Source organism: Kribbella sp. NPDC055071 (assembly GCF_053608045.1).
On sequence record NZ_JBSGUS010000028.1, the window covers coordinates 1 to 56,769 of the forward strand.

The window sequence follows — 56,769 nt, forward strand, 5'->3', positions numbered from 1 at the left end:
GAACGACCGCTGCCATCCCTTCGTCTGGACCCAAACACCCGACCAGATCCTCAAGAAAGCCAACCGTCACCAAACTTCAGAAACGGTCCACTAGCTAGGCATTGTGGTTTTGTTTTGGGGTGGGGGTAAACCTTCACGGTCTCGCGCTTTCTGGGGATATTACTAACCGCTTCGGGCGGTGATTATGGTGTGGATTTGGGTCGGTTGGATGGGGCTTGTGAGGGTTTGCCAGGGGTGACGGGGTCGCTACTTCTGGTTCGTAGCGCGGTTGTGTGATCGTGTCGTATCGTCGCGTCATCGCCAGGCCTTGGTGGGGGTGCTGGTCTTCGAATCCTTTGTGTGTAACGGCTTTGGGGCTCGGATGACTATGGACGGTGCTGTTGTGATGCCCGGACCCACCCGCGGGGCGGAGTGGGTCGACGATGTCCTGCTGGCCGGTCCGGCCGACGACGTCTGCTTTCGGTTGCCCGAACCGGTCGACCGGCAGGAATTGCGGCGTTTGATTTCCGAACGTCAAGATGAACTGGCCCAGTCCGGATTTAGGCCGGGTGGCGCAGTGGCTTTGCGGCTGCCGCCGTCGATCGCTTTCGTGACGCATTTGCTCGCGGTCTGGCGCAGTGGTGGGCAGGCGATCCTGCTGGATCACCGGCTGACCGACTACGAGGTCCGCCGGGCGGTCGAGCGGCTGGTCCCGCAGGTGGTGGTCTCACCGGCGCACCGGGTGCCGGCGGGGCTGCGGACCTTCGTCGAGGTCGAGACGGATGCGGCCAGCTATTCGGGCCATCCGGCCGGTACGGCGCATGCCGTCGTACAACTGAGTTCCGGCTCGACCGGCCCGTCGAAGGTGATCGGTCGGACAGCCGAGGATCTGGTCGAGGAGGTCCACCGATACACGCGGATCGACGGCGTACCGCAGCGGGGTGAGCGGTTGATCCTGCTGCCGTCGATGGTCCACGTACTCGGACTGGTCGGCGGACTGCTCTACGGCCTGCACGCGGGCGTCGAGTTGGTGCCGCCGGCCCGGCTGACGGGGGATGCGATCGTTCAGGCGATCGCGTCAGCCACGACGCCGGCCACGGTGCTCGGGGTGCCGTTCCACATCGGTTTGCTCGCGTCGGTCCAGGATCCGCCGTGGTTGCCGCAGTTCAAGCGGATGACGACCGGCGGCGAGCTGGTGCCGGCAGCGGTGTCACGCTCGTTCGAGGAGAAGTACGGCGTACCGCTCGGCAATATGTACGGGATGACCGAGGTCGGCGTCATCGGCACCGACCTGTACGGCGAACACCGGCCGGCGATCCGGCCCGCACCCGGGATCGACATCCGCGCGGTCGATGGCGAACTCCAGATCCGCCGCCCGGAATCGCCGTACCTGGGCCTGTCCGACCCGACTCGCTGGTCCGAGGGCTGGCTGCACACTCGCGATGCCGGTGTCGTCGACCAGTCGACCGGGCTGGTCAGCATCAAGGGCCGGCTCGATTCCCAGGTCTCGGTCGGCGGACTCAAGGTCGACCTGACCGAGGTCGAGTACACCCTCGCGTCCGCACCTGGCGTCGAGTCCGCCGTCGTCGTGTTCGACGGCGCCATCACGGCGTACGTGCAACTCAACGCGCCACGGACGGCGCAAGCCCTGGACGCCGAGCTGGCTCAGCGCCTGGCCCCCTACAAACGCCCCCGAACCCTCCACATCCTCGATCAGCTCCCGCGCACCACGACCGGGAAGCTGGTCCGGGACCTCCCCACCCTCCGCAAGGCCGCCTCGTAATGCACCACGATCTCCACGAGCCCGGTGGGCGCGGCGAGAGCGAGCACCGCGCCTTCCCACGGGACATAGGTCACCACCAGTTCAGGCGTGCCCTCCACCAACCCACCGCCCAACGGCATGCGACGGCGCAGGCCCGCGTTCCGCAGACCCTGTCCGAGCGCCTTGCCGACCGCTTCCTTCGCGGTCCACAGGTGCAGGAAGGCGGTCAGCTCATCCGGTCGGGCCGCCATCCACTCGAGCTCCGCCGGATCGAACCATCGCTCGGCCAGCCCCCGGATGCTCCGCGGATAGACCTCCTCGAGGTCCACGCCAACGGGACCGGCGTACGACGCGGCGACCGCGACCAACTGGTGCGTGTGGCTGACGCTCACCGCGAGGCCCGGGATGTGCGGCCGGCCGGCTGGGTCGTGGCTGAGGACCGGGCGGTCGACGAGAGAGCGGGCGAGCCCGACTAGCAGGTTGTGGGCCGCGGTTCGAGGCTCGGCGCCGGCCGGTGCCAACCAGACATGTACGGAATCTCCCACCGAAAGAAGGTAACGCGATGCAGGACGACGTACGCGCTTTCGTGATCGCGCAGCTGCAGGACATGAACTACGACACCGAAGGCATCGACGACGACACCACGCTCGGCCCGGCCGGGGTGGACCTGGAGTCGCTCGCACTGGCGGATCTGTCGGTACGGGTCGAGGACCGGTACGGCGTCAGGTTCTCCGACGACGAGTCCGAGCAGCTCGCGCTGATGACGGTCGGCGAGTTCACCGCCGAGGTGGCCGGCCGGGTAGCCCAGCAAGTCTGATGAACCCGCCCCTACCCCCGCCCGGGCGGGCGGACATCATCACCTGGCTTGCTGGTCTCGGCGATCGCCCTCCCACCGCCGAACGACTCGACTCGATGGAACTGGCCTGGCTGGTCCATCAGGTCGAGCAGCGGTACGCCGTCGAGCTGGACGACGACCAGCTCGCACGCATCGTCACGATCGATGACGCGGTCGCCGTGATCGCCGAGGTGCTGGCCAGCCATGTCTAGACCCGTCTCCGTCACTGGTGTCTCGATCCTGACCGCGCTCGGCCGCGGACCAGAGGCACAGCTCGCCGGTACGCCGTCCTTTGCCGAAGTCACCCGCTTCGACACCAGCAACCGCCGGGTGCACCACGCGGCGACGGCGGCCGAAACGGGCACGCTGGAAGAGGAGTTGGATCTCGCGATCGCGACCGCTTGCGCACAGGCCGGCGTCTCCCGCGGCACGACACCTCTGCTGCTCGCCCTTCACACGGCTCCCGGGTGCGACTTCGGCCAGCGTCGCGTCTATACATCCGCCTGCGTCTCAGCCAGTACGGCGCTCGCCGACGCCGCAACCCTGATCCGCGCGGGTCGGGCCGACCGCATCGTCGTCGCCGCGGGGTATTTGGTCGAGCCGCATCAGTACGCGCTGTTCGATGCCGGCCGAGCGTTGTCGGACGATGGCGCCGTACGTCCCTTCAGCCTGAACCGCCGAGGCACGCTCCTAGGTGATGGGGTCGCCGCGGTAGTCCTAGAAGCCGGTGAAGGCCTGGCCGAACTAGTCAGCTGGTCCCGAGCCGGCGATGCCTACCACCCAGTCCAACCAGCCCCCGACGGCCGAGGCCTGACCACAGCCATCCAGCTAGCCCTGCGCAAGGCGGACCTGCACCCCGAGGACCTCGCCTACGTGAACGCGAATGCCACCGGCACAACCTTCAGCGACGCCGCCGAAGCAGCCGCCATCACGCGCGCCCTCTCCGTCTCCTCCTCACCACCGTTTCAGGGGTCGGCCCCTCAAATGGTGGGTTCGGCCGACGAAATACGGCAGGCCCTCCCCCAATTTGAGGGGCCGGCCCCTCAAATGGCGGGCGGCGGGCCCGTGGTGAGTTCCACCAAGGGGCTGCACGGGCATGCGCTGGAGGCGTCCGGGCTGGTTGAGTTCGTGGTGACCGTCGAGGCTCTGCGGCAGGGGAAGCTCCCGCTGAATGCCGGCTATCTCGGGCCGGATCCTGCGTGTGCGGTCAAGCTGATTCTGGATGCGCCGGCATCTGCGAGTACGCCGTACGGGATGTCTTTGAATTCGGCGTTCGGGGGCGCGAACACGGCGTTGGTGGTGCGGGCCGGATGAGGACGTTGGCTGAGGGGCGCTGGGAGGGCGGGGAGCCGCCTGGGGTGCCGGGGTTTGTGGTGTCGGCGTTCAATCCGATGGCGGTTGCGGCGGCTGAGCGGTGTCTCGCCAAAGCTCCGGAGCGTACGTCGCGGACCGGAGTCGTGCTGGTGAGTGACGGGGATCGGACCAGCGCCGAGCACGTGCGGCGATTAGTTGCTGAGGGCAAGCGCATTGGACCGCTGCTGTTCTTCCAGTCCGTGCCCAACAGCGTGGCCGGGTGGATTGCGGCGAACTGGGATCTCCGCGGCCCGGTGGTGTGTGTGACCGACGGTGGGTTCGACGAGGCCGAGTTGCTGATCGGCGACGGCGACGCGGACCAAGTGCTGATCGTGCAGGTGGGAGCCCACGAGGCGTCCGCCGTGATCGTGAGTGGGGATGAACCGAGATGAAGAGCCTGAGAGCCCAGCTCGCCGCGGATCCGGCGATCGGCGCCGGCAACGTCCTGGACCGGGTGCTTGCCCATGGCGCCGATCCGAACGGTCCTGGCCTGACCTTCGACACTGCCGTGGACCATCACCCCGCCGAGTATCCGTTGACGCTCGCCGAGCTGGACGACCGCGTCAACGCCCGTACGGCGTGGCTCGCCGAGCACGGGATCACCCGCCGGGACGTGGTCGCGATCTGGGCCACGGAAGCCCAGGACATCGTGCTCAGCTTCTTGGCGCTGACCCGGATCGGCGCTGTCCCGGCGCTGCTGAACGGGAAGATGGCGCCTGGTATCGCCGATGAGTACATCCGGCGTCTGCGGGTCACCGCCGTTCTGGCGGATGCCGCGCACCGGCCGCTGTTGCACACCGAGGTGTTGGCTGAGCCGAGGGAGCTTGGTACTGGGGATCCCGCCAAGGCGCCCGAGCACTATCGGCACCACCGCGACGACCCTGTCGTGATCACGCATACGAGCGGGACTACCGGCGTACCCAAGGCTGTTCTGCATACGCACACCACGTTGTATGCCGCACTGAAGCACCTGCTCACCATGCCGCAGGCGCAGGGGACGGACAGGATTCTGAACGCGCTGCCGATCCCGCATACGGCGACGATCCTGATGGTGAACCAGGTCCTGGGCAATCGGGCGGAGATGTTGTTGCTCTCCAGCCAGGACGCCGCGAACGTGCTGCAGTACATCGAACGGTGGAAGCCGCGCGCTGTTTATGGATTCGCGGTTACCTGGGCGGGGCTGGCTCGCGAGGACTTGAGTGGGCATGACCTTGACTCGGTGCGGATGTGGTTCAACACGGGGGACTGTGCGCATGAGCCGCACATTCGCAAACTCGTTGCTGTCGGCACGCGGGAGACGGTCACCCGGGAAGGGCGTCGTACCGTCAAGGGGAGCCACTTCGTCGATGGACTCGGGTCCAGCGAGATGGGGCACAACGGGTTTCACATCACGCACACGATCGACAGTGATCACTACGGGCGGTGTATCGGGAAGCCGTACGAGTTCGCCGAGGCGGCGGTGCTCGACTCGGACGGTGCGGAACTCCCGCCTGGCAAGGTCGGACTGCTTGGCTTCCGCTCGCCGACCGTGTCGCCCGGCTATTGGAACGACTCCGTCAACACCTATCGGTTCCGGCTGAATGGGTGGTTCCTCACCGGGGATCTGGTCTACCGCGACGGCAGCGGTCACTACTTCCACCTCGACCGGGTCCCGGATGCGGTCGCCGGCTTCGACGGCCCGCAACTCTTCACGTCGATGTCCGAGGAGCGCATCCTCGCCGCTCTGCCCGACGTCGTCGACTGCACCGTGATCATCGTGGCCGACGGCAACCACTACACCGCCGACGTGATGCTCGAGCTCGCTCCCGGTGCCCAGGTCAGAGATCGCACCACCGAGGTGAAAGCTGCCGTGGGCAACGAGGTGGCGGCCATCATCCGCACCATCAGCGTCGTCGGCGAACACGAAGTCCCAGTCACCGTAACCGGCAAAGTCCGCAAGGTAGCCCTCCGCGAAGAACTCACCGGAGAACGCGCATGACCGGCGTGACGATTACCGGGATGGGGTTGTTTACGCCTGTGGGGCGGGGGGTGGGGGAGGTTTGGGGTGCCTTGGTGGGTGGGCGGTCTGGGGTGGTGGTGCCGCCGGAGGGGCATGCGGTGGCGGGGTCTGTTGAGCTCGCGGGGATTTTGCCGCCGTTCGACGCTGGGGAGCTGACCAAGGGGCCGGACGGAAAGGTGATGGATCGGACGGTCGTGCTGGCTCAGGTGGTGGCTGGGGAGGCGTTGGGGGATGCCGGTCTGGTGGTGGGGGAGAACGTTGATCCGGAGCGGATCGGGGTGATTGTTGGTGGCGTCGGGGGGATGGCGACGCTGGAGCGGCAGGTGTTGGCTCGGGCTGAGCGGGGGCGGGCTGCGGTTAGCCCGTATCTGCTGACCGGGATTCTGCCGAACATGCCGGCCGCCAGGGTCGCGATTCGGTTCGGGTTGCGGGGGTACACCTCGGCGGTCGGTACGGCGTGTGCCTCCGGCGCTCAGGCGATTGCGGACGCGGTCCGGCTGATCCGGTGCGGCGAGGCTGACGTCGTACTGTGTGGCGCGAGTGAGGCCCCGCTGTTCCCGACGTTCGCCGAGACCTTCGCGAACGCACGAGCGCTCGCGCGTGGTTGGGATGATCCGACGGAGGCCAGTCGCCCGTTCGACCTGCGCCGCAACGGATTCGTGCTGAGCGAAGGCGCCGCACTCCTCATCCTGGAGAGCACACAACACGCCGCAGCCCGTGGCGCCGCAGGCTATGCAGACGTCGTCGGCTACGGAGTCAACTCGGACGCACACCACCCGACGGCCCCGAGGCCGGACGGTGTCGGAGCGGCCGAGTGCATGCGACGAGCTTTCGCGAGCGGTGGAGTCGAGCCGCGCCAGGTCGGTTATGTGAACGCCCACGGCACGAGCACCAAGCTCGGTGACGTGGCCGAGTCGGTCGCGATCGGGTTGGCCTTCGGCGACCACACACCCGCGGTCAGCTCCACGAAAGCGCTGACCGGTCACATGCTCGGCACCTCCGGCGTCGTCGAGGCCGCAGCGTCGGCCCTTGCCATCAACGCCGGGCTGCTGCCACCGACGTACAACCTCCAGGACCCGGATCCGGCCTGCCCGCTGGACCACGTTCGCAAGGAACCACGCGAAGTGCACCTGGAGTACGCGCTGTCGAACTCGTTCGGGTTCGGTGGCCAGAACGTCAGCCTGCTGTTCGGACCGCCGAGCACAGCGAAGAAGAGTGAGGGAAAGGACTGGTGATGGAGATCTACGGAATCGACCACGTCGAGCTGTACGTGGGCGACGCGAAGCAGGCGGCGTTCTATCTGACCCATGCGTTCGGTCTGCAGGTACACGGTCAGGGCGGACCGGAGACGGGACTGGTCGGCCAACGCTCGCTCCTGCTCCGGGAGAGCGCCGTACAGATCGTGTTGACCTCGGGCCTGGACGCCGACCATCCCGCCGCCGCGTACGTCCAACGGCACGGCGATGGTGTTGCCGTGGTCGGGATGGAGGTCGACAACGCGGCCGTGGCCTTCACCGAGTTGCTGGCCCGCGGCGCCGAGGCCGTCACCGAGCCCGCCGCCTACACCGACGGCCAAGAGACGACCGTGGTGATCGCAGAGGTGTCCGGCTTCGGCGACGTGATCCACCGGCTGGTCGAACGGCACGGTCCACGCCGCGAATTCCTCCCAGGGGCCTTCCAGATCACCGAGCCGTCCACCGGGCCGGACGAGAAGCTGTTCAGCGAGATCGACCACCTGGCGATCTGCGTGCCCTCAGGGCAGTTGAAGCCGACCGTCGAGTTCTACGAGAACGTGTTCGGGTTCCTGCCGATCTTCGACGAGTACATCGAGGTGGCCGGCCAGGGGATGGAGTCGACGGTCGTCCAGAGTCCGTCGAAGCACGTCACGTTCACACTGATCGAGCCGGATCCGAACCGCCGGCCAGGACAGATCAACGACTTCCTCACCTGGCATGCGGGCGCCGGCGTCCAGCACATCGCCTTGCGGACCAGCGACATCGTCGAGGCCGTCGGCACGCTCGCCGAACGAGGCGTCAACTTCCTCGCCTCGCCGTCGACGTACTACCAGGCCCTCCCGGAACGCGTCGGCGAGGTCGAGACACCGATCGAGGACCTGGAGAAGCTCGGCATCCTGGTCGACCGCGATCACTGGGGCCAGCTGCTGCAGATCTTCACCGAGTCGATGCACGTACGGCGGACGCTCTTCCTCGAGATCATCGAGCGCCGGGGCGCGATGACGTTCGGCAGCGGCAACATCAAGGCGCTCTACGAGGCCAAGGAACGCGAGCTGACGGGGACGGACGCATGACCCTCGAGTTCACGCTGTCCGAGGAGGAGGTCGAGCTGCTGCCGAACGACGAGGACGTTGCCTTCTACAACGACCACGGCTGGTACCTGTCGAAGAAGCTCCTCACCGACGACGAGACCGACGAGCTCGTCAACGCCAGCGAGCGCTACTACAGCGGCGAACGAGACCGATCGTTGCCCGCGGCACCGCCGAAGCTCGCCTACTGGGATCCGTCCAAAGGCGATGTCCAGCGCCACAACGACTACGTCCACTACGAGCACGACGGTCTGGCCAAGATCCTCCGCAAGCCGCTGATCGGCGCGGTCGCGGCCCGGCTCGCGCAGGCCGACGAGATCCGGATCTTCCAGTCCACCCTGATCTACAAGCCCCCGATCTCCGGCGAACCGTCAAACCTCGTGCCGTGGCACTTCGACAAGCACTACTGGTCGTCCTCGGCATCGGACCGGATGCTGACCGCGTTCATCCCGTTCCACGACTGCCCGCCGGAGATGGGCACGATCACGATGGTCGACGGCAGCCATCGCTGGCAGGAGATCGGATCCGACGACACCGTCGTCCGCCACTTCGCCGATCGCGACCGGTCCCAACTCGACCAGATGCTGGCCGAGAACGCGGCGTACAACCACGCCGAGGTGACCAAGATCCCGATCACCATCCCGCGCGGTCACGTGAACTTCCACCACTGCCGCACGTACCACGGCAGCGGCGCCAACGTCTCCGGCCGCCCGCGCCGCGCGATCTCCCTGCATCTCCAGGACGGCGACAACCACTACCGCGAGTACCCGCTGTCCGACGGAACCCTGGCCGCCTACAACCACGACGTCCTGGTACGCCGGACGCCCGGCGGCCACCCCGACTACGCCGACCCCGACTACTGCCCGACGCTCTGGGCCGACCGCTGAGGAGAACCACCATGTCCCGTTACGACTGGGGTCAGACCCACCCCGGAATCGAGCAACTGGAGAAGGCCGTCACCCCGGCCCGCGACAAGGTCGTCCAGCACCCGCTCTACGCCAACCTCGATACCCACGAGGCACTGGTCACGTTCATGGAGCACCACGTCTTCGCGGTCTGGGACTTCATGTCCCTGCTGAAGTCGCTCCAGCGCGAGCTCACCTGTGTCACCGTGCCGTGGATCCCGACCGCGCACACCGGCAGCCGGCGCTTGATCAACGACATCGTGATGGTCGAGGAGAGCGACGAGCTCGGTGCCGGTTTCATCAGCCACTTCGAGCTGTACGTGAACGGAATGCGCGAAGCCGGCGCGGACGTGAGCGCGATCGAAACGCTCGTCGAGCTGCTCCGGGGCGGTGCGCCCGTGGTGGAGTCGCTGGAAAAGGCCGGCGTACCGCAGGCGTCGATCGACTTCGCCGCGACGACCTGGGACATCATCGAGAACGCGCCGGTGCATTGCCAGGCGGCCGCGTTCGCGTTCGGTCGCGAGGATCTGATTCCGGACATGTTCACCCAGGTCGTCGCGGTGAACGAGCGGTCGAACAAGCTGAACACCTTCGTCGACTATCTCGAGCGGCACATCGAGGTGGACGGCGAGCAGCACACCCCGATGGCGATGCAGATGGTCACCGACCTCTGCGGTGACGACCCCGCCAAGTGGGAGGCCTGCGCGGACACCATCAACGCCGCGCTCGCTGCCCGCGCCCGGCTCTGGGACGCCATCCTCGCCGCGGTCAAGGCCTGACATGACCAGCGCCGATCTCTACCGGACCGTGCGGCTGATCCGCCGCTTCGAGGAGCGGGCGATCGAGTTCGTCCGGTCCGGGGAGATCGTCGGCGGCATCCATCCGTACGTCGGTGAAGAAGGCATCGCGGCCGGGGTGTGCGCCGCGCTGACGGCCGACGACGTGATCACCAGTACGCACCGAGGCCACGGTCACGTGCTGGCCCGTGGAGTGAATCCGGCGCGGTTGTTCGCCGAGCTGATGGGCCGGGAGAGTGGTCTGAACAAGGGCCGTGGCGGGTCGATGCACGCGGCCGACGTCGGTCTGGGGATTCTCGGGGCGAACGCGATCGTGGGTGCGGCCGGCTCGATCGCCACCGGCGCGGCCTGGGCGTTGCGTCACCAAGGCCGCGACTCGGTGGCGGTCACGTTCTTCGGCGACGGCGCGATGAACGAGGGAATGTTGCTAGAGGCATTCAATCTGGCCGCCCTCTGGCGGGTGCCGGTGGTCTTCGTCTGCGAGAACAACGGCTACGCGACAACGATGCCGGTGGAGTCGGCGGTCGCGGGCAGTATCACGGCCCGCGCCCGCGCGTTCGGTATGCCCGCCTTCACGATCGACGGCCAGGATCCGGAACGGGTGCTGGCGGCCACCGAGTCGGCCGTGGCCCGAGCCCGGGCCGGGCGTGGACCGACCTTCCTGGAGTGCATCACCTATCGCTTCGACGCGCATCACACCTTCGAACACCGGGCTCGACTCAGCTACCGCACGCCCGCCGAGATCGCCGCCGGCAAGTCGCGCGATCCGGTCGAGATCCAGGCCGCCCGGGTGTCCGTCGCCGACCGCGACCGCATCGATGCCGAGATCGAGTCGGTGCTCGACGCCGCGGCCGGGATTGCGCTCGGTAGCGCCCACCCGGATCCAGCCGATGCCCTCAAGTACCTGTACGCCGCCGCGGAGGTCACGGGGTGAAGCTCTCCTACCTGAAGGCCCTCAACCGCGCGCTCGCCGACTCCATGGCCGAGGATCCCGCGGTCTTCCTGCTGGGCGAGGACATCCGCGCCGCCGCCTCCAACCTGACGGCCGGACTGCACGAGCGCTTCGGATCGGACCGAGTCCTCGACACACCGTTGTCGGAACAGGCCTTCACCAACTTCGCCACCGGCGCCGCGCTGGCCGGGATGCGGCCGGTGATCGAATTCCAGATCCCGTCGCTGCTCTTCCTGGTCTTCGAACAGATCGCGAACCAGGCGCACAAGTTCTCGCTCATGACCGGCGGCCAAGGCAAGGTCCCGGTCACGTACGTCGTCCCCGGCTCGGGCTCGCGGACGGGCTGGGCCGGCCAGCACTCCGATCACCCCTACACGCTGTTCGCCCACGTCGGTGTGAAGACCGTCGTACCCGCGACTCCGACGGATGCCTACGGACTCCTGGTGTCGGCGATCCGGGACGACGATCCGGTCGTTCTGTTCGCGCCGTCCGCGGCCCTCGGGGTCCGTGACGACGTCGACTTCAGCACGTTGGCGCCTGTGCCGCTCGGCGTCGGCCGGATCGCGCGGAGCGGTACCGACGTCACGGTCGTTGCCCTCGGCCACCTGGTGCACGACGCGGTCGCGGTCGCCGACGAGCTCGCCGGGCTGGGGATCTCCGTCGAGGTCTTCGATCCACGTACCGTCTACCCGCTCGACACGGACGGCCTGGCCGCCTCGGTCGCCAGGACGCGCCGACTCGTCGTGATCGACGACTCGAACCGCACCAGCGGTTTCGCGGCCGAGATCCTCGCGGTCGCCGCCGAACGCTTCGACCTCGCCACACCACCCGTCCGGGTGACCCGCCCGGACGGTGCCGTCCTGCCCTTCGCCCTCGCCCTCGATCGAGCGGTCCAACCCGGCCGTGACCAGCTCGTCGCCGCGATTCACGCCGTACTGGAGGATTCATGACCGACCTGTGGCACCAGTTGCCCGAAGCAACGCGGACGGCGCTCATCGCGCGCGGGACGGAATCCTGGCAGCAGGTGTACGACGGAGTTGCCACGCACAACAAGGAGTGGCGTCCGCTCCGCCCGCCGATCATGTCGGCGGAAACCTACCGGTCTCTGACCGACATCTCCGCAACGGTCGCTCGCCTGATCCTGGCCGCCTGTTTGCGGCGGGCAACGACTGCGGGGGAGCTACGACGCGCGCTGGACGTGCCCGTCGGCGCCATCGACCTGCTCGACGAGGACCTGCCGCTGACCGAGGAACTGCTCGGTGGCGTCCGCGCGGACATCCTGCTCGCGGACGGGACGCCGTACGTGGTCGAGGCGAACATCGACAGCGCGCTCGGCGGCGCTCATGACTCCGATGGCGTTGCAAGGCGATTCCTGGCCGCATATGCGGGCGATCCGGTGCTGGAGTCGTTGGGGCTGACCGCACCGCCGTCCGCCGTCGACGCTCGCTACGAGGCGGTCCGGCAGACGTTGGGGTTGACCGGGACGGATCGGCTCGCGATGGTGTTCACCACCGGTGGCACGTATCCGGGCTCGCAGGACGGGCTCGCGATGATCAAGCTGCTCGAGCCGTTCAGCGAACGGGGTCGCGAACTGGGTCTCGACATGCGCGTCTACCCCGTCGAGTGGCTGACCCTCGACCCGGCCGGGCGGTTGTGTGTCGACGACGGCCCGATCGACGCCCTCCTGCGGATGTTCGTCCCGCAAGGCACGAAGCCGAGCGGCGGACTGGATGCGCTCGGGACCGCGGTGCGTACCGGGTCTGTCCGGATGTTCACCGCGACGGCGAGTTGGCTGCTGGCCAGCAAGGCGATCTTCGCGTGGCTCTGGGACGACCTCGACCTGATGTCTCCGGAGGACGAGGACGTCGTACGCCGTCATGTCCCACGCACCGAAGTATTCTCCGCCGGCCTCCGGCCCCGCGCGATCGCCGACCAGAACCGCCTGGTCCTGAAGCCATCCGGTTCCTACGGTGGCGTGGGCGTCGTCGTGGGCCCGGAGGTCTCGCGGCACGTCTGGGCGACCGCCCTGGACGCGGCGATCAGCGAACGCGGCTACATCCTCCAGTCGTACGTCGACGTCGACCGCCTCACGATGCAGTTCGTCAACCTCGACACCGGAGAGCCTCAGCAGGCCGCGGTCCCCTTCTGCATCGCTCCGTACCTCTTCGCCAACACCCCAGCCGGCGCCTATCTCCGCTTCACCGTCCCCGACGCCGGGCCGGTCGTGAACGTCGGCCAAGGCGCCCTCACCAGCGGCCTGCTTCTCATCCCCTGAGTCGTCGCCCCAGGACTCGCAGCGTTTCGGCGGTGGCGACAGCGTCGCTGCGGGCGTTGCCGTGGCGGCCGTCGGCGCTGTACAGGGTGGGGTCGGTCGACAACGGGTGGTCGGTCAGGTGGATGTGGATGGTGCCGAGCTTGTCGGCCAAGACAGCGGTGTGGTCGGAGAGGGTTCGCATTCGTTGCCGGAGGCCCGGTCTGAGCCAGTCGGCGACGGCCGGGCTGTACGAGATGTCGAACATGCCCAAGGTCATCACGTCCGCGCCGGCCTGCTGCAGCGTGGTGATCATCAGCGTGAGCTCGCGGTCGACGCGATCGGTGTCGTACGTCGCCGGGAACGCATCGTTGCCACCGCCAACGATCAGGGCGAGATCGGGATTGAACAGCAGCGCCGGCTCGAGCTGGGTCGACAGGATCTCGCGTGTGCGCAGTCCGCTGACGCCAAGGTTCAGGTACGCGAATTCAGGCTGTACGGCGCGCAACTCGGCGGCGATCCGGTCGGCCCATTGCAGCTCGCTGTAGCCCTCGACCGGTTCACACAACCCGGCCGCGACGCTGTCGCCGAGGACGACGAAGCGCCGCCAGGGATGCCCGGTGAGCAGCTCAGCGCTCTCACCGGGCTTGAGGCAGTAGGGATCAGCTGCTTCGTTCACGCGGCCTCCACGGTGGTGGGTGCATCGAGGACCTTGCCCGGCCCGCGCCGGATCAACGGGTAGCTGCTGACGAGGAGACAAGCGACACCTGACCAGATCAACGCCGACGTCAGGCCCAGGCCGCTGACCAGTTCCCCGGCCAACAACGCGCCGAGCGGGAGTCCGGCGAACGACGAAGCCGCGACCAGCCCGATCACCCGGGCCTGCAGGTTCTTCGGGACGTGCTCGTACAACGCTGCCCCGAAGACCGGGTTGATCGCCGCGATCCCGATCCCGGACAGGAACGTCACGACCATCACCAGCACCAGGTTGTCGCTGAGGCCGAGGACGAGCAGCCGCGGACTCCCGCCGATGAAGGCCCCGACGGCGAAGGTCAGGTATCGCGGCACCTTGGTGGCGAGTACGGCGAACACGATGCTGCCGAGCAGAGCCCCCGCGGAGAACGCGCCCAACGTCAGCCCGAGGCCGGCCGGGGAACCGAGGTCCTCCGCGACCCACACCGGGATGAAGACCGCCGTACTGGCACTGGCGAAGATGTTGATCGTGAATGTGGTGATGAGCATCGTCGCAAGGAGCTGATCTCGTCGGACGAACGAGAACCCTTGGGCGAGTGAGCGGAAGTACTTGTCCCGCTGTCCGTCGCTGACGACCGTCGGCGGATGGACGAACGCGAACACAAGCACGCCGCAGATCACGAAGGTTGCCGCGTCGATCCACAGCACGGACGCGGCGTCGGTCCAGTAGATCAGCAGGCCGGCGAGCGGCGCTCCGAGCAGGGTCGCGCCGCGGGCGAAGGCCTCGTGCAGTGAGGTGATCCGGATCAGCTCGACCTCCGCGGCCTCCGCCATCGGGCGGACGAGGAGATCCTTCGAACGGTCGGCGGCCCCGCGCAAGGCGCCTGCGACGGCAACCAGCGCCAGCAGAGCACCGAAACCGAGACTCGTGGTGGCCGCGATCGCTCCCACCGCGATCGCGCTCAAGAGGTTGGCCAGGATCGAGGTACGGCGGGGACCGAGGCTGTCGATCACCGGACCGGCCATGATGCTGGCCACGATGTACGGGATCATCTCGACGGCCGCGACGAGCCCCATCCGCGCGGCGCTGTGGGTGGTCACCAGGACCAGCCACGGAATCGCCACCATCGAGATCCGGCTCCCCACCGCGGACAGCACGTCGGCGACGAACAGGGCGACGAGACCGCGCCGAGGTGTCACGACGACGCTCCGCGCAGGTCGCCGTACAGCTTGCGGAGGGCAACCTTGTCGATCTTGGCGATGCGGGTGAGCGGGAGCTCGGCCACGAAGTCGATGGCGGCAGGCGTCCACATCTGGTTCAAGGTGGAGCTGACAAGCTCCTGGAGCTCCGCCGCGGACACCGGCGAGCGGGTGACGACGAAGGCGTGTACGGCTTCGCCGACCACGGGATCGGGGACGCCGATGACCGCGGCGGTCCGCACCGCCGGGTGACTGGCCAGGACGTCCTCGATCGGCCGGCAGAAGATCGCCCAGTTGCGCCGCGTCGTCACGATCATGTCGTGGACGCGATCGACCAGGAACAGGAATCCGTCGGAGTCCAGATACCCGAGATCCCGGGTCCGCAGCCAGCCGTCCACCAGCGTCTCGGCCGTGAGCTCGGGCGTCCCCAGATACCCGGCGAACGTGAGCTTGCTCTGCACCCACACCTCACCGGTCTGACCGGGATCGAGCACCTTCCCGTCGTCATCGCGGATCTCGATCCGCACATCGCCGTACGGCGTACCCGCCGAGGCCAATCGCTCGGGATGCAAGGGGTCCTCGGTCAACCCCGGTAGCGCGGTGACGACGACGGCCTCGCTCAATCCGTACACGATCCGCAGCACCGGACCGAAGCGCGCGATTCCCTGCTTCAGCCGAGCGGGCGTCGCCGGCCCGGCTCCGACGTTCAGCATGAACAGGCTGCTGCAATCGACGGTCGAGCCCTCCGGATAGTCGAGGAGTTCATACAACATCGGCGGCGTCACGTACGTCGACGTGATCCGCTCGGTCGGCACAATCCGGTAGAACTCCGCCGGTGACCAGGTGTCGGTCAGGAACAGCACACCACCGGTGAACAGGTTGAAGAAGCTGGTGATCTGCCCACTGGCCAGCCACAGCGGCGAGCTCGAGTAGTGCCGCAGCAGCGGGAATCCGGCCGCAACAAACGCTTCAGCCAACTCGAGGATCTGCTCGTAGAAGGCCTGCGTGTGATGCACGAGCTTCGGATCCCCGGTCGTCCCGCTCGTCTGCAGCACCGAGTCGGGCGCCGGGGTGTCAGAACTGACGTACGGCGGACCGTCGCTGGACAGCTGGCTGATCTCGAAGACCGGCATCGGCGCCAGGGAGGCGGCCAGTTCACGAGCCAACTCACCATCGTCGTACACGAACGCGTCCGCATCGGCGAGCGCGGCGAACCGGTCGATCTCGCGGCGGGACGTGATCGGCGCGCTCCACAACACGCGGCAGCCGTGCAGATGCAGCGCCAACTGGAGAGCGGGCGCGTCGAAGCAGTTCGCCGCCATCACCAGCACCTTGCTGCCCGGACGGATGCCGGCGTCGCGCACAGCGGCCGCCATCCGAAGCACGTCGGCGATCAGCTCGCGGTACGTCGCCCGCCGGTCCCCCCGGACCACGGCGACACGGTCGGCAAAACCCTCGAACAATGCCAGGACGCGCGGCACGTAATTGGGCATGACGAATTCAGGCGACATTTCGTCTTGGTCCCCTCGACTCCGGCCACCCCCAGCCGTCGGTGGGACTCTACGCGATGCGACGAGCGCTGGCCAGAGCCTGGAATCCGTTCTACCGTGGAGAGATGGTCGCGCACCGCAGTCGGGTGACTACACCCTCGCGCAGGTGAAGGAATACCCCTGCGAAACAGGTCGGAAAGTTCCCCCCTAACCGTTGCCCGGCCAATTTCGGAAATCAATTTGTTGTGCATTGACCGGATTCCTTTGCGCGTATTACGTTCCGTCCGCATCCGATTCCGCCAGGAGGTCCGTCCATGCGCGTATCCAGCAGTTGGCGTGCGGTCGCTGTTACCGCCGCTCTCACCCTCGCCGGCTCGGGGTTGGTCAGCTCGAGCCATCACGACACGTCGTGGGTGGGGACGTGGGCGACCGCGGTCACCCACGGCGACGCGACCGGCTCGACCAACAACGGCCTGACCAATCAGAGCGTCCGGCTCGTCATCCGCCCGACCGTCGGCGGCACCAAGATCCGGATCCGGTTGTCGAACATCTACGGCGAGAAGACCGTCACGGTCGCGGCGGCGACCGTTGCCAAGCCCAACAAGGCCACGCCGGAGCTGTCAGACATCGACCCCACAACCCTGCAGACGTTGACGTTCAACGGCTCGGGCAGCGGGTCGATGCTCAAGGGCACCGAGCTGCTGAGCGACCCGGTGAACCTGCGGCTGGGCACGCTCGACGATCTCGTCGTGAGCCTGTACTTCCAGGACAACACCGGCCCGACGACGTTCCACGGATCGTCGATCCAGGACAACTTCGTCGGCCCGTCGAACCTGGTGTCCGAGGCGGGCGGAGCGGCGTACACGACGACTCGTCGTTGTTGCTTCTTCTTCCTGTCCGGCGTGGACGTCCAGACCGACGACTCGGCCGGCTCGATCGTTGTCCTCGGCGACTCGATCTCTGACGGCACGAACAGCACGCCGAACGCCAACAACCGCTGGCCTGACCAGCTCGCCGAGCGACTGGCCGCAAGCGCCAGACACAAGCCGTTCCCGAGTGTGCTGAACGCCGGACTCGCCGGCAGCCGGCTGAATCACGAGGGCACCGAGCCGTCCGACAACGGCGCGTTCCCGGGCTTCGGTGAGGTCGGCGTGAACTCGCTGGCCCGGCTGAACGAAGACGTGTTCGCGCAGACCGACGTTCGCACGGTGATCACCGAACTCGGCATCAACGACATCTGGATGTCCGACGACTCCGCGGCCGAGATCATCGGCGCGCTCCGGCAGGTCAACGCGCAGGCGAAGGAACGCGGACTGCGCAGCCTGGTCACCACGATCACGCCGTTCGAAGGGCTCTCCGGCACCGACAGCTGGACGCCGGCGAAGGAGGCGACGCGCCAGGCGGTCAACAGCTACCTGCGGTCGAGTCACGAGTTCGACGGTGTCCTCGACTTCGACCAGGTCCTGCGGGATCCGGCCGCGCCGAGCAAGCTCAACCCGGCGATCGACTCCGGTGACCACATCCACCCCAATGACGCCGGCTACCAGGCGATGGCGGCGTCGGTTCCGCTGAACTGGGTGCGCTGACCTCTCATGCGTACCGCCAACGAGATCCTTGCCGCACTGGGATCCGAGGACGGTCGCCGGGATCCGATGCCGCTCTTCGCGGAGCTGCATCGGATCGGCCCGGTGTGCCGGCTCGCTCCCGGGAGTTCGCCGTACGCCGTGGTCGTCAACGGATACGACGCCGCCCAGGAGGCGCTGAAGGACACCCGCTTCCATCGGCTGCTGTCGGCGGATCCGGACCCGAAGGACCCGGTACTGCGGCATCTCGGCGGCTCGATGATGTTCCGCAACGAGCCGGACCACCTGCGGATGCGCAAGGTGTTCCAGGCGGTGCTGACCCCGCGTCGGCTGACCGGGTTCGAGCCGGTGGTGGACGCGTTGGCGGCCGAGCTGCTGGACGACCTGGGCAAGTCCGGCGCGAACGGTCAGGTGGTCGACTTCGTCGACTTCGCGTACCGGCTGCCGATCACGGTGATCGGCACGTTCCTCGGGATCCCGCGGTCGGATCTCGGCTGGTTCCGGGACCGGACCCAGCGGATCGACGACTACCTCGACCTCGGCGGTAAGGCGCCCGAGCGGTTGCTCGCGGCGAATCAGGCGTCCGAGGAGCTGAACGACTACTACGCGCGGATGATCGCCGAACGCCGGATCCGGCCGCGCGACGACCTGGTCGGATCACTCGTGCACGCGCTGGATTCGGGCACCTCGGGCATCGACGAACAGGAACTCATCGACAACCTGCTCGTCCTGGTGAACGCGAGCTTCGTGACCACGATGAACCTGCTCACCAACGGACTCGAGCTGCTGTTCGCGGATCCGTCGCTGATCGAGTCGTTGCGCGACGACGCCGGCCTGGCCTCCGACTATGTCGAGGAGATTCTTCGGCATCAGAGCTCGGTCCAGCTGATCAGCCGGAAGGCTTCGGCCGACCTCGAGTTGGCCGGTGAGCCGATCAGCGCGGGGAGCCTGGTGCTGATCCTGCCCGGGGCGGCGAATCGCGATCCGGCCAAGCATGTGGACGCGGACACGTTCGACCCGGGGCGAGACGACCTGCAGCACTTGTCGTTCGGCGCGGGGCCGTTCTACTGCGTGGGCGCCGCTCTTGCTCGGATGGAAGGGCGGGCCGCGTTCGCCCAGTTGTTCCGGCGGTTCCCGGAGCTGAGGCTCGCCGGGGAGCCTGTGCGCAGTCATAGCTTGCTGCTGCGCGGTCACAAGTCCATGCCGATCCGATTGGGGTGAAGCGATGCCGCTGGATCCGCAGGTCGAGGCGATGCGGGCCGAACGCGAGGCCAACCAGGTGCCGCAGCTCTACACCCAGACCTTGGCCGAGGCGCGCGCGGCGGACCTGGCCTCGATCCAGGCTGCGGGCGGCAATGCCGAGCCGGTCCACACTGTCCGCGATCTGACGACCGACAGCGGGATCCCGCTCCGGGTCTATCGCCCGGACGTGGACGGTCCGATCCCGACGCTGATCTACTTTTTCGGTGGTGGCTGGACGCTCGGCAGCATCGACACGGCCGACGGGATCAGTCGGCAGCTTGCGAATGCCGTTCCCTGTCAAGTGATCACGGTCGGCTATCGGTTGGCGCCCGAGTACCCGTTCCCGGCGGCCGTGCACGATTGCCACGCCGCAGCGCAGTGGATCGCGGCGAACGTACAGACCTCGCGGTTGGCAGTCGGTGGGGACAGCGCGGGCGGCAATCTGGCTGCGGCAACCACACTCCTTGCCCGGGACAACGGTCCGGTGCTGGCCGGGCAGCTGCTCGTGTATCCGAACACCCGGTACGGCGCGGACACGGTCTCGATGCGGAAGAGCGACGACCCGTATCTGTTCAACAACACCTCGGTCGGCTGGTACTGGGACCACTACCTGACCGACCCTGCCGACGGTCTCAACCCACTCGCGTCGCCACTGCTCGCCGCCTCGCATGCCGGCCTGCCACCCGCGTTGGTGATCACCGCGGAGTACGACCCGCTGCGCGACGAAGGCGAGTTCTACGCGGAGAAGCTGCACGCCGCCGGCGTCCCCACGACGCTCAGCCGGTACGACGGGATGGTCCATGGCTTCTTCGCGATGTCGGGCATTCTCGACGGCGCCAAGCTGGCACACGCCGAGGCGGCCGCCTGGCTGAGTGGAATCTTCTCGGATGGCTGACTCTCTGCTCGACTACGAGTCCGCGGCGGCGGCCGTCCTACCGGCAGCGATCACGGACTTCGTTGCCGGCGGCAGCGGTTCCGAGCTGACGGTACGGCGCAATCGCACCGCGCTCGATGCCGTCACGCTCACACCGCGGGTGCTCGCCGGTGTCTCGGAGCCCGAGCTGTCGACGACGCTCCTCGGTGATCAGGTGAGCATGCCGGTGGCTGTGGCACCGATGGCCTACCAGCGGCTGCTGCATCCAGACGGTGAACTCCTGCTCGCTGAAGCGGCCGCGAAGGCCGGAATCCCTTACATCATTAGCACTTTGAGCAGCGTCCCGCTAGAGAAGATCGCCGCGGTGGCGCCGTCGTGGTTTCAGCTGTACTGGTTGCGGGATCGCACCATCGTCGAGGCGCTGGTCGACCGCGCGGCTGTGGCGGGATGTACGGCGCTGATGGTGACCGTGGACGTGCCGATCATGGGCAAGCGACTGCGCGACGTCCGGAACTCCTTCACACTGCCGGCTGACGTGGTGGCGGCCAATATTGTCGACATGGTGACAGAGGCACATATCGCCGTACCCGGTCTGTCCGCGGTCGCAACACACACCACCTCGGCGTTCGAGCCTGCGGTGTCGTGGGCGGAGGTCGAATGGCTGCGGCGGCGCACCGAGCTTCCCCTGGTGGTGAAGGGGATTCTCGATCCACGCGATGCCCGGAAGGCCGCGGATGCGGGCGCGGACGCCGTGGTGGTGTCGAACCATGGCGGCAGGCAGTTCGATGGTGCTCCGGCGTCGATTGATGCCCTTGGCCCTATTGTCGATGCGGTCGGCAACGACTGCATCGTGCTGCTGGACAGTGGAGTGCGGAGCGGTCTTGATGTGCTGCGGGCGCTTGCGTTGGGAGCGTCCGGCGTACTCCTTGGGCGTCCGTTGTTGTGGGCGTTGGCGCTGGATGCGGTGGATGAGGCGTTCGGTGTGCTGCGGCAAGAGTTGCGGGATGCGATGGTGCTGGCCGGGTGTGCGGAGCTGGTCGCGGTCGCCGAATTGACGACGGGAACAGCGTGATGGCGGACCTCAGGTTGTCGGAGTTGCATGACTCGCTCACCGACCGGGCGCTCACCTCGATGAACTTCCTCAACGAGGTCTCGCACCACTACCCGGAGGCGATCTCGCTGGCCGCCGGTCGCCCGACCGAAGAGTTCTTCGCGCTCGAGGACGTGCATCGGTACGTCGACCTGTTCGCGGAACACCTGCGCACCCGGGGATACGACGAATCCGCGGTGCGCCGGACCATCCTCCAGTACGGCCGGACCAAGGGCATCATCCACGAACTGATCGCGCGCAACCTCGCCGTCGACGAGGATATCCACGTCGACCCGGAGGCGATCGTCGTCACGGTCGGCTGCCAGGAGGCGATGGTTCTCACCCTGCGCGCGCTGCGTGCCGGTCCGGAGGACGTGGTGCTCGCGGTGTCCCCGACGTACGTCGGACTCACGGGTGCCGCCCGCCTGGTCGACCTCCCGGTCCGGGCGGTGACCGAGGACGACGACCTGACCGCGGTGATCAAAGCCGCGCGGGCGGATGGGCTGCGGCCGCGCGCTTGTTACGTGATGCCGGACTTCGCGAATCCGTCCGGGCTGAGCCTCGACGTCGATGCCCGGCGACGGCTGCTCGAGATCGCGGCCGAGGAAGAGCTGCTGCTCCTGGAGGACAACCCCTACGGTCTGTTCGGCGCCGAGCGCCGGCCAACGCTGAAGGCACTCGACACCGAGCGCCGGGTGGTTTACCTCGGCTCGTTCGCCAAGACCGGCCTGCCCGGTGCACGCATCGGGTACGTCGTTGCCGACCAGACGGTCGAAGGAGCCGGCCTGCTCGCGGACGAACTCTCCAAGCTCAAGAGCATGCTCACCGTCAACACCTCGCCAGTCGCGCAGGCCGTGATCGGCGGGAAGCTGCTCGCTCATGACTTCAGCCTGGTCGCAGCGAACCGCCGCGAACGCGAGGTGTACGCCGCCAACCTCCGCGCGATCACCGACGGCCTCGCCGCCCGATTCCCGCACGGCGAGATCAGCTGGACCGTGCCGTCCGGCGGCTTCTTCGTCGTGGTCACCGTGCCGTTCCCCGTCGACGACGCCCTGCTGGAGAAGTCGGCCCACGAGTACGGCGTGCTCTGGACACCGATGAGCCACTTCTACTCAGGTGATGCTCCGATCAACGCGCTGCGCCTGTCCTGCAGCGCGGTCACGCCGGCTCAGATCGACGCGGCCCTCAACCGCCTGGCCGCGCTCATTACCGATCAGCTCCCGTAACTGGTCCTCTCAGCCAGGACGGAACTGGATCTGTGGGGCATACCGATGCGCGCCTAGCGTTGGTGCCATGACCACCGCGTGCGAGATCCCGACCGTCCAGGTAGCCACCGCCGAGCGCCTGGTGACCCGCCGGTTCGCGTGGTTGCTGGTGATGGTGTTCGGGTCCGGGCTGAGCATGTACTTGCTCACCTCGGTGGTCCCGCTCTACCTGGCCGCCAACGGCTCCGGCGGAATCGGGGCCGGGTTGTCGACCGGCGCGATGATGCTGTCCGCGGTCGGCGTCGAGCTGCTCGTGCCGCGGATGCTCGCCGGCTGGGGCTACCGAGTCGTCCTCGGCCTGGGGCTGCTTCTGCTCGGCGCACCCTCGTTGATCCTGCTGGCTACCGCGTCGCTGCCGGTTGTCCTCGCCGTCTGCGTCGTCCGAGGTGCCGGCCTGGCGATCCTGGTCGTCGGTGCGGTCGCTCTGGTCGCGGAGGTGGCGCCGGCAGCTCGTCGTGGTGAGGCGCTTGGCGTTTACGGGCTGGCCGTTGGGGTGCCGGCGATCATCGGTCTGCCGCTCGGTGTCTACCTGACCAATCTGATCGGCTTCGGAGCCCTGTTTGTGCTGGCTGCTGTCGCATCACTGGTCGGTCTGTTCACGTTGGGCGCGATGCCGAGGAGTGCGAGTGCCGAGGAGCAGCACCTCAACGTCCTGGGTGGAGTACGGCGAAGTGGTCTGCTGATGCCGACACTGGTCTTCGCGGCGGTGACCGTCGCGGCCGGGATCAGCGTGACGTTCCTGCCGCTGGCCGTTGCCGGAGACAAGCATTCTCTGATCGCGACAGCCCTGCTGTTGCAGGCGGCGGCCGCGCCGGGGGCTCGGTGGTTGGCCGGCCGGTACGGCGATCGGATCGGTCCCGCGAAGTTGTTGCCGGCGGCACTGGTCCTGGCCGCGTTGGGTGCTGGTGCACTGGTCCTGATCGGTACGCCGGCCGCGATCGTGGTGGGAGCGACGCTGTTCGGGATCGGCTTCGGTGCTTCGCAGAACCTCACTCTCACGCTGATGTACAACCGCGTCAGCTCGTCCCGCTACGGCCAGGTGAGCGCGCTGTGGAACCTCGCGTACGACGGTGGCTGGGGGATCGGTGCCATCGCGTTCGGTGCGGTCGTGGCCGGCACCGGGTATCCCTTGGCCTTCGGGCTGACCGCCTTGGTCGTCGCGGTTGCCGTCGTACCGGCTCTCAGAGCTTCCCCCTGACCAGGGTGGTGAGGCGGGGGTCAGAGTTTGCGGAGCCTGACCCAGCGGACGGCATGGTCTGGGCCCTTCCGGAGGACGAGGGTGGCGCGAGAGCGGGTGGGGAGGATGTTCTCGCGCAGATTGGGGCCGTTGATGTCGTCCCACAGCGATTCGGCCTTCCGGACCGCTTGGTCCCGGCTGAGCTCGCCGTACCGGACGAAGTAGGACTCGGGGTTGCGGAACGCGGTCTCGCGCAGTTTGAGGAAGCGCTGCACGTACCAGGACCGGATGTCGTCGGCGGCGGCATCGACGTACACGGAGAAGTCGAAGAAGTCGCTGACCGCGAGGCCGCTCTTGCCGTCCGCGTGCCGCGGTGCGGGCTGCAGGACGTTGAGGCCCTCGAGCAGGAGGATGTCGGGCTGCTCGACGGTCGTGCGTACGCCGTTCATCCGGTCGTAGTGCAGGTGCGAATACACCGGCGCCTCGACCGTGTCCATGCCGGACTTCACCTCGACGACGAAGCGCAGCAACGACTTGCGGTCGTAGGACTCCGGGAAACCCTTGCGGAACATGAGGTTGCGGCGTTCGAGCTCGGCGTTCGGCCAGAGGAAGCCGTCGGTGGTGACGAGCGCGACCCGCGGGTGCTCGGGCCACCGGGCCAGCAACTCGCGGAGCAGCCGGGCGGTCGTGGACTTGCCGACGGCAACCGATCCGCCGATGCCGATCACGAACGGGGTCCGGGTCGCGGCCGGTTTGCCCAAGAACTCCTCGGTGTCGGCGTGCAGCGCGCGGGCGTGCCGGACGTACAGCGAGAGGATCCGCGACAGCGGTAGATAGACCTCACGGACCTCGTCCATGTCGATCTCGTCGCCGAGGCCGCGCAGTCGCTCGATCTCGCTCGCCGTCAGCGGGGACACGGTCGTCTCGGCCAGTTGCGACCAGGCGGCACGGTCGAGCTCGGTGTAGGGAGTCACCTCCCGCGACGGCTGCAGCATGTGCCCCATTCTTCCCATCCCCCCGCGGTGCACCACACCGGGTAGGCGTGGCCTTCGTCTCAACCCCGCGTCAGTGCCGAAACTTTCGGCACTCGCGGTGACGTCCCAGTGACCGTTGTGTGGAAGGGTCGGCGCGCTGTGGTGTGCAGTTCGACAGGTAGAGCACCCGCGAGACGCTGTACGCGCCACACCCACAACGCTCAGGTGCACTAGGTGGCGTCGGCACACGTCCTGTCCGCATGCACATCCGACACTGGATCATCCGGAAGACTTGGTGTGGGCCTGGCATAATGGTCGAAAGTTTCGGAGGGGTGTTGTGGGTCGGCGGGTGACGATTTCTGAGATTGCGGAGCAGGCCGGGGTTTCGGTGCCGACCGTGTCGAAGGTGCTGAACGGGCGGGCCGATGTCGCCGAGGGGACCCGGGCACGGGTCGAGAGCATCATTCAGGAGCACGGGTATCAGCGCCGGGGCGCCAGTACGGCGAGCAATCCGATGATCGACCTGGTGTTCAGCCAGCTCGGTGGCGAGTGGGCGATGGAGCTGATTCGTGGGGTGGAGGAGGTGGTCCGGGCCGCGGGGGTCGAGCTCGTGCTGTCGGAGTGCGGTGGTGCGCGGCGGCCGCGGCAGGAGTGGATCGAGTCGGTGCTGAACCGTCGGCCGCTCGGCGTGATCATGGTCTTCTCCGACCTCGACGCGGATCAGCAGGCGCAGCTCGAGGCGCGGCGGATCCCGTTCGTCGTGGTCGACCCGGTCGGCGACGTGGCCGACGGCGTACCGGCGATCGGGTCGGCGAACTGGAACGGCGGCCGGATGGCCACCCTGCACCTGCGGTCGCTCGGGCACACCCGGATCGGGATGATCGGCGGTCCGGCGGCGACGCTGTGCTCGCGGCAACGCGTCGACGGGTACACCGATGCGCTGCGCTCGACCGGGCTCACGGTCGATCCCGACCTGATCCGCGAGGGCGACTTCGGCGTCAGTGGTGGCCATCGCGAGGGACTCGTGCTGTTGAGCCGACCCGACCGGCCGACCGCCATCTTCGCCGGTAGCGACATGCAGGCACTGGGCGTCTACCAGGCGGCCCGCGAGCTGGGCCTCGACATCCCGGGCGACCTCTCGGTGGTCGGGTACGACGACCTCCCGGTGGCGCAATGGGTCAGCCCGGCCCTGACCACGGTGCACCAACCGTTGCACCGGATGGCTGAGATGGCCGCCCGGGTCGTCCTCGATCTCGCCCGCGGCGTGACTCCCGCCGTACTGCGAATGGACCTCGCCGTCGAGACGAGAGTCCGCCAATCCACCGCGGAGCCCGGCAGCTAGGCTGAACGACATGATCGTCGGCGTGGGTATCGATGTGGTCGACGTGGAACGGTTCATGCGGACTCTCGAACGCTCACCCGGACTTCGGGATCGCGTGTTCACGCCGACCGAGGCGCTCAAACCACCGGCGTCCCTCGCCGCCCGCTTCGCCGCGAAGGAAGCCCTGGCCAAGGCGCTCGGCGCGCCCGCGGGGATGCACTGGCATCACGCCGAGGTCCAGACCGACGAAACCGGCCGGCCCTGGTTGGAGATCACCGGCACGGTCGCGGCACAGGCTGCCCGGCTTGGTGTCCAGAGCCTGCACCTGTCCCTGAGCCACGACGCCGGCATCGCGTCGGCGGTCGTCATCCTGGAGGGCTGAGAATGCGTCGCGCGCACACCGTCGACCAGGTCCGCGCCGCCGAGGCCGACCTGATGGCCCGCCTGCCCGAAGGCACCTTGATGCAGCGCGCGGCGACCGGCCTCGCCGTTGCCATCAGCAACTTCCTCGGTGGATCGTACGGAGCGCGCGTCGTCCTGCTGATCGGCTCCGGCGACAACGGCGGCGATGCCTTGTACGCCGGGGCCCGGCTGGCTCGACGTGGTGCGCAGGTCATCGCCGTACTGCTCTCGCCGAAGGCTCATCCCGAAGGTCTCGCGGCCTTGCGAGCGGCCGGTGGACGCGTTGGCTCGACCGACGACATCGCGACTGCTGACGTGGTGGTCGACGGCATCGTCGGGATCGGCGGTCGCCCGGGGCTCCGGCCGGACGCGCTGAAGGCGGTCGAGTTGGCCGAAGAGAACGGCGTACCGATCGTTGCCGTCGACATCCCTTCCGGCGTCGATGTGGACACGGGCGAGACGCCGGCGGCGCACGTCCACGCGGATCTGACGGTCACCTTCGGCACCCACAAGATCTGCCACTTTGTCGACCCGGCCGCCACCGCCTGCGGTCCCGTCCACCTCGTCGAGATCGGTCTCGACCTGCCGGATGCTCCGGTCGAGTCTCTCCAGGACGCGGATGTGCGTGCGCTGTACCCGGTCCCACATGGTGAGTCGGACAAGTACTCGCGCGGTGTCCTCGGCTTGATCGCCGGCTCACCCGAGTACCCGGGCGCGGCGGTCATCGCGACCTCGGGGGCGCTGGCCGGATCCCTTGGCATGCTGCGGTACGTCGGCCCGGATGCGGTCGCGCACGCGGTCCTCGCGGCTCATCCCGAGGTAGTCGTCGGCGAAGGCCGGGTCCAGGCCTGGGCGGTCGGCTCGGGGCTGAACCAGGACACGCTGGACCGAGATCTGATCGGGCGGGTCACCCAACAGCAGGAGCTGCCGGTCATCGTCGACGCCGGTGCGATCGGCGCGCTGGATCTGGCCAAAGCCGGTCGGGTGGTGATCACACCGCACGCCGGTGAGCTGAGCAAACTGGTCGATGCGCCGCGGGAGGATATCGAGGCCCGACGACTGCACTGGGCCCGGCACGTCGCCGATGAACACCAGATCGTCGTACTCCTGAAGGGTGCCACCACGATCGTCGCCGCGCCCGATGGGTCGGTCTTCGTCAACCCGATCGCAACGCCTTGGCTGGCGACTGCGGGCTCCGGTGACGTCTTGGCCGGACTGCTCGGCTCACTGCTGGCTGCGGGTGTGCCCGAGTTCGAAGCGGCGGCCGTCGCCGCGTACCTGCACGCCGCCGCCGGCCAGCTCGCGTCCGACTCCGGCCCGATCACAGCTCTCTCCGTGGCCGCCGCCGTACCTGCGGCAACGTGCCTCCTGTTGAGCTAGCGGGTGGCCGTGAAGTCGAGGCCGCCGGTGGGCGTGCGGAGCTGCAAGGTCGTGGCGTCGATCGTGTAGGTGACCTCGCCCTGCAGGCCGTTGAGGAGAGTGGTCTCGAGTTTCTGGGCGTCGCCGGAGCAGGCTCGGCGAGTGGTGGCGAGATCGCCGAAGGTGAGTTTGCCGGTGGCGCGGGCGACCGTGCCCTGGAAGTCGTTGCAGCCGGTCGATCCGGTGACGCGTTCGCCGTTGAGCGTCAGCCAGGCCTTCTCCGAGCCGACCTGGTGTGAGGCGACCTCGCCGGTGATTACGCTCTGCAGAGACCACTTGGTGCCATCGATGGCGACGGCCGGCTCCGCGGTAGCCCGGTCCACCAGCGAGATCGTCGTACTCGCGGCGGTGACGTCGAGTTTGCTGCCGTCGACCTTCCACGTCGGCTTGGCGGCGAGGATTTTGGACAGCCAGGCGTCTTGGCCCTGCTGTAGTCCGGGGCAGCCCATCGCGGTCGAAGCCAGCTCGCCCTTGAGCGTCAGCTTGCCGCCGCCGGTCGACACCTTGGCCTGCATCGAGTTGCAGCCGACGTCCGCGACCAGCCGGCCGTCGTCGGTGAACTGCAGCCGGACCCGGGTGTTCGGCGCGAGCTGCTTGGGCTTCCCCTCCTCGGTGACCGCGGTGGACACGTACGACTTGCCGGTCAGCGACGCGCCGGCGCCGGACTCGTTTCCGCAGGCGGTGAGCGTCAGGAGCAGTCCGGCCAGGGCGATCATCGGCAGTTTCACACCCTCAGGACGCCTTCTGTGAAGCGTTCGTTGCAGTGTGAAGGCTTGGTTAAGTCGGGCCATCAGTTGGTGAGGGCGGGTTGGCAGCACAGATCACGGTTCGATAACGTCACTGCCGACCAGAGTTCGTGGGTCACACTGAAGTACTGGGGCAACGCTGGGTGGCCCGTCGAGAGACGAGGAACGTTTCGCATGCCCCCCATCCGAACTGCCCGAAGCCGCGTCATTCTCCCGGCGGTGTTCCTGGCTGTCGGTGCGCTCGTCGCCGTACCGATCGTGGTCCATGCGGCCAAGGATTCACCGGTCGCGACCGCCAACGCCGCGGACAGCGCGGTCTTCGACCTCCCCAGCATCGGCCGCGTCGAGACCTGTGTCCTGGATGCCTACTCCAGCTGCACCGTCCTGCACGGATTCGGCAAGAAGCCGTTCGCGATCACCGCGACCGCGTCCGGACCGGCGGTGGTCTCGATCGACCCGAGCCGCACCACCGACCAGAGCTACCGGCTGCGCGCACTGCGCTACGACGGCAGGAAGTACGCGGCGGGGACCAAGCTGACCTATACGGCCCACTACGACTTCGTGGCCGCGCCGGCCCAGCCGACCACACCCGCACCACCCAGTACGACGCCGGCGCCCACCCCCAAGCCGTCGCACGTCCCCACCCACACCCCGACTCAGACGCCGACCAAGACGCCGACGTCAACTCCCACCAAGCCGCCGACCACGACGCCGCCGAGCTCTCCGCCGACCACGACCACGCCGCCGGCCTCCGGGGCGGTCTGCACCAAGCCGTCGTTCGTCACCACGTCGACGAACAACCAGGGTGACGGCCGTTCGTTCGGTGCGTACTACGTCCACAACAACATGTGGAACAACGACAACGGCACCTACACGCTGGGCGCCTGCAACTACAACAGCTGGTACCTCGACGTCACCCAGCCCCTGCCAGGTGACAAGGGCGTCCAGGCGTACCCGAACGTGCACAAGGACTACGACAATGTCGCCCTGTCGAAGATCAAGTCGGCCACCTTCGCCGCTTCGACCCCGGCCACCTGCACCGGCTGCATCTACAACGTCGCCTTCGACGCGTGGATCGGCGACGACCTGAACAACGAGCTGATGATCTGGACCGAGAACAAGGGCCAGGTCCCGGCGGGCGACAAGGTGGGTACCGTCACCTTCGGTGGCTTCACCTACGACGTCTGGCACGAGAACGGCTACACCGCCTACGTGTCGCGGGTGACGCAGAAGTCCGGCACGATGCCACTGGCCAGCTTCTTCAACGACATGGCCGGCCGCGGCTGGGTCCCGAAGGCCACGACCTGGCAGGTCGACTACGGCATCGAGGTCGTCTCCACCGCCAACGTCAAGCAGCACTTCGACTTCACGGACTTCTCCATCCAGGAGAACTGAGACCTGCAGGAGAGCTGACCCTGCCGGAGAGCTGAGCCCTCAGGAGAGCTGAGCCGGCAGGGAAGGCCGGCAGCTTCAGGGGAGCTGTCCGCGGACCCTGTGCGGTCACCAGTGATCGGGGTGGCCGCATAGGGTTCGGTTCGTGACCGGACTCGTGATCTTCGACAACGACGGCGTACTGGTGGACTCCGAGCGGCTGGCCAACACAATCCTGGCCGAGCTGCTCACCGAGGCCGGGCTGCCGTACACGTTCGAGGAGACCGTGCGGGACTTCATGGGCGGCAGCATGGCGTCGATGCGGAAACACGCGGAGGCGCGGTTGGGCCACCCGTTGCCGGCCGAGCTCGAGGACCGGTACCACCAGCGGCTGTTCGACGGTTTCGCGCACCTGCAGGCGATCGAGGGGGTTGAGGCTGTCCTCGATCACCTGCAGGCGCGTGGCATCACCTACTGCCTGGCCTCGTCCGGCACCCACCGCCGGATTCGTACGGCGTTGACCGCGGTCGGATTCCTGGACCGGTTCGAGGGCCGGATCTTCAGCGCGGAAGACGTTGCCCACGGCAAGCCCGCGCCCGATCTCTTCCTGCACGCGGCCGCAACGATGGGCGTGAAACCCCTCGATTGCGTCGTGGTCGAGGACAGCCCGCTCGGCGTCGCCGCGGCCAACGCGGCGGGCATGAAGGTCTTCGGGTACGCCGGGATGACCGACCCCGCGAAGCTGGCCGCCGCGGACGCCGTTTTCGACACCATGACCGCCCTCGCGAACCTCATCGACGCGGCCTGAGACACTGGAAGGGCTATGTCTACCCTTCAGTCACCAACTGGCGATCGCCCGGTCCGCGCCGAGGCGGTCATCGATCTGGCCGCGATCCGCCACAATGTGGCCACGCTGCGTGCCCGCGCCGAGGGCGCCCAGCTGATGACCGTGGTCAAGGCCGACGGCTACGGGCACGGGATGATCCCGGTCGCCCGCGCCGCTCGCGAGGCCGGCGCGGACTGGATCGGCGCTGCCGTTCTGGACGAGGCGCTCGCGCTGCGTGACGCCGGCGACACCGGCGCGATCTTCTGCTGGCTGACCACCCCCGGCGAGCCGCTCGCCGAGGCGATTGCCGCAGGCATCGACCTGTCCGCGGGCGCGGCCTGGGAGATCGACGAGCTGGTGGCCGGTGCGACGGATCGGCCGGCCCGGGTACACCTCAAGATCGATACCGGGATGAGCCGCGGTGGCGCCGTACCCGAGGAGTGGCCGGCGTTGATCCGGTCCGCGGTCCGGGCCCAGGCGACCGGCCGGGTCGAGATCAAGGGCATCTGGTCGCACCTGGCCTCGTCGGACGAGCCGAAGAGCCCGGTGAACGAGGCCCAGCTCGCGACGTTCGAAGAGGCCGTCGAGGTGGCCGAGTCGTTCGGCATCGAGGCCGAGTTCAAGCACCTGGCGAACTCGGGCGCCACCCTCGCGTTGCCCGAGACCCACTTCAACCTGGTCCGGCCCGGGGTCGCGACGTACGGGCTCTCGCCGTTCGGGCATGCGCTGCCGTCGGCCGGGCTCGGGCTTCGGCCGGCGATGACGTTGAAGGCGCGCCTCGCGATGGTGAAGCGGGTGCCCGCCGGTGCGGGCGTCTCCTACGGGCTGACCTGGACCGCGCCGCGGCCGTCGACCCTCGGGCTGATCCCGCTCGGGTACGGCGATGGCCTGCCACGGCACGCGTCGAACAGCGGACCCGTCCAGTTCCGCGGGGAACGCCGTACGATCGCCGGCCGCATCTGCATGGATCAGAGCGTCGTCAACCTCGAGGACGACGAGGCGGCCGCGGGTGACGAGATCGTCCTGTTCGGCCCCGGGACGTCCGGCGAGCCGACCGCGGACGACTGGGCCGATGCCGCGGGGACCATCAACTACGAGATCGTCACGCGACTGGGCGCCCGGATCCCGCGGCGGTACGTCGATAGCGAGCAGGCATGAGCCCATCGGTAGGCAAGGCCGGGCGGACCGCCGGCCTGATCGGAGCCGCGGTCGGCGTGCTCGCGGCGGGTGCGGCGGCCGGGGTCGCGGTCGAGCGTCAGGTGATCGGCCGGCGTTCGAGTCAGCGTGCCCAGTTGGAGGCCGAGCCGTTCGGGTCGCTGCGGGGCACGCCGTACGTGTTCACCGCCGACGACGGCGTCGAGCTGTACGTCGAGGTCGACGAATTGAAGCGATCACGGCGGCCGGAGCCGCCGAAGCGGCGGTTCGGCCGGAAGTTGCCGCTGCCGCCGGAGGACCTGACCATCATCTTCGCCCACGGTTACGGGCTGAACATGGACTGCTGGCACTTCGAGCGTCGCGACCTGGCCGGGCTCGGCACGATGGTGTTCTACGACCAGCGCTCGCACGGGCGGTCCGGGCGGTCGCCGAAGGCGGACGTCAGCATCGACCAGCTCGGCCGGGATCTGTTCGGGATCCTGGCGGAGTTCGCGCCGACCGGACCGGTGATCCTGATCGGGCACTCGATGGGCGGCATGTCGATCATGGCGATGGCCGAGGAGCACCCGGAGCTGTTCGGCGACCGGGTGATCGGGGTCGGCCTGTGCTCGACGAGTGCGGGCCGGCTGGACGAGGTCCCGATCATCGTGCCGGGTCCGGTGGGTCGGCTGTTGCGATCGTTGGCGACACCTACGGTCGCGGCGTTGTCGCGGATCCCGGACGTGGTCGAGCGCAGCCGCAAAGCCGGGACGGACATCAGCTATCTGCTCACGCGGAAGTACTCGTTCGGGTCCGAGGTGCCACCGGCGTACACGGAGTTCGTCAACGAGATGATCGCGGCGACTCCGATCGAGGTGATCGCGGAGTTCTATCCGATCTTCGCGCTGCACAACAAGTACGATTCGCTCGAGCCGCTGCAGAAGGTGGAGTGTGTGGTGATCGGCGGCGACAAGGACGCGCTGACGCCGTTCGCGCACTCCGAAGAGATCGTCCGGCGAGTGCCCGGCGCAGAGCTGGTCGAGGTGAAGAACTGCGGCCACCTCGGCCTGATCGAGCACCACCGTGAATTCACCGCGGCCCTGTTCGGCATGATCGAGCGAGCCGAACAATCGTTGTTGGGACACCTATGACTGTACTGATGCCACGCCTCCGGCGCGGCGGGTCACGGGGCTGTTACTCCTGCCCTTCCCTCGTCGCTCCGGTCGCTTCGCTCCCTGCACTCCTCAGTCCAGGGCAGGAGGCCCCGTGACCGACCTGCACGTCGTCGACGCCACCTCCGACCAAGTGGACGTGATCGTGGCCGTCATCCACCATGCCTTCTCCGCACGGCGGGTTCTCGATCCGCCGTCGACCGCCTTGTCCGAGAGCGCGTCCACTGTCCGCGCCGCGATCGAGAAGGACGGCGGTCTGGTCGTCCGTATCGACGGAGTCGCGGCCGGGGCCTTGCTGTTCGAGATCAGCGGCGACGTCCTCGATCTGCGCCGGGTCTCGGTGGATCCGCGATACCAGGGCCGCGGCGTCGCGTCGGCGATGGTCGGGTGTGCGGAGGAGGCCGCCGTACGGCGAGGGCTCAGCCGCGTCCGGTTGATCGCGCGGGTCGAGTTGCCGGACACCGTGGAGTTCTGGGGGCGGCGTGGGTACTCGATGGTCGAGCAGCAGGACCACAATCTGATCTTCGCGAAGGCGATGCCGCTCGAGCTGACCGTACCGACCACCGACGACATGCAGGAGATCGGCGAGGAGTTGGCCGGGCAGTTGCGGGCAGGCGATGTGCTGGTGCTGTCGGGTGACCTTGGCGCTGGGAAGACGACGTTCACGCAAGGGCTCGGTATCGGGCTGAAGGTGCGTGGGGCGATCACGTCGCCGACGTTCGTGATCTCGCGGGTGCATCCGTCGCTGGTCGGCGGGCCTGCGTTGGTGCACGTGGACGCGTATCGGCTGGGTGGTTTCGCCGAGCTGGACGACCTGGATCTCGACGCGAGTCTGGAAGAGGCGATCACTGTGGTCGAGTGGGGTCATGGGCTGGCCGAGGCGTTGGCGCCGGATCGGCTCGACATCGTGGTGACGCGTGGCGACGACGACACGGACGAGACTCGGCAGTTGCGGGTGACGCCGGTGGGTCCGCGGTGGGCGGCTTCCGGCGTACGGCTCGGGATCGGTGCGTCGGCGGACAGGATCGAGGGCTGAGATGCTGCTCGCGTTTGATACCTCGAGTGCGGCCGTGACCGTCGCGCTTGCCTCGACCGGCGGCGAGATCATCGCCTCGTCGACGACAGTGGATGCACTGCGCCACGGGGAACTGCTGGCGCCCGCGATCGCCGAGGTCCTGGCTGCCGGGAGTGTGACTCCGCGGGACCTGACCCGGATCGCGGTCGGCGTCGGGCCGGGTCCGTTCACCGGGCTGCGGGTCGGGCTGGTGACCGCGCGGACGATGGCCGACGTCCTCGAGATCGAGGTGGCTGGGGTCTGCAGCCTCGACATCCTCGCGCGGCAGTCGTCGCTGACGTTGCCGGTCGCGGTCGCGACGGATGCGCGCCGCAAGGAGATCTACTGGGCCCTGTACGACGGTCCTGCCGCGGACGGGAGTCGTCGACGGCTGGAAGGCCCGGCGGTGGATCGTCCCGCCGACGTCGCACATGTGCTGTCCGGGCTGCCGGTGATCGGTCGTGGCGCTGTGCTGTACGGCGAGGTCCTTGGGGTCGATGGGCTTGATGTCGCCGAGTACCCGTCGGCCGAGGTGTTGGCCGTTGGTGTGGCCACCGGGACGCTGGAGATCGTTGCCCCGGATCCGCTGTATCTGCGGCGGCCCGACGTGACGATGTCCGGCGGACCGAAGAGCGTGCTGCCCAAGTGAGACCTGCCGTTCGGACCGCGCGCGTCGACGATCTTGCCGGGCTGGTTGCGTTGGACGAGGGGTGCTTCGGGTCGGAGGCCTGGAGTACGGTCGCCTGGGCCGACGAGTTCGAGCGGTTGTCCGACGATCGGGTCATCCTGGTCGCGGACGAGGGCTCGGTGGTCGGGTACGTCGTACTGCTGGTGCCGCCGGTCGAGCTCGACGTGGTCGAGGTGCTGCGGGTCGCGGTGACGCCGGCGGAGCGTCGTACCGGGATCGGTGCGCAGCTGATGACGGCGGCGCTGGCACGCTGTGCCGGGCGGACGGTGTTACTAGAAGTTGCTGCGGGCAACGAATCCGCGCTCGCGCTGTACGCGGGGTTCGGGTTCACGGAGATCAGCCGGCGGCGTGGGTACTACGCGGGCGGCGAGGATGCGGTGATCATGCGGTGGCGGGAGGAAGTATGAGTGAGCCCCTGATTCTGGGGATCGAGACGTCGTGCGACGAGACCGGGGTCGGGATCGTGCGCGGGCAGACGCTGCTCGCCGACGCGATCGCGTCCAGTGTCGAGGAGCAAGCGCGGTTCGGTGGCGTCGTACCCGAGGTGGCCAGTCGGGCGCACCTCGAGGCGATGGTCCCGACCATTCGGCGCGCATGTGAGACGGCCGGGATCAAGCCGACCGATGTCGACGCCGTCGCGGTCACCAGCGGGCCGGGTCTCGCCGGTGCCTTGCTGGTCGGAGTCGCTGCCGCCAAGGGGCTGGCGTTGTCGCTGGACAAGCCGTTGTACGGCGTCAACCACCTGGCGGCTCATGTGGCCGTCGACACCTTGGAGCACGGGGATCTGCCCAAGGGCTGCGTCGCGATGCTGGTGTCCGGCGGGCACTCGTCGTTGCTTGCGGTCGAGGACATCACCGACGGCGTGGTGCCGATGGGGAGCACGATCGACGATGCGGCGGGGGAGGCGTTCGACAAGGTCGCGCGGGTGCTGGGGTTGCCGTTCCCGGGTGGTCCTTATGTCGACAAGGCTGCGCGGGATGGCGGCGATCGGCTGTACGTGACGTTCCCGCGGGGGTTGACGTCGCAGAAGGATCTCGAGCGGCATCGGTTCGACTTCTCGTTCTCCGGGTTGAAGACGGCGGTCGCGCGCTGGGTCGAGGCTCGGCGGCGTGATGGTGAGGACGTGCCGGTGAACCACGTTGCAGCCGCTTTCCAGGAGGCGGTGTGCGACGTGCTGACGCGTAAGGCGATCGACGCGTGCAAGGACCGGGGGTTCGAGCATTTGCTGATCGGTGGTGGGGTCGCGGCGAACTCACGGTTGCGCGCGATGGCCGAGGAGCGATGCACTGCCGCGGGCATCGCCGTACGCGTGCCCCGGCCCGGGCTCTGTACGGACAACGGCGCGATGGTTGCGGCGCTTGGTTCGGAGTTGGTGCGGGCCGGGAAGGCGGCCTCGCCGTTGGGGTTGCCGGCGGATTCGTCGATGCCGATCACGGAGGTGCTGAACAAGTGAAGTGGAAGCAGGACGGCTTCGAGGCCGACGACGATGCGGCGCGGATCGATGTGGACGTGGTGCACGGTTTCCTGAGTACGTCGTACTGGGCGACCGGCGTCCCGCGTGAGGTGGTGGAGCGGTCGATCGCCGGCTCACTGAACCTGGGTGTCTATGCAGACGACGGTGCGATGGTCGCGTTCGCGCGGGCGGTGACGGACCGCGCGACGTTCGCGTGGCTGGCCGATGTCTTCGTGCTCGACAGCCAGCGGGGGAAGGGATTGGGACGCTTCGTGGTGTCGACGCTGATGGCCCATCCTGAACTCGACGGGCTCCGCCGGTGGATGCTCTCGACGGCCGACGCCCACGAGCTCTACCGCAACTACGGCTTCGCCGAACCCGCCGACCCGAGCCGCATCATGCTCATCCGCAAAGAACCGGCCGAGCTCTACCCCCGCCCATGACCTCGCTCCGCAGACCACGCCCGCAGACGCACATAAGCCAACCCAAAGCGAACCCGCCGCCGCGGATCAACAGCTGCGCATGAGCCAACCCAAGCGAACCCGCCGCCGCGGATCGACAGCTGCGCATGAGCCAACCCGAGCGAACCCGCCGCCGCGGATCGGCAGTTGCGGATGAGCCAACCCGAGCGAACCCGCCGCCGCGGATCGGCAGTTGCGGATGAGCCAACCCGAGCGAACCCGCCGCCGCGGATCGGCAGTTGCGGAGCCGGCCCGAGGCGGTCTCGGCGATGCGGATCGGCGGTTGCATGAGCCGACAGGAAGCGGGCCTGGCGACGCGGATCGACAGTCGCGCATGAGCCAGCCGGAAGCGACCCGGCGACGCGGATCGGGAGTTGCGCATGAGCCGGCCGGAGGTGGTTTCGGCGAGGCGGATCGGAGTTGCGGATGAGCCGGCCGGAGGTGGTCTCGGTGGCGGGGATCGGTGGTTGCGGATGAGTTGGGCTGGGGTCGATCTGGTGTGGCATCCGGCGGGGGCTTCCGAGCTGGTGTTGCTGGCTCATGGAGGTGAGGAGGAGTCGGAGGAGTACCCGTCGTTGTGGCGCGGTGCGATCCTGCGGATGTGGCCGTTCGCCGCCGCCGCGCGCTCGGCTGTGCCGGCAGCCGCGGTGGGTTTGATGCGGTATCGGTACCGAGGCTGGAACGGCGACGCCGCGGATCCCGCGGCGGATCTGCGGAGTGTCCTCGACGAGCTGCCGCCGGTGATCGAACGGGTGGTGCTGATCGGTCACTCGATGGGTGGACGCGCTGTTGTTGCCGCGGGCAATGATCCGCGGGTGACCGGCGTACTGGCTCTGGCGCCGTGGCTGCCTGAGGACGAACCACTCGTCAACCTCCGCCCGCCGGTCACCTTCGCTCACGGCACCGACGACACGGTCACCGATCCGCGCGCCACCCTCGCCTACGCCAACCGCCTCCGCGCCACCGGCACCCCAGTCACCGTCTACTCAGTCTCCGGCGAAACGCACCCCATGCTCCACCGCCCCACCGACTGGAACACCCTCGTAAAAACCTTCACCACCACCGCCCTGGCCACCCCACCAACGCACCCCACACCCAAGCCCAGCTCCGCGCCCCCGACGCCCCCCACGTCCCCGCGCACCCCCACCCCACCACCGACTCCCACGCCACCTGACGGGCTCGCGACACCGCCGACCTTCGCATCAGCTGCGGACGATGGTGTTCAGCCGCTTCCATGGTCGGCGCGGAGGGCTTCGTTGCCGGCCGCCATCGGATCCATCGCGCTGGCTCGGTTGCGGTTCCCTGTGATCGAGCGCTTCCAGACCGGGGCGCGGTAACGCGGCAAAGGCCTGGGGCTACTTTGCCGCCAGGTCCCCAGGCGAAGCGGTCAGCGGCGAACCGGTTCAGCTTCCCACTCTGCACACCCCACATGAACACCCGACTGCACCCGCATGACACCTGATCGACGTCACCCAACTCAACCACGCCCACCCACCGCGACTTCGCCCCACCACCAAATGCCGCAGGCGGCCCGCCGCGGTAGGCCGCGAAAGGGATGCTGTCGTAGGTGCGACCGGACACCGCTTCGCGGCGGCTGACCTGTCGCCGCCTCCGGCGGGCCGCGCGAACTGCTGACACGCGCTCATCCGTTGTGCGCGACGGGATGTGATGTCGGGCGTGCTGCGGTCACCGCTGCGCGGCGGCTGACTTGTTGCCGCCTTCGGCGGGTGCGCGGACTGGAGTCATCGCGGTGGTGGTTGGTGCGGGACATGTAGTGGGGCTGCAAGAGCTGGACTGTGGTTAGGTCTGGCCCTGCAGAGGGACTGTGGTCCGCGGTCTCCGCTGCGTGATCGTGCTAGTCACGGCGGTATGCGTCAAGGGCGCCTTCGGCGTCGCTGCGCGATCTTCGACCCTTGACCCACACCGCCGCGACCAGGGAAGGACGCAGCTACGCGGATCCCGCGGGGAGTTGTGAGCCGGGTGGTGTGGATCCGGTTGGTCGGTGTGGTGGCGGGCTGGTGTGGTCCGGTGGTGGTGCGTTGCGGAGTCCGGTGGACCGGCCGGTCCCGGTCTGCTGGTGTGCGCGTGTCAGTTGCGAGGGGCTGTCTCGGGCTCGGGGTCTCGCGATCCGGGCAGATTCATCCACCCGCCGGTCCAGCAGCCGGCGACTCGCGGACTGGGGTGGATCTCTTCCCGTTCCGGGTAGAAGATCCTCCCGGCCCTCTTCCCTGTCAGGGGAATCCCGTCACCCGGACAGACTCGACCACATCCCGGGATCTACCCCGCGTCTGGGCTGCCAACTCGTGGGTTATCCGGTGAGTTTGTCGGTTCTCGGGTGAGATCTTGGTGGGGGAAGGGACAAGCTCATGGGATAACCCGTGAGTTGGAGACCGGCTGGTCGGGGCAGCCCCGTCACGTCGTCGGCCGGCGCTGTGAGGTCTGCCCGGCGGCACCCCGAACAGCTACCCACTACGTTCCGTCACCGTGATCACGCCGCGGCTTCATCCAGACCGGCCCGTCACCACAGCCCACCTCTGTGAACACATCGGCGCACCCAGCTCCGGCCGTCGGCCTCACCACGATCCGTCACCGTGAACACACCGGTGCCCCCATCCAGACCAGCCCGTCAGCCTCACCACAGTCCAGGACCGTGATCACACCCAGCACGCGACCACTCGGGTGAGCGGCTCCGGGATAGCTGCGGTCTTTCCTGGTCGGGGTGGTGTGGGTCAAGGGTCGAAGATCGCGCAGCGACGCCGGAGGCGCCCTTGAGGCACGCCGCGCCGACTGGCAGGATCACGCAGCCCGGAGACCGCGACACCACAGTTCCTCCGCAAGGCCGGGGCCGCAGCGCAATGGTTCTGCGCACACCAGGTGAGCGGCGGATCGGCGATCTGCGCCTGCGCCGGAGGCGGCAACAGTCAGCCGCCGCGTAGCGGTGTCCGTTGCACTCGTGGCACCACAGTTGCTCCGCGAGGCCCGGCCGCATCACAGTCGTTCTGCGCATACCAGGTGAGCGGCGGATCCACGATCCGCGCCCCCGCCGGAGGCGGCAACACGTCAGCCGCCGGAAGCGGTGTCCGGTTAACCCGGCGCGACCTGCCGCGGAGCGGTGTCCGGTCAACGCGGTGCCATCCGCGGGCCGGAACCGCGGAGGCGGTTCGCGTGAGGTTAGTGGCGGGTCCCCGGGGAGTGCGGCAGCAGGCGCAGCACCTCGCCCACCGGCAAGTCCCCGGGGACCCGCTCGCGAGATCGAGCATATGTTCGAATGCGCTCAGGATGCAACTCGTTGGCAGGAAAACGCCACCGCGTCCCGCCCGACCCGCGTGATGATCAACGTCGCGCTCGCAGAACCCTTGGGTGCAAGCTTCTTCCGCAACTGCGCCGGATCAAGATCCACCCCGCGCTTCTTGATCTCCAGCGTCCCGATCCCATGCGTACGCACCCAGGATCGCAGCGCCTTCTCCTTGTACGGCAGCTCCTCCACCACCTCGTACGCCGAAGCCAGCGGCGTCGGCGTGAGTCCCGCAGCGGTCACGTAGGCGATCCGTGGATCCAGCAACCACCCATCCACCGCAGCGGCCACCGCAGTCACCAGTCCGGCCCGTACGACGGCTCCATCAGGCTCATAGATGTACTTGCCGACCGGACCGCTCTCCGCTTCCGGTGCCTCAGTCACACTCGCCCCGCCAGGCAGCAGCGTCGCGCGCCGAGCAACACCCGCGTACAACGCTCCCGACCACAACGCCGCCTCCTTCACCTCACCGGCGTCACTGATCCACTCAGCCTCAACCCCATCGGGTACGGCGTCATGCGGGATCCCCGGTGCGACCTTCACACACGCGGTCCGCTGCAGAAGCTCAGTAACAAAGGACCATGGCGGTGAGTAAGCGTTGTGGTCGAAGACCCGCCGGCCGTCCGCCCGCCGAGCCGGGTCCGCAAACACCACGTCGTACGGCGTGATGTCGGCGGCCTCAGCGTCTCCGACAACAACCTCACCCGCCAGGCCCAACGCGGCGAGGTTCGCCCGGGCCGTGGCGGCGGTCTCCGGGTCACGCTCGACCCCAGTGACCCGCAGTCCGGCCCGGGCGGCGCTGATCAGGTCACCTCCGATTCCACAGCCCAGATCGACCACGCTGGCGCCAGGCAGGGTCCCTGCGATCCGGGCGGCTCGGTGTGAACCCACTGTGGTCCGGGTGGCCTGCTCAAGGCCGTCCGGCGTGAAGAACATCCGCTCAGCGTCCACACCGAACTTTGCGACCCCTCGGTGCCGCAGTGAGGCCTGTGTGACCGCGGCACTCACGAGCGTGGCGTCGTACCGCCGCCGCAGCTTCTCGACGAGCTGTAACTCCAAGCCAGGCTGGAAGTCCGCGCAGGCCGCGGCGAGCACCTCAGCGCCAGGCCCGTCTAGCAACGCGGTGACTGTCACCCCGCAACTTTAGAGGGGACTGGAGCAGCCCTTGCTCCAGCTACGGGTTGCTGACGCGTACAGGCGCCAGTTCATCGCGGAGCGGGTCTTGGGGCCGTAGATTCCGTCGGCCACGAGCTTGTGCTTGCGCTGGACCATCTTGACCACCGCGCGGGTGTTGCTGCCGTAAATGCCGTCGACAGCGAGCTTGGTGCCGTAGCAGTAGTTCAGGTTGCGCTGGAGGACCTGGATGGCGGTGTCGGGCTCGCCATACCGGTTGGAGCCGCGGTGCGGGTCGTCGCCGTACATGAGATTGCAGGCGGTGCTGGTGCTGGCGTAGATCGAAGGCATCGGGATGCCCCAGGTCTTGTTGACCGGCACAAGTCGCGCGGACCGGCACTGCGGGAGCTCTGCCGCGGCCTTGGCCTCGGCGAGGGTGGCGCCCTGCGAGGTGTCCTCTGTCGTGTTCGTGGCAGTACTGCCTGCGCTGGGACCAGGTGGTGGCTGAGCGGCGGGCTGGTTCTTCGCAGCGGCAGCAGCGACGGCTCCGACCGCGAGCGCGCCGACGGCAACCAGGATCGCGACCGTGCGGCCGGACAGTTTGGGCAGAGCTGGAAAACTGAGAGCCATGGCTGCTCCTCGAGCGGTACGCCGTTCTGACCCGACGGTCGCACGCCCGTGGCGGTCAAGCCAGTACTTGGCGACAATCCGTGCCCGGTCGATCACCCGTGGGCCGGCGAATTGATGTCTCACCCTGAGATGCGTCTGGCACTCGAGTTGACCGAGTGCTAATCGCGGCCTAGATTCGGTGTTGGCACTCTCTACCCGAGGGTGCCAGCGGTCCGGCCTCTGATCCCCGCGACGGCAGGGGAGCGCGACCACCCTGAATGCAGCCAAGCAATCGACCGTGGAGGTCAAGAAGTGTCGGTCACGATCAAGCCGCTCGAGGACCGCGTCCTCGTCGCGCCGCTCGAAGCCGAGCAGACCACGAAGTCCGGCCTGGTGATTCCGGACACCGCCAAGGAGAAGCCGCAGGAGGGCGAGATCCTCGCTGTCGGCCCGGGCCGGATCGACGACAACGGCAACCGCGTCCCGCTGGACGTTGCCGTCGGCGACAAGGTCATCTACTCCAAGTACGGCGGCACCGAGGTCAAGTACGACGGCCAGGACTACCTGATCCTGGGCGCCCGCGACATCCTCGCAGTCGTCAGCAAGTGACGACCCGGGGCGCGGACACCGCACGCGCTGCGGTGCCACGCCCTGCCCGCTGTTCCTGACTGACACCGCCCTGGTGCCCTCTGGCGCCGGGGCGGAGTTGGTCTGGATCGGCGGGGCCCGGTTTCACTGCACACGACACAGAGATTTTTCAGAGAGGGACTGGTTTTTTTCATGCCGAAGATCCTCGAGTTCGACGAGAACGCCCGGCGCGCGCTGGAGCGCGGCGTCGACAAGCTCGCGAACACGGTGAAGGTGACGCTGGGCCCGAAGGGCCGCTACGTCGTCCTGGACAAGAAGTGGGGCGCCCCGACCATCACCAACGACGGTGTGACCGTCGCGCGTGAGGTCGAGCTGGACGACCCGTTCGAGAACCTTGGTGCACAGCTGGCCAAGGAGGTCGCGACCAAGACCAACGACATCGCCGGTGACGGCACCACCACCGCGACGGTGCTGGCGCAGGCGCTGGTGCACGAGGGCCTGCGGGCCGTCGCCGCCGGGGTCAACCCGATGGGCCTCAAGCGCGGTATCGAGGCGGCCGTCGAGGCCGTGTCCGCGCGGCTGGTCGAGACCGCCCGCCCGGTGGACGACAAGGGCGACATGGCCCACGTCGCCACCATCTCCGCCCGGGACGCCGAGATCGGCGCCCTGATCGCGGACGCGTTCGACAAGGTCGGCAAGGACGGTGTGATCACCGTCGAGGAGTCGAACACCTTCGGGACCGAGCTCGAGTTCACCGAGGGTATGCAGTTCGACAAGGGCTACATCTCGCCGTACTTCATCACCGACGCCGAGGCCGGCGAAGCGGTGCTGGAGGACCCGTACATCCTGATCCACCAGGGCAAGATCTCCGCGATCGCGGACCTGCTGCCGCTGCTGGAGAAGGTCGTGCAGTCCGGCAAGACCCTGCTGATCATCGCCGAGGACGTCGAGGCCGAGGCCCTGTCCACCCTCGTGGTGAACAAGATCCGCGGCAACTTCACCTCCGTCGCCGTCAAGGCGCCGGGCTTCGGTGACCGTCGCAAGGCGATGCTGGAGGACCTGGCCGCGCTGACCGGCGCGCAGGTCGTCGCCCCCGAGGTCGGGCTCAAGCTGGACCAGGTCGGGCTGGAGGTGCTCGGTTCGGCGCGCCGGATCGTCGTCTCCAAGGACAACACCACGGTGGTCGAGGGCGCCGGCAAGTCCGACGACATCGACGGCCGGGTGAACCAGATCAAGGCCGAGATCGAGCGCACCGACTCCGACTGGGACCGCGAGAAGCTGCAGGAGCGGCTGGCGAAGCTCGCCGGTGGCGTCTGCGTGATCAAGGTCGGCGCGGCCACCGAGGTCGAGCTCAAGGAGAAGAAGCACCGGATCGAGGACGCTGTGTCCGCGACCCGGGCCGCGATCGAGGAGGGCATCGTCGCCGGTGGCGGCTCCGCTCTCGTGCACGCGGCCGTCGTCCTGGAGAACGGCCTGGACCTGGAGGGTGACGAGCTCGCCGGGGTCCGGATCGTGCGCAAGTCGATCGTCGAGCCGCTGCGGTGGATCGCCGAGAACGGTGGCTACGAGGGCTACGTCGTGACCGCCAAGGTCGCGGAGCTCGAGGTCGGCAGCGGCTTCAACGCCGCCACCGGTGAGTACGGCGACCTGCTGGCGCAGGGCGTCCTGGACCCGGTCAAGGTGACCCGGTCCGCGCTCGCCAACGCCGGCTCGATCGCGGCGCTGCTGCTGACCACCGAGACTCTGGTGGTCGACAAGCCCGAGGAAGAAGAGCCCGCGGCGGCCGGCCACGGCCACGGCCACGGTCACTGACCTCGAGCAGTAAGCAGTAGTTCGACAGCACAGCACCACACAGCACCGCCCGGTAGGTCCCAGGACCAGCCGGGCGGTGCTTGGTCGTTCTGGACCCGTGTACGTGGTGTGCTGTCGCAGACGGCGCGCTGCGGTGGGTGGAATCGTACGCATCGGTAGTGACAGATCGTGATGAATTGGCTGGTGGCAGCCACGAATTGCCACTAGGCAAGAGAAGATGAGAGCCGTACCATCTTTCAGGCTGACCGGTCTTACACGAGGGGGCGAGGGGTGACCGAGGTCCGAGTACCGCACACCCACGACCGGGTCGAGCTCAGGGATCTTGCCGCGCTGGCCGGCGACGGGGACCGCACAGCTCTCAACGACCTGCTCACCAGGGTGCGCGCCGTAGCGCACCGTTACGTACGGTCCCGCTTGTGGACCTATCCCGGCGGCGCCGACATGGTCGACGACGTCGCTCAAGAAGTTTGTGTCGCGGTGTTCGGCGCGCTGAGCCGGTATCGTGACGAGGGGAGGCCTTTCGAGGCTTTCGTCTACGGCATCGCGGCCCGCAAGGTCGCCGATGCCCAGCGTGCGTTCGCGGTGGCCGACGTTTCGACGCCGGACCTGCCGGACGGCGCGGACGAGTCACCGACGCCGGAAGAGCACGCGGTCCGGCATTCGGAGGTCCAGCACATCATGGGGCTGCTGGAGAAGTTGCCGGAGAAGTTGCGGGAGATTCTGCGGCTCAGAGTGGTAGCGGGGATGTCAGCCGAGGAGACCGGCCGGGCACTGGGGATGACACCGGGGGCGGTGAGGGTCGCACAGCATCGGGCGTTGAACACGCTCAGGGGGTATGTGGGGCATGAAGCACGAGGAGCAGGGGAGGGGCATCATGGCTGACCGTTTCGACTTGGACGCGATCGACGCCGATGACGCACTGCTCGATCTGCTGGCTGCTGGTGGGGAGACCGCGAGAACCGCGGGGGAGCACGACCCGGCTGTCGGACTGCTGGCCGAGTTGCGGCTTGCGGTAGAGGTCGAGGATCAGCTTCCGGTCGAGACGATCGACGATCCGGAGAGCTTCCTGGCGCGCTGCGCGGCGCTGAACCCGATCACCGACCCGTTCGCGCGCAAGATCGCGACCCGGGGTCTGGCGCTCGGGGTCGCGGCGGTGGCGGCGCTGTCGGTCTCCGGGGTGGCCGCCGCGGTCAACGGCGACCCGTTGTCGCCGTACGAGAAGGTGATCGAGAAGATGGTCGACGCGGTCCGCCCGCAGACCAGCTTCCCGAAGGAGCAGCTCGACGGCATGTCTGTCGTCGACAAGGCCAAGATCGTCAAGGTCGGCAAGAACTTCAAGCAGGTCCAGCAGCAGAAGGCCGTCCAGGAGGAGCAGCAGGCGCAGCAGGCGCAGGACAAGCCGGATGGGCTGCCGCCGTCGCTCGTGGTGTCCAAGAACTCGCCGGACGTCTTGCAGAAGGCGCTCGTCCCTCAAACCGCGACGGTGACGACGCTGCCGCCGGAGCAGCCGGCCGAGCCGCAGAAGACCGACGACAACAAGCCGACCGACGGTGCGACGCAGCCGCCGGCGGCTGCGCCGACCGACAACCCGACGACCGCGCCGACCACCGCGCCGACGCAGCCGACGGACACGACGACTCCGCCGTCGACCGCGCCGACGGAACCGGTCGACACCGCGCCGCCGACCACCACGCCGACCGACCCGCCGAGTACGCCGGTCAACGGCGAGACCGGCACCGGCGACACCGGCACCGGCACCGGTGACCCGGGGAGTACGACGACCACGCCGCCGACCGACACGGGTGAGGCTCCGGGCAGCGGGACCGACTCGGGTGACGGCAAGGACAACTCCGGCGTACCCGGATCGGACGGTACGGCGACCCCGCCGGCGGCCGACCCAACCGGTACAGATCAGACCGGCGGAGATCAGTCCGGGAAGGACGAGCAGCAGCCGAGCGACGGCACCAGCCAGGATGCACCGGCGAGTGGCGCGCTGCCGGGGCTGGTCGCGGGCCTGCTGGAGCCGATCCTGCCGACGCCGACCGGTGCCCCGGTCGAGCTGGAGAGCGCTCAGCAGTTCTTCGGCAAGGGCGCCGAGGCCGTCGGGAAGCACGGGACCGCGAAGGTGTCCACCGGATCGGTCAAGAAGGTCTACCCGAAGGGCAAGCACTCGAGCGGCCTGTACGCCGAGGGCAAGCACGCCGCGATCGCCCGTACGCACGGCTCGACCGAGGACGCCGACGTGCTGAAGATCCTCGGCGTGGTCAACAAGCCGATCAAGTAATCGACACAGAGTCACCGCCCGTCGCCAGGCAGTCCCGGCGGCGGGCGGTGACTGTGTGATGCCCTGTGTTCGGGAGCACACTGCGGCGCGGATAGAATGGGGTTCCGTGCTCGCCGTACAAAGGTGCTTGTTTTCCCCATGGACATCACACCCGCTGGAGTTCCCGACAAGTTTGCCGCCCTCGGTCTGACCTTCGACGACGTCCTGTTGCAGCCGAACGAGTCCGACGTCATCCCGTCCGAGGCCATCACCCGCTCCAAGGTCAGCCGCAACATCGAGGTGAACATCCCGCTGCTCTCCAGCGCGATGGACACCGTCACCGAGGCGCGGATGGCGATCGCCATGGCCCGTCAGGGCGGCCTCGGCGTCCTCCACCGCAACCTGTCGATCGAGGACCAGGCCCAGCAGGTCGACCTGGTCAAGCGGTCCGAGTCGGGCATGATCGCCCAGCCGATCACGATCGGTCCGGACGCGACCATCGGCGAGGCCGACGCGATGTGCGGGCAGTACCGGATCTCCGGCGTGCCGGTGGTCGACAACGCCGGCGTCCTGGTCGGCATCGTCACCAACCGCGATATGCGCTTCGAGAACGACATGTCCCGCCCGGTCCACGAGGTGATGACCAGGCAGCCGCTGATCACCGGTCGGCAGGGCATCTCGGCCGACGACGCGATGGCACTGCTCAGCAAGCACAAGGTCGAGAAGCTGCCGCTGGTCGACGAGTCCGGCAAGCTGACCGGTCTGATCACGCTGAAGGACTTCGTCAAGCGCGACAAGTTCCCGCTCTCGACCAAGGACGACGGTGGCCGCCTGCGGGTCGGCGCCGCGATCGGCTTCTTCGGTGAGGCCTACAAGCGGGCCATGAGCCTGGTCGAGGCCGGCGTCGACGTCCTGGTCGTGGACACCGCGCACGGACATTCCCAGTCGCAGCTGGAGATCATTCGCAAGCTCAAGGCCGACCCGGCCACCCGCGGTGTCGACATCGTCGGCGGGAACGTGGCGACCCGTGAGGGCGCCCAGGCCCTGGTCGACGCGGGCGCCGACGGCGTCAAGGTCGGCGTCGGACCGGGCTCGATCTGTACGACGCGAGTCGTGTCCGGCGTCGGCGTACCGCAGGTCACCGCGATCTACGAGGCCTCGCTGGCGTGCAAGCCGGCCGGGGTTCCGGTGATCGGGGACGGCGGCCTGCAGTACTCGGGCGACATCGCCAAGGCCCTCGTTGCCGGTGCCGACACCGTGATGCTCGGCTCGCTGCTGGCCGGGTGCGAGGAGTCCCCGGGCGATCTCGTGTTCATCAACGGCAAGCAGTTCAAGGCGTACCGCGGGATGGGCTCGCTCGGGGCGATGCAGTCGACCGGTGGGCTGCGGAAGTCGTACTCCAAGGACCGCTACTTCCAGAGCGACGTCGGCAGCGACGAGAAGCTGATCGCGGAGGGTGTCGAGGGTCAGGTGCCCTACCGTGGCCCGCTGGCCGCCGTTGCGCACCAGCTGATCGGCGGCCTGCGTCAGTCGATGTGGTACACCGGCGCCCGCACGGTCTCGGAGCTCCAGGACAACGGCCGGTTCGTCCGGATCACGTCCGCCGGTCTGCAGGAGTCCCACCCGCACGACATCCAGATGACGGTCGAGGCGCCGAACTACTCCGGTCGCTGACCGACGACGTGCTCGACCCGGACGAGGCCTTCGCGCGGCGGATGTTCGCCGCCGTGCCGGGCCTCCGGGCCGAGATGGACGACTACCAGCGCAGGTACGTCGGGGACTGGGCCGGGCCGCAGTCCGACGCGGAGCAGCTGCTCGGGTTCTTGGTGAAGCTCGCTCACGACTGCCGGCGCCGGAGCGCCGACGAGCGGGTGATGCTGCGCGAGCTCTTCGCGTTCCTGGACTCCGAGCTCGGGCACGACGAAGAGATCGATGCGTTGATCGAGTTCTACTTCGCGGCCTATCTGCCCGAGCCGGCCGACCGGTCCGGGGAGATTCTCGGCCTGCTGGGTCCGGAGCTCTGGGAGGCGAGGTCCCGTCAGCTGCTCGATGACCGGGCGGGTGTGCTGGAGTCGGTTGTCGACTTCGTGTTTCGGCTCGGGGAGGAGCTCCCGGAGCTGCAGGACACGGTCGACAAGCACGTCCAGGGCCGGCACAGCCGGCTGGCGGATCGAGTGCTGGCGGAGATCGCGACCCAGCTGGTCGCCGCCGGTCCGGCGCTCGACGTACTGCCGCTGCTGGAGTTTCTGGAGGCCGAGTACGGCGAGAATCCGGCGATCGACGCCGTGATCGATGTGGCATTCCTGGAACTCCTGCCGGACCCCGGTCAGCCCGGTCGCGCCGTCGTGGATCTCCTAGGCCCCGATCTGCGCGCCCAACGCCTCCGCATGGATCCACCGGCCGAACGGCCGGAGGCCAGCCGGTAACCTGTCCGCATGACGGAGATCGAGATCGGCCGCGCGAAGCGCGGGCGGCAGGCGTACGCGTTCGACGACATCGCGATCGTGCCGTCGCGACGGACGCGGGATCCTGAAGAGGTCTCGGTCGCGTGGCAGATCGATGCGTACCGGTTCGAGCTGCCGATTCTGGCCGCGCCGATGGACTCGGTGATGTCGCCGGCGACGGCGATCGCGATCGGGAAGTCCGGCGGCCTCGGCGTCCTGAACCTCGAGGGCCTGTGGACGCGGTACGAGGACCCGACCGGGCTGCTCGAGGAGATCACCTCGCTCGACAAGGAGCAGGCCACGCACCGGCTGCAGGAGATCTACTCCGCGCCGATCAAGCCCGAGCTGATCTCCCAGCGGGTGCAGGAGATCCGCGACTCCGGTGTCACCGTGGCCGGCGCGCTGTCACCGCAGCGCACCAAGCAGTTCGCCAAGCACGTGGTGGATGCCGGCGTCGACCTCTTCGTCATCCGGGGTACGACGGTGTCGGCCGAGCATGTCTCGGGCCAGGCCGAGCCACTGAACCTGAAGCAGTTCATCTACGACCTCGACGTACCGGTGATCGTCGGTGGGTGCGCGACGCATCAGGCCGCGCTGCACCTGATGCGGACCGGGGCGGCCGGCGTGCTCGTCGGCTTCGGCGGCGGAGCGGCACACACGACCCGAAAGGTGCTCGGCGTCGCGGTGCCGATGGCAAGCGCGGTCGCCGACGTGGCCGCGGCCCGGCGCGACTACATGGACGAGTCCGGCGGTCGGTATGTGCACGTGATCGCGGACGGCTCGGTCGGGCGCTCCGGCGACGTGGCCAAGGCGATCGCCTGTGGCGCGGACGCGGTCATGGTCGGCTCACCGCTGGCCCGCGCGAGCGACGCGCCGGGCGGTGGGTTCCACTGGGGAGCCGAGGCCTGGCATGCGGATCTGCCGCGCGGCGAGCGGGTCGAGGTCGGCGTCACCGGGACCCTCGAGCAGATCCTGTTCGGCCCGTCCTGGGTCCCGGACGGCACGATGAACCTGGTCGGCGCGCTCAAACGCGCGATGGCCACCACCGGCTACACGGAGCTCAAGGAGTTCCAGCGGGTCGAGGTCGTCGTCGGGTGAGCAGGACCGGCGTACTGCTCCTGCATGGATCAAGCGGTGTGCCGGACCTGGACCGTGCCCGGATCCTCCAGGCCGAGGGGTACGACGTACTCGCGCCGCAATGGACCGTGAGCAGCGAGGTCCCGCTGGAGTCGTTCCCGCTGGACAAGCTTGCCGATAGCAACGATCGGCTGGTCGTGATGGGAACCTCCTTCGGCGCCGAGGCGGCGTTGCTGCTGGGCGCGCTCGATGACCGGGTGGACTCCGTGATCGCCTTCGCCCCGAGCGCCTACGTGTGGGCTCGTTTCGGCGAGGGCGGCGTGCAGCGGTCGGCGTGGTCGTGGCGTGGTGAGCCGCTGCCGTTCGTACCGTTCAGCCTCGACTGGCAGGCCGACGACGATCCGCCGAGCTTCACCGGCTGGTACCGCCGCAGCCTCGAGCAGTACCGCGGCCTCGAGCAGTACGACGCGGAGCCGGCCCGGATCCCGGTCGAGCGCATCCGCGGCGAGGTGCTGCTGGTCGCCGGCGGCGACGACAAGGTGTGGCCGGCGGTGGAGTTCGCCGACGAGATCACCCGACGGCGTGGCGAGCTCCCGACCCGGACAGTGAGTCTGGCCGCGGCCGGGCATCGCGTGGTGCTGCCGGGTGAGGAGCCGAAGACCGCCGGGCAGCGGATGGCGCGGGGCGGGACCGAGGCCGCCGACCGTGAATTGGGCGCGCTGGCGTGGGACGACGTGCGTCGAGTCCTCGCGGGTTGAGAGGTTCTGAAAGGATTGGCCCATGGGATTGTTCAGCCGGAACAGCAGCCAGGACACGGACAATGTTGCCCTCGCCGCGGCGCGGGCAACACTCTCCTCCGATGACGTGGATCAGGTGCGCTTCCTGATCACCACCAAGAAGATGATCTTCGCGGTCAAGCTGGTCCGGGACCGAACCGGACTGGACCTGAAGCTCGCCAGAGGCCTGGTCGACGACATCCGCCTCGGCCGCTACGTGCCGCCGACGACCGGGACGCCGGTCGTCCGCCTCCCGGGTGCGAACCTGGCCGAGCGCACCCGCACGCTCAAGGCCGCGGGAGACCTCCACCAGGCGACGGCACTGGTGGTCTCCGAGACCGGCATGACCGAGGCCGAGGCCGGCCTGTTCGTCGGCGCCCTGAAAACGGAGAGCCCCGACCAGACCTAACGACCCCCGAGCTGCAGTTGTTGCGCGGCCTCGTGGGCGTGCTGGGATGCGGTCAGATCCCCGGTCGCAGCGAGCAGGTCGCCGTGGTGGCGGTAGCAGGAGCCGGCCAGGTCGAGCATGGTGGTGTCGTCGTCGGTGAACGGGACCAGTGCGGTCGCGACCTCCGCGCACCAACCGCCCAGGTCGAGCGCCATCTCGGTCCGCCCGGCCTGGTAGTACGCCTGGGAGATGTCGAGCAGCAGCTGCGCCCAGATCGGCGCGTAGGTGCTCACCTCGTATCGCATCCGCTGTGAGTCGCGCTCGGACGAGATCGCGAACAGGTAGTGCGCCTCGAGGCCGAGCGTGAGCGCGCTGTCCGCGTCCTGCAGCAGCAACGGCTTGATCAGCTCGGCCAGCTCCGCCGCCCGGACGGCCGCCGACTCGGGGTCGGTCCGGCCGGACACGGTTGCCAGCGTCATCCCCGGCGCGGGCTCACTCAGCGCCATCAACCGGTAGTACTGCTCGAACGGTCCGAGCTTGATCTCCGCGTTCTCCAGCGCTGTCACCAAGGTCAGCGGCAGACCCCGGTCCAGCTCCTCGGTCACCCGGGCCGCCGTCTCCGCATCGGTGTCGTACGCCGTTCGCAGGCAGGTCTCACCTTCGATCATCCGCCCGACGATGCCGAGGTGTTTGCCCTTGCGTGTCAGCGCGGCGACGAGCGTGCGCATGTCCGTCGCCGAGTCCGAGTCGGCGAGCGTGTCGGCCGTGGTCAGCCCGATCTCGTCGGCTTCGAGCGCGAGGTCGAGCCGGCCCTCGGCCGCGTGGACGTCGGCGGATACGGCAGTCGCCGTACAGAGATAGCGGGCGTACGAGAGTGACTGTGGGCTCTCGTTGATCTGGTCGGCCAGTTGCAGGAACAGTTGGGTCGCCGCGTCGGCGGACGCGACTGCGAGCGCGGGATCGCCGTACCGCCGCAGGATCAGCGCGTTCATCGCGAGCACCCGGGCGAAGTCCGGTTGGTGCTTGATCCCGTCGGCGCTGCCGACCAGCTGACCGTACGCGATCACCGCGCCGTCCATCTCCAGTACGGCGGTCGCACCGTGACCGCGATGGGCCTGGGTCATCGCCCGCCGGGCGCGGACGTCCGCGAGGAAGGAGGTGGCGTCGAGCGCACCGGACTCCTGCAGCTCGGTGTAGCCGAGCTGGGCCTCGTGCAGCTCGGCCAGTGCATCGTCGTACCGGCCCGACGCATTCAGCGAACCGGCCAGCTCGTATCGGGTCGCGGCCAGCAGGTGCTTGGCCTCGTAGTCGTTCGCGCGGGTTTCGGCCCGTTCCCTGGCCAGCTCGATGACGCGTTGCTGGAACGGCCTGGCCTCGGCGGCCCTGCCGTCCTCGATCAGCACCTGGGCTGTCTTCAGCGCCCCGGCGAGCTCGTCGTCAGGAGGCGTAAAGAGCCCCCCGCTGTCCACCATCTCGACGTTCCACCCCTTCGAAGGTTCAGCCGATCAGCTTAGTAGTGAATCTGCCCATCCGTTGAGCGCTGACACGACCCAGTGTTGCCACGACCAACTACTGACATGCCTATTTACCGGCAGGTAGCCTGAGGTCATGAGTGAGCAGACGTCGATTCCTGCGGATCCGGAGCTTGACCCGACGGCGTCGTACGCGACGGACCAGTCGGTGATTCGGCGGTTGTCCGGTCTGCTGCGGGCGACCGCCGGCACGAGGACGTCGTACGCGCCCGCGACTGGTCAGCCGATCGCGGACCTGCCGGTGTCCAGCCCGGAGGACGTCGTCGCCGCGGTTCGTTCGGCCCGCAAGACGCAGCAGAGCTGGCGACGGGTACCGCTTGCCGAGCGCGCGGCGATCCTGCTGCGGTACCACGACCTGGTTCTGGACCACCGGCACGAGCTGGTCGATCTGGTCATCCGCGAGTCGGGCAAGGCGCGCAAACAAGCGTTCGAGGAGGTCGCGCACGTCGCGCTGACCGCTCGGTACTACGGCCGGAAGGCCGCCGAGCTGCTCGAGCCGCAGCGCAAGCTGGGCATGTTCCCGATCCTGACCCGGGCCGAGCAGCGGTTCGTGCCGAAGGGTGTCGTCGGCGTGATCTCGCCGTGGAACTACCCGCTCAGCATGGCGATGGCCGACGGTCTGCCCGCCGTGCTGGCCGGCAACGCGGTTGTGCACAAGCCGGACAGCCAGACTCCGCTGACCGCGCTCCGAGCGATCGAGTTGCTGTACGACGCGGGCCTGCCGAGGGAGGCGTGGCAGCCGGTGAACGGCGACGGCCCGACCGTCGGCGGCGCACTGATCCAGAACGTCGACTACATCTGCTTCACCGGCTCGACCAAGACCGGTCGCCTGGTGGCGAAACAGGCTGGTGAGCGACTGATCGGTGCGAGCCTCGAGCTCGGTGGCAAGAACCCGATGCTCGTCCTCCGGGACGCGGACGTGAGCCGGGCCGCGGAGGGCGCCGTACGGGCGTGCTTCGCCAGCGCCGGCCAGCTGTGCGTCTCGATGGAACGCCTGTACGTCGCGGACCAGGTGTACGACGCGTTCGTGACGGCGTTCGTGGATCGGGTGCAGAAGATCCGGCTGTCCGCGGGGACCGGCTGGGACGTGGACATGGGTTCGCTGATCTCGAAGGCGCAGCTCGACACGGTGACCCGGCACGTGGACGACGCCCGGGCGAAGGGCGCCACCGTGCTCACCGGCGGCAAGGCCCGGCCTGACATCGGTCCGCTGTTCTACGAGCCGACTGTGTTGTCCGGAGTAACACCCGCGATGGAGTGCTTCGACAACGAGACCTTCGGCCCGGTCGTCTCGATCTACCGGTTCTCCGACGAGTCCGAGGCGATTCAGCGCGCGAACGAGGGCGAATACGGCCTGAACGCGAGCGTCTGGACCCGCGACGGCCGCCGCGGTCGTGCGGTCGCCGCACAGTTGGTCGCCGGGACCGTCAACGTCAACGAGGCGTACGCCGCGACGTTCGGCTCGATCGACACCCCGATGGGTGGCATGCGAGCTTCCGGCCTCGGCCGCCGCCAGGGCGTGGAAGGCATCCGCCGGTACGTCGATCCCCAGGCCATCGCCACCCAGCGGGTCCTCCCGATCGCGGCCTCGCACGGGATGTCCGACGAGGCGTACGCCGAGTTCATGACCGGCGCCCTGCGGATCCTGAAGAAGCTGGGCCGGCCGTGACCGCGCTGAATGCCTCGCTGCCGCTCGGCCCGTCATGGGGCTGTGACTCCCGGCCTTCCCTCGTCGCTCCAGTCGCTTCGCTCCCTCCGCTCCTCAGTCCAGGCCGGGAGGCCCCATGACGATGTTCGACTATGACGTCGTCATCGTCGGATCCGGGTTCGGCGGGAGCGTCAGTGCGCTGCGGCTGATCGAGAAGGGGTACAACGTCGCCGTACTCGAGGCCGGCATGCGGTTCGACGACGCCGGGTTCGCCAAGAACTCGTGGGACACCAAGCGGTTTCTGTTCGCGCCGAAGCTTGGGATGTACGGCATCCAGCGGATCAGCGCGCTGCGCGATGTGATCATCCTGTCCGGCGCCGGAGTCGGCGGCGGCAGCCTCGTCTACGCGAACACGCTCTACGAGCCGCCGGCCGCGTTCTACGCCGACAAGCAGTGGGCGCACATCACCGACTGGAAAGACGAGCTCGCGCCGCACTACGACCAGGCCAAGCGCATGCTCGGCGTCACCACGTACCCGGGGTTCACGCCCGCGGACCGGGTGATGAAGCAGGTCGCGGACGATCTGGGGGTCGGGGACACGTTCCACCCGACCCCGGTCGGGGTGTTCTTCGGTGAGCCGGGGGTTGAGGTCGAGGACCCGTTCTTCGGGGGTGTCGGCCCTCGTCGTACCGGATGTATCGACTGCGGCGAGTGCATGACCGGCTGCCGGCACAACGCGAAGAACACCCTGACCAAGAACTACCTCTATCTGGCCGAGCAGGCCGGCGCCCAGGTCTACTCGATGACCACGGTGACCTCGGTCGAGGCTCTGCCGGACGGCGGGTACGCCGTTGACACCCGGCGTACGTCGAATCGCAAGAGCACGCGTCGCTTCACCGCACAGCAGGTCGTGTTCGCGGCCTCGGCCCTCGGTACGGCGAAGCTCCTGCATCGGCTCCGGGACGAGGGCAAACTGCCGCGGCTGTCCGACCGGCTGGGCGTCCTGACCCGGACCAACTCGGAGTCGTTGCTGGGGGCAATCGCGAAGGACCGGGACGTCGACTACAGCCGTGGGGTCGCGATCACGTCGTCGTTCCACCCCGACGACATCACGCACATCGAGCCGGTCCGGTACGGCAAGGGCAGCAACGTGATGTCGCTGCTGCAGACCGTGCTGACCGATGGCGACGGCGACAAGCCGCGGTGGCGGACCTGGCTGCGCGAGCTCGGGGTGCAACGCAAGAGCATCCGGAAGCTGTACGACCTGAAGCACTGGTCCGAGCGGACCGTGATCGCGCTGGTGATGCAGACCGCGGACAACTCGATCACCACGTTCGGTAAGCGGGACCGACTCGGTCGCTGGCGCCTGACCTCGAAACAGGGCCACGGTGCCCCGAACCCCTCGTGGATCCCGGTAGCGAACCAGGTGGTCCGCCGGATGGCGAAGCTGATGAACGGGACCCCGGGCGGCACGATCGGCGAGCCGTTCAACGTGCCGATGACGGCCCACTTCATCGGCGGGTGCGCGATCGGCGACTCGCCCGCGTCGGGGGTCGTGGATCCGTACCACCGGGTCTACGGGTACGAGGGGCTGCACATCCTGGACGGGTCGACGATCTCCGCGAACCTCGGGGTGAACCCCTCGCTGACGATCACGGCCCAGGCGGAGCGGGCCTTGGCGTTCTGGCCGAACAAGGGTGCGTCCGACGGTCGACCGGCTGTCGGATCGGCCTACGAGCGCGTCCAGCCGGTCAAGCCCGACCACCCGGTGGTGCCGGCAGATGCTCCCGGCGCCTTACGCCTGCCAATCTGGCCGAAGCAGTCTGTGACGAAACCGTAACGCAATGACAATACTTTGAGCATTGGTCTTTGGAAATGAAAGAGCCTCATCAGTAGGTGTTACTGGTGAGGTTTCTGTGAATGACAAAAGGCCTGAACTGTGATTAACAGTCAGGCCTTAAAAGGGAGCAGGTCCCTCGGGAACGTTTCCGCCCAAATCGTTTCCCGAGGGACCCACTCAAGCCGGGGTGAGGCGCCCGGCGCTTTGGGATCGGGTCACCAACCATGGCTGGCGACCCGAGCTCTTGGTAACTACCTTACATCCGATTTCCAGAGGTTCGAGGCTTTCAGAGTGGTTGTGACCACTCTGCGTGCTGATCGTAATGTCCAGCAATTCTTGCTCTGGGTAACCGGGTGGCGGTCTTCCTTGCGGTAACCGCCTCTGCACACATCAACGAGCCCATCTACGGGGGGTTACGAGGTTGGCTGGAAAAGTCTGAAAACTTTCCGGCCGGGTGCGGAGCGTTGCTGAGGCACCTCGCGCCCGGGTGTTTCAAAGTGATGCCCGCCGCAGCCGTCGCGGGCACGCCTGTCCTAGGGTGTGCCTGGCGACTCCCCGCCTACTGCGCGGCACTCGGCACGGCACCTCGCGCA

The 56,769-nt window shown here is 68.1% G+C and carries 52 protein-coding genes; 43 read left to right on the forward strand and 9 right to left on the reverse strand.

Annotated elements, in window-relative coordinates:
* The first annotated feature begins 385 nt into the window (after positions 1–385).
* Complete coding sequence (locus tag ACWF4Z_RS33285; protein ID WP_452247164.1) at positions 386–1,762, forward strand: class I adenylate-forming enzyme family protein; 1,377 nt, start codon at positions 386–388, stop codon at positions 1,760–1,762.
* Here ACWF4Z_RS33285 and ACWF4Z_RS33290 read toward each other — a convergent pair.
* Positions 1,693–2,286: a 4'-phosphopantetheinyl transferase family protein gene (locus ACWF4Z_RS33290; RefSeq protein WP_452247165.1), complete on the reverse strand. Its 594-nt coding sequence runs from the start codon at positions 2,284–2,286 to the stop codon at positions 1,693–1,695. The genes ACWF4Z_RS33285 and ACWF4Z_RS33290 overlap by 70 nt on opposite strands.
* Before the next feature lie 17 nt (positions 2,287–2,303).
* Between ACWF4Z_RS33290 and ACWF4Z_RS33295 the strand changes: the two genes are divergently transcribed.
* The 12 genes from ACWF4Z_RS33295 to ACWF4Z_RS33350 are packed head-to-tail and all read left to right on the forward strand — an operon-like array spanning position 2,304 to position 13,180.
* Positions 2,304–2,558 carry an acyl carrier protein gene (locus ACWF4Z_RS33295; protein ID WP_452247166.1) on the forward strand — a complete coding sequence of 85 codons (255 nt, stop codon included), beginning with the start codon at positions 2,304–2,306 and terminating at the stop codon, positions 2,556–2,558.
* Positions 2,558–2,788 (forward strand): acyl carrier protein, encoded by a 231-nt coding sequence (locus ACWF4Z_RS33300; RefSeq protein ID WP_452247167.1) that lies wholly within the window; start codon positions 2,558–2,560, stop codon positions 2,786–2,788. Before ACWF4Z_RS33295 ends, ACWF4Z_RS33300 begins: the two co-directional genes overlap by 1 nt.
* Positions 2,781–3,890: a beta-ketoacyl synthase N-terminal-like domain-containing protein gene (locus tag ACWF4Z_RS33305; protein ID WP_452247168.1), complete on the forward strand. Its 1,110-nt coding sequence runs from the start codon at positions 2,781–2,783 to the stop codon at positions 3,888–3,890. Before ACWF4Z_RS33300 ends, ACWF4Z_RS33305 begins: the two co-directional genes overlap by 8 nt.
* On the forward strand, positions 3,887–4,321 hold the full coding sequence (locus ACWF4Z_RS33310) for a beta-ketoacyl synthase chain length factor (RefSeq protein WP_452247169.1): 435 nt from the start codon (positions 3,887–3,889) through the stop codon (positions 4,319–4,321). Before ACWF4Z_RS33305 ends, ACWF4Z_RS33310 begins: the two co-directional genes overlap by 4 nt.
* Entirely contained in the window at positions 4,318–5,907 is a 1,590-nt protein-coding gene (locus ACWF4Z_RS33315) for a class I adenylate-forming enzyme family protein (RefSeq protein ID WP_452247170.1), read from the forward strand. Before ACWF4Z_RS33310 ends, ACWF4Z_RS33315 begins: the two co-directional genes overlap by 4 nt.
* A complete protein-coding gene (locus tag ACWF4Z_RS33320) occupies positions 5,904–7,163 on the forward strand; it encodes a beta-ketoacyl-[acyl-carrier-protein] synthase family protein (RefSeq protein WP_452247171.1) in 1,260 nt (419 codons plus the stop codon). The genes ACWF4Z_RS33315 and ACWF4Z_RS33320 overlap by 4 nt, the downstream gene beginning before the upstream one ends.
* Positions 7,163–8,236: a 4-hydroxyphenylpyruvate dioxygenase gene (gene hppD, locus ACWF4Z_RS33325; RefSeq protein ID WP_452247172.1), complete on the forward strand. Its 1,074-nt coding sequence runs from the start codon at positions 7,163–7,165 to the stop codon at positions 8,234–8,236. The genes ACWF4Z_RS33320 and hppD overlap by 1 nt, the downstream gene beginning before the upstream one ends.
* Positions 8,233–9,138 (forward strand): phytanoyl-CoA dioxygenase family protein, encoded by a 906-nt coding sequence (locus ACWF4Z_RS33330; RefSeq protein ID WP_452247173.1) that lies wholly within the window; start codon positions 8,233–8,235, stop codon positions 9,136–9,138. The genes hppD and ACWF4Z_RS33330 overlap by 4 nt, the downstream gene beginning before the upstream one ends.
* A gap of 11 nt (positions 9,139–9,149) precedes the next feature.
* Complete coding sequence (locus ACWF4Z_RS33335) at positions 9,150–9,935, forward strand: DUF3050 domain-containing protein (RefSeq protein WP_452247174.1); 786 nt, start codon at positions 9,150–9,152, stop codon at positions 9,933–9,935.
* Position 9,936: 1 nt separating this feature from the next.
* Positions 9,937–10,887 carry a thiamine pyrophosphate-dependent dehydrogenase E1 component subunit alpha gene (locus ACWF4Z_RS33340; protein WP_452247175.1) on the forward strand — a complete coding sequence of 317 codons (951 nt, stop codon included), beginning with the start codon at positions 9,937–9,939 and terminating at the stop codon, positions 10,885–10,887.
* Positions 10,884–11,855 carry an alpha-ketoacid dehydrogenase subunit beta gene (locus tag ACWF4Z_RS33345; protein ID WP_452247176.1) on the forward strand — a complete coding sequence of 324 codons (972 nt, stop codon included), beginning with the start codon at positions 10,884–10,886 and terminating at the stop codon, positions 11,853–11,855. The genes ACWF4Z_RS33340 and ACWF4Z_RS33345 overlap by 4 nt, the downstream gene beginning before the upstream one ends.
* Entirely contained in the window at positions 11,852–13,180 is a 1,329-nt protein-coding gene (locus ACWF4Z_RS33350) for a hypothetical protein (RefSeq protein ID WP_452247177.1), read from the forward strand. Before ACWF4Z_RS33345 ends, ACWF4Z_RS33350 begins: the two co-directional genes overlap by 4 nt.
* Here the strand turns inward: ACWF4Z_RS33350 and ACWF4Z_RS33355 are convergent.
* From ACWF4Z_RS33355 to ACWF4Z_RS33365, 3 genes are read right to left on the reverse strand one after another with little or no spacing between them, the layout of a single operon-like run.
* Positions 13,170–13,835: an SGNH/GDSL hydrolase family protein gene (locus tag ACWF4Z_RS33355; protein ID WP_452247178.1), complete on the reverse strand. Its 666-nt coding sequence runs from the start codon at positions 13,833–13,835 to the stop codon at positions 13,170–13,172. The genes ACWF4Z_RS33350 and ACWF4Z_RS33355 overlap by 11 nt on opposite strands.
* Entirely contained in the window at positions 13,832–15,049 is a 1,218-nt protein-coding gene (locus ACWF4Z_RS33360) for an MFS transporter (protein WP_452247179.1), read from the reverse strand. The genes ACWF4Z_RS33355 and ACWF4Z_RS33360 overlap by 4 nt, the downstream gene beginning before the upstream one ends.
* The gene (locus tag ACWF4Z_RS33365) at positions 15,046–16,542 is read right to left on the reverse strand and encodes a class I adenylate-forming enzyme family protein (protein WP_452247180.1); all 1,497 of its coding nucleotides are present in this window, start codon (positions 16,540–16,542) and stop codon (positions 15,046–15,048) included. The genes ACWF4Z_RS33360 and ACWF4Z_RS33365 overlap by 4 nt, the downstream gene beginning before the upstream one ends.
* A gap of 311 nt (positions 16,543–16,853) precedes the next feature.
* Between ACWF4Z_RS33365 and ACWF4Z_RS33370 the strand changes: the two genes are divergently transcribed.
* The 6 genes from ACWF4Z_RS33370 to ACWF4Z_RS33395 all read left to right on the forward strand — a co-directional run bounded on the left by ACWF4Z_RS33370 (position 16,854) and on the right by ACWF4Z_RS33395 (position 23,791).
* Positions 16,854–18,125, forward strand: coding sequence for an SGNH/GDSL hydrolase family protein (locus tag ACWF4Z_RS33370; RefSeq protein ID WP_452247181.1), 1,272 nt, complete (start codon positions 16,854–16,856; stop codon positions 18,123–18,125).
* A 6-nt stretch (positions 18,126–18,131) separates the two neighbouring features.
* On the forward strand, positions 18,132–19,343 hold the full coding sequence (locus tag ACWF4Z_RS33375) for a cytochrome P450 (protein WP_452247182.1): 1,212 nt from the start codon (positions 18,132–18,134) through the stop codon (positions 19,341–19,343).
* A 4-nt stretch (positions 19,344–19,347) separates the two neighbouring features.
* Positions 19,348–20,259, forward strand: coding sequence for an alpha/beta hydrolase (locus ACWF4Z_RS33380; RefSeq protein ID WP_452247183.1), 912 nt, complete (start codon positions 19,348–19,350; stop codon positions 20,257–20,259).
* Entirely contained in the window at positions 20,252–21,310 is a 1,059-nt protein-coding gene (locus tag ACWF4Z_RS33385; protein WP_452247184.1) for an alpha-hydroxy acid oxidase, read from the forward strand. Before ACWF4Z_RS33380 ends, ACWF4Z_RS33385 begins: the two co-directional genes overlap by 8 nt.
* Positions 21,310–22,554, forward strand: a complete 1,245-nt coding sequence (locus ACWF4Z_RS33390) for an aminotransferase class I/II-fold pyridoxal phosphate-dependent enzyme (RefSeq protein WP_452247185.1) — start codon at positions 21,310–21,312, stop codon at positions 22,552–22,554. The genes ACWF4Z_RS33385 and ACWF4Z_RS33390 overlap by 1 nt, the downstream gene beginning before the upstream one ends.
* A gap of 67 nt (positions 22,555–22,621) precedes the next feature.
* Entirely contained in the window at positions 22,622–23,791 is a 1,170-nt protein-coding gene (locus ACWF4Z_RS33395; protein WP_452247186.1) for an MFS transporter, read from the forward strand.
* 20 nt (positions 23,792–23,811) lie between these two features.
* Here ACWF4Z_RS33395 and coaA read toward each other — a convergent pair whose 3' ends face one another.
* Positions 23,812–24,765: a type I pantothenate kinase gene (gene coaA, locus ACWF4Z_RS33400; RefSeq protein WP_452247187.1), complete on the reverse strand. Its 954-nt coding sequence runs from the start codon at positions 24,763–24,765 to the stop codon at positions 23,812–23,814.
* Between the two features lie 328 nt (positions 24,766–25,093).
* Here coaA and ACWF4Z_RS33405 point away from each other — a divergent pair, with 328 nt between their 5' ends.
* From ACWF4Z_RS33405 to ACWF4Z_RS33415, 3 genes are read left to right on the forward strand one after another with little or no spacing between them, the layout of a single operon-like run.
* Positions 25,094–26,086, forward strand: coding sequence for a LacI family DNA-binding transcriptional regulator (locus tag ACWF4Z_RS33405; protein WP_452247188.1), 993 nt, complete (start codon positions 25,094–25,096; stop codon positions 26,084–26,086).
* A gap of 10 nt (positions 26,087–26,096) precedes the next feature.
* On the forward strand, positions 26,097–26,447 hold the full coding sequence (locus ACWF4Z_RS33410) for a holo-ACP synthase (protein ID WP_452247189.1): 351 nt from the start codon (positions 26,097–26,099) through the stop codon (positions 26,445–26,447).
* Between the two features lie 2 nt (positions 26,448–26,449).
* On the forward strand, positions 26,450–27,847 hold the full coding sequence (locus tag ACWF4Z_RS33415; protein WP_452247190.1) for an NAD(P)H-hydrate dehydratase: 1,398 nt from the start codon (positions 26,450–26,452) through the stop codon (positions 27,845–27,847).
* On the opposite strand, the gene ACWF4Z_RS33420 is transcribed toward ACWF4Z_RS33415, so the two are convergent.
* Positions 27,844–28,614 (reverse strand): META domain-containing protein, encoded by a 771-nt coding sequence (locus ACWF4Z_RS33420; RefSeq protein ID WP_452247191.1) that lies wholly within the window; start codon positions 28,612–28,614, stop codon positions 27,844–27,846. The genes ACWF4Z_RS33415 and ACWF4Z_RS33420 overlap by 4 nt on opposite strands.
* Before the next feature lie 237 nt (positions 28,615–28,851).
* On the opposite strand from ACWF4Z_RS33420, the gene ACWF4Z_RS33425 reads away from it, so the two are divergent.
* The 10 genes from ACWF4Z_RS33425 to ACWF4Z_RS33470 all read left to right on the forward strand — a co-directional run bounded on the left by ACWF4Z_RS33425 (position 28,852) and on the right by ACWF4Z_RS33470 (position 38,128).
* Positions 28,852–30,027, forward strand: a complete 1,176-nt coding sequence (locus ACWF4Z_RS33425) for a GH12 family glycosyl hydrolase domain-containing protein (protein WP_452247192.1) — start codon at positions 28,852–28,854, stop codon at positions 30,025–30,027.
* A 142-nt stretch (positions 30,028–30,169) separates the two neighbouring features.
* Positions 30,170–30,811, forward strand: coding sequence for an HAD family hydrolase (locus ACWF4Z_RS33430; protein ID WP_452247193.1), 642 nt, complete (start codon positions 30,170–30,172; stop codon positions 30,809–30,811).
* Positions 30,812–30,826: 15 nt separating this feature from the next.
* On the forward strand, positions 30,827–31,987 hold the full coding sequence (gene alr, locus ACWF4Z_RS33435; protein ID WP_452247194.1) for an alanine racemase: 1,161 nt from the start codon (positions 30,827–30,829) through the stop codon (positions 31,985–31,987).
* On the forward strand, positions 31,984–33,114 hold the full coding sequence (locus tag ACWF4Z_RS33440; RefSeq protein ID WP_452247195.1) for an alpha/beta fold hydrolase: 1,131 nt from the start codon (positions 31,984–31,986) through the stop codon (positions 33,112–33,114). Before alr ends, ACWF4Z_RS33440 begins: the two co-directional genes overlap by 4 nt.
* A 115-nt stretch (positions 33,115–33,229) precedes the next feature.
* Positions 33,230–34,171, forward strand: coding sequence for a tRNA (adenosine(37)-N6)-threonylcarbamoyltransferase complex ATPase subunit type 1 TsaE (gene tsaE / locus ACWF4Z_RS33445; RefSeq protein WP_452247196.1), 942 nt, complete (start codon positions 33,230–33,232; stop codon positions 34,169–34,171).
* Position 34,172: 1 nt separating this feature from the next.
* Positions 34,173–34,838, forward strand: a complete 666-nt coding sequence (tsaB, locus tag ACWF4Z_RS33450; protein WP_452247197.1) for a tRNA (adenosine(37)-N6)-threonylcarbamoyltransferase complex dimerization subunit type 1 TsaB — start codon at positions 34,173–34,175, stop codon at positions 34,836–34,838.
* Complete coding sequence (locus ACWF4Z_RS33455; protein WP_452247198.1) at positions 34,835–35,284, forward strand: GNAT family N-acetyltransferase; 450 nt, start codon at positions 34,835–34,837, stop codon at positions 35,282–35,284. Before tsaB ends, ACWF4Z_RS33455 begins: the two co-directional genes overlap by 4 nt.
* Positions 35,281–36,330, forward strand: a complete 1,050-nt coding sequence (gene tsaD, locus ACWF4Z_RS33460; RefSeq protein WP_452247199.1) for a tRNA (adenosine(37)-N6)-threonylcarbamoyltransferase complex transferase subunit TsaD — start codon at positions 35,281–35,283, stop codon at positions 36,328–36,330. The genes ACWF4Z_RS33455 and tsaD overlap by 4 nt, the downstream gene beginning before the upstream one ends.
* On the forward strand, positions 36,327–36,773 hold the full coding sequence (locus ACWF4Z_RS33465) for a GNAT family N-acetyltransferase (protein ID WP_452247200.1): 447 nt from the start codon (positions 36,327–36,329) through the stop codon (positions 36,771–36,773). Before tsaD ends, ACWF4Z_RS33465 begins: the two co-directional genes overlap by 4 nt.
* A 398-nt stretch (positions 36,774–37,171) precedes the next feature.
* Positions 37,172–38,128, forward strand: a complete 957-nt coding sequence (locus ACWF4Z_RS33470) for a dienelactone hydrolase family protein (RefSeq protein ID WP_452247201.1) — start codon at positions 37,172–37,174, stop codon at positions 38,126–38,128.
* 1,937 nt (positions 38,129–40,065) lie between these two features.
* Here ACWF4Z_RS33470 and ACWF4Z_RS33475 read toward each other — a convergent pair.
* Both ACWF4Z_RS33475 and ACWF4Z_RS33480 read right to left on the reverse strand, forming a co-directional pair.
* Positions 40,066–41,220, reverse strand: a complete 1,155-nt coding sequence (locus tag ACWF4Z_RS33475; protein ID WP_452247202.1) for a class I SAM-dependent methyltransferase — start codon at positions 41,218–41,220, stop codon at positions 40,066–40,068.
* A gap of 9 nt (positions 41,221–41,229) precedes the next feature.
* The gene (locus tag ACWF4Z_RS33480; protein WP_452247203.1) at positions 41,230–41,829 is read right to left on the reverse strand and encodes a peptidoglycan-binding domain-containing protein; all 600 of its coding nucleotides are present in this window, start codon (positions 41,827–41,829) and stop codon (positions 41,230–41,232) included.
* 291 nt (positions 41,830–42,120) lie between these two features.
* Here ACWF4Z_RS33480 and groES point away from each other — a divergent pair, with 291 nt between their 5' ends.
* From groES to ACWF4Z_RS33525, 9 genes are all read left to right on the forward strand, one after another.
* Entirely contained in the window at positions 42,121–42,417 is a 297-nt protein-coding gene (gene groES, locus ACWF4Z_RS33485; RefSeq protein ID WP_130384566.1) for a co-chaperone GroES, read from the forward strand.
* A gap of 171 nt (positions 42,418–42,588) precedes the next feature.
* The gene (groL, locus tag ACWF4Z_RS33490; protein WP_452247204.1) at positions 42,589–44,208 is read left to right on the forward strand and encodes a chaperonin GroEL; all 1,620 of its coding nucleotides are present in this window, start codon (positions 42,589–42,591) and stop codon (positions 44,206–44,208) included.
* Positions 44,209–44,478: 270 nt separating this feature from the next.
* The gene (shbA, locus tag ACWF4Z_RS33495; protein ID WP_452247205.1) at positions 44,479–45,090 is read left to right on the forward strand and encodes an RNA polymerase sigma factor ShbA; all 612 of its coding nucleotides are present in this window, start codon (positions 44,479–44,481) and stop codon (positions 45,088–45,090) included.
* Entirely contained in the window at positions 45,083–46,492 is a 1,410-nt protein-coding gene (locus tag ACWF4Z_RS33500; RefSeq protein ID WP_452247206.1) for a hypothetical protein, read from the forward strand. The genes shbA and ACWF4Z_RS33500 overlap by 8 nt, the downstream gene beginning before the upstream one ends.
* Before the next feature lie 138 nt (positions 46,493–46,630).
* Positions 46,631–48,145 (forward strand): IMP dehydrogenase, encoded by a 1,515-nt coding sequence (gene guaB / locus ACWF4Z_RS33505; RefSeq protein WP_452247207.1) that lies wholly within the window; start codon positions 46,631–46,633, stop codon positions 48,143–48,145.
* A gap of 8 nt (positions 48,146–48,153) precedes the next feature.
* Positions 48,154–48,897, forward strand: a complete 744-nt coding sequence (locus ACWF4Z_RS33510; RefSeq protein ID WP_452247208.1) for a hypothetical protein — start codon at positions 48,154–48,156, stop codon at positions 48,895–48,897.
* Between the two features lie 9 nt (positions 48,898–48,906).
* Positions 48,907–50,013 carry a GuaB3 family IMP dehydrogenase-related protein gene (locus ACWF4Z_RS33515; protein ID WP_452247209.1) on the forward strand — a complete coding sequence of 369 codons (1,107 nt, stop codon included), beginning with the start codon at positions 48,907–48,909 and terminating at the stop codon, positions 50,011–50,013.
* Positions 50,010–50,750: an acyl-CoA thioester hydrolase/BAAT C-terminal domain-containing protein gene (locus tag ACWF4Z_RS33520; protein WP_452247210.1), complete on the forward strand. Its 741-nt coding sequence runs from the start codon at positions 50,010–50,012 to the stop codon at positions 50,748–50,750. Before ACWF4Z_RS33515 ends, ACWF4Z_RS33520 begins: the two co-directional genes overlap by 4 nt.
* Positions 50,751–50,772: 22 nt before the next feature.
* Entirely contained in the window at positions 50,773–51,177 is a 405-nt protein-coding gene (locus tag ACWF4Z_RS33525; protein ID WP_452247211.1) for a hypothetical protein, read from the forward strand.
* Here the strand turns inward: ACWF4Z_RS33525 and ACWF4Z_RS33530 are convergent.
* Positions 51,174–52,628: a hypothetical protein gene (locus ACWF4Z_RS33530; protein ID WP_452247212.1), complete on the reverse strand. Its 1,455-nt coding sequence runs from the start codon at positions 52,626–52,628 to the stop codon at positions 51,174–51,176. The two genes, ACWF4Z_RS33525 and ACWF4Z_RS33530, sit on opposite strands and share 4 nt — an antisense overlap.
* Positions 52,629–52,764: 136 nt before the next feature.
* On the opposite strand from ACWF4Z_RS33530, the gene ACWF4Z_RS33535 reads away from it, so the two are divergent.
* Together ACWF4Z_RS33535 and ACWF4Z_RS33540 are read left to right on the forward strand one after the other, a co-directional pair.
* The gene (locus ACWF4Z_RS33535; protein WP_452247213.1) at positions 52,765–54,357 is read left to right on the forward strand and encodes a succinic semialdehyde dehydrogenase; all 1,593 of its coding nucleotides are present in this window, start codon (positions 52,765–52,767) and stop codon (positions 54,355–54,357) included.
* A 115-nt stretch (positions 54,358–54,472) separates the two neighbouring features.
* Complete coding sequence (locus ACWF4Z_RS33540; protein ID WP_452247214.1) at positions 54,473–56,176, forward strand: FAD-dependent oxidoreductase; 1,704 nt, start codon at positions 54,473–54,475, stop codon at positions 56,174–56,176.
* Positions 56,177–56,769: the final 593 nt, after the last annotated feature.

What these genes read in the sequence shown, in the direction of transcription:
- ACWF4Z_RS33295 (WP_452247166.1), top strand. Translation starts at nt 2,304, where the DNA reads ATGCAGGACGACGTACGCGCTTTCGTGATCGCGCAGCTGCAGGACATG.
- guaB (WP_452247207.1), top strand. Translation starts at nt 46,631, where the DNA reads ATGGACATCACACCCGCTGGAGTTCCCGACAAGTTTGCCGCCCTCGGT.
- groL (WP_452247204.1), top strand. Translation starts at nt 42,589, where the DNA reads ATGCCGAAGATCCTCGAGTTCGACGAGAACGCCCGGCGCGCGCTGGAG.
- ACWF4Z_RS33470 (WP_452247201.1), top strand. Translation starts at nt 37,172, where the DNA reads ATGAGCCGGCCGGAGGTGGTTTCGGCGAGGCGGATCGGAGTTGCGGAT.
- ACWF4Z_RS33285 (WP_452247164.1), top strand. Translation starts at nt 386, where the DNA reads ATGCCCGGACCCACCCGCGGGGCGGAGTGGGTCGACGATGTCCTGCTG.
- ACWF4Z_RS33380 (WP_452247183.1), top strand. Translation starts at nt 19,348, where the DNA reads ATGCCGCTGGATCCGCAGGTCGAGGCGATGCGGGCCGAACGCGAGGCC.
- ACWF4Z_RS33415 (WP_452247190.1), top strand. Translation starts at nt 26,450, where the DNA reads ATGCGTCGCGCGCACACCGTCGACCAGGTCCGCGCCGCCGAGGCCGAC.
- tsaD (WP_452247199.1), top strand. Translation starts at nt 35,281, where the DNA reads ATGAGTGAGCCCCTGATTCTGGGGATCGAGACGTCGTGCGACGAGACC.
- ACWF4Z_RS33390 (WP_452247185.1), top strand. Translation starts at nt 21,310, where the DNA reads ATGGCGGACCTCAGGTTGTCGGAGTTGCATGACTCGCTCACCGACCGG.
- alr (WP_452247194.1), top strand. Translation starts at nt 30,827, where the DNA reads ATGTCTACCCTTCAGTCACCAACTGGCGATCGCCCGGTCCGCGCCGAG.
- ACWF4Z_RS33540 (WP_452247214.1), top strand. Translation starts at nt 54,473, where the DNA reads ATGACGATGTTCGACTATGACGTCGTCATCGTCGGATCCGGGTTCGGC.
- ACWF4Z_RS33440 (WP_452247195.1), top strand. Translation starts at nt 31,984, where the DNA reads ATGAGCCCATCGGTAGGCAAGGCCGGGCGGACCGCCGGCCTGATCGGA.
- ACWF4Z_RS33365 (WP_452247180.1), bottom strand. Translation starts at nt 16,542, where the DNA reads ATGCCCAATTACGTGCCGCGCGTCCTGGCATTGTTCGAGGGTTTTGCC.
- ACWF4Z_RS33305 (WP_452247168.1), top strand. Translation starts at nt 2,781, where the DNA reads ATGTCTAGACCCGTCTCCGTCACTGGTGTCTCGATCCTGACCGCGCTC.
- ACWF4Z_RS33395 (WP_452247186.1), top strand. Translation starts at nt 22,622, where the DNA reads ATGACCACCGCGTGCGAGATCCCGACCGTCCAGGTAGCCACCGCCGAG.
- hppD (WP_452247172.1), top strand. Translation starts at nt 7,163, where the DNA reads ATGGAGATCTACGGAATCGACCACGTCGAGCTGTACGTGGGCGACGCG.
- ACWF4Z_RS33315 (WP_452247170.1), top strand. Translation starts at nt 4,318, where the DNA reads ATGAAGAGCCTGAGAGCCCAGCTCGCCGCGGATCCGGCGATCGGCGCC.
- ACWF4Z_RS33310 (WP_452247169.1), top strand. Translation starts at nt 3,887, where the DNA reads ATGAGGACGTTGGCTGAGGGGCGCTGGGAGGGCGGGGAGCCGCCTGGG.
- ACWF4Z_RS33535 (WP_452247213.1), top strand. Translation starts at nt 52,765, where the DNA reads ATGAGTGAGCAGACGTCGATTCCTGCGGATCCGGAGCTTGACCCGACG.
- tsaB (WP_452247197.1), top strand. Translation starts at nt 34,173, where the DNA reads ATGCTGCTCGCGTTTGATACCTCGAGTGCGGCCGTGACCGTCGCGCTT.
- ACWF4Z_RS33410 (WP_452247189.1), top strand. Translation starts at nt 26,097, where the DNA reads ATGATCGTCGGCGTGGGTATCGATGTGGTCGACGTGGAACGGTTCATG.
- ACWF4Z_RS33515 (WP_452247209.1), top strand. Translation starts at nt 48,907, where the DNA reads ATGACGGAGATCGAGATCGGCCGCGCGAAGCGCGGGCGGCAGGCGTAC.
- ACWF4Z_RS33350 (WP_452247177.1), top strand. Translation starts at nt 11,852, where the DNA reads ATGACCGACCTGTGGCACCAGTTGCCCGAAGCAACGCGGACGGCGCTC.
- ACWF4Z_RS33525 (WP_452247211.1), top strand. Translation starts at nt 50,773, where the DNA reads ATGGGATTGTTCAGCCGGAACAGCAGCCAGGACACGGACAATGTTGCC.
- ACWF4Z_RS33375 (WP_452247182.1), top strand. Translation starts at nt 18,132, where the DNA reads ATGCGTACCGCCAACGAGATCCTTGCCGCACTGGGATCCGAGGACGGT.
- ACWF4Z_RS33335 (WP_452247174.1), top strand. Translation starts at nt 9,150, where the DNA reads ATGTCCCGTTACGACTGGGGTCAGACCCACCCCGGAATCGAGCAACTG.
- coaA (WP_452247187.1), bottom strand. Translation starts at nt 24,765, where the DNA reads ATGCTGCAGCCGTCGCGGGAGGTGACTCCCTACACCGAGCTCGACCGT.
- ACWF4Z_RS33500 (WP_452247206.1), top strand. Translation starts at nt 45,083, where the DNA reads ATGGCTGACCGTTTCGACTTGGACGCGATCGACGCCGATGACGCACTG.
- ACWF4Z_RS33370 (WP_452247181.1), top strand. Translation starts at nt 16,854, where the DNA reads ATGCGCGTATCCAGCAGTTGGCGTGCGGTCGCTGTTACCGCCGCTCTC.
- ACWF4Z_RS33300 (WP_452247167.1), top strand. Translation starts at nt 2,558, where the DNA reads ATGAACCCGCCCCTACCCCCGCCCGGGCGGGCGGACATCATCACCTGG.
- ACWF4Z_RS33385 (WP_452247184.1), top strand. Translation starts at nt 20,252, where the DNA reads ATGGCTGACTCTCTGCTCGACTACGAGTCCGCGGCGGCGGCCGTCCTA.
- ACWF4Z_RS33330 (WP_452247173.1), top strand. Translation starts at nt 8,233, where the DNA reads ATGACCCTCGAGTTCACGCTGTCCGAGGAGGAGGTCGAGCTGCTGCCG.
- ACWF4Z_RS33480 (WP_452247203.1), bottom strand. Translation starts at nt 41,829, where the DNA reads ATGGCTCTCAGTTTTCCAGCTCTGCCCAAACTGTCCGGCCGCACGGTC.
- ACWF4Z_RS33530 (WP_452247212.1), bottom strand. Translation starts at nt 52,628, where the DNA reads ATGGTGGACAGCGGGGGGCTCTTTACGCCTCCTGACGACGAGCTCGCC.
- ACWF4Z_RS33340 (WP_452247175.1), top strand. Translation starts at nt 9,937, where the DNA reads ATGACCAGCGCCGATCTCTACCGGACCGTGCGGCTGATCCGCCGCTTC.
- ACWF4Z_RS33320 (WP_452247171.1), top strand. Translation starts at nt 5,904, where the DNA reads ATGACCGGCGTGACGATTACCGGGATGGGGTTGTTTACGCCTGTGGGG.